The 45,008-nt window shown below is 40.2% G+C and carries 44 protein-coding genes and 1 tRNA gene (1 of these 45 only partly in view); 27 read left to right on the forward strand and 18 right to left on the reverse strand.

The window, feature by feature from the left end:
- Nucleotides 1-391, reverse strand: the beginning of a protein-coding gene (locus EGN73_RS14420) for a dihydrodipicolinate synthase family protein (protein ID WP_219291219.1). Its footprint begins 560 nt before the window's first position; 391 of the gene's 951 nt are visible here — the first part of the coding sequence; it begins with the start codon at nt 389-391; its stop codon lies off the left edge, out of view.
- Between the two features lie 260 nt (nt 392-651).
- Here EGN73_RS14420 and EGN73_RS14425 point away from each other — a divergent pair, with 260 nt between their 5' ends.
- Nucleotides 652-1,521, forward strand: a complete 870-nt coding sequence (locus EGN73_RS14425; RefSeq protein ID WP_219291222.1) for a LytR/AlgR family response regulator transcription factor — start codon at nt 652-654, stop codon at nt 1,519-1,521.
- 90 nt (nt 1,522-1,611) lie between these two features.
- Nucleotides 1,612-2,763, forward strand: a complete 1,152-nt coding sequence (locus EGN73_RS14430; RefSeq protein WP_219291225.1) for an acyltransferase family protein — start codon at nt 1,612-1,614, stop codon at nt 2,761-2,763.
- On the opposite strand, the gene EGN73_RS14435 is transcribed toward EGN73_RS14430, so the two are convergent.
- Nucleotides 2,760-3,902, reverse strand: coding sequence for an App1 family protein phosphatidate phosphatase (locus EGN73_RS14435; protein WP_219291227.1), 1,143 nt, complete (start codon nt 3,900-3,902; stop codon nt 2,760-2,762). The two genes, EGN73_RS14430 and EGN73_RS14435, sit on opposite strands and share 4 nt — an antisense overlap.
- Nucleotides 3,903-4,147: 245 nt before the next feature.
- Here EGN73_RS14435 and EGN73_RS14440 point away from each other — a divergent pair, with 245 nt between their 5' ends.
- From EGN73_RS14440 to EGN73_RS14460, 5 genes are all read left to right on the forward strand, one after another.
- Nucleotides 4,148-4,306, forward strand: coding sequence for a hypothetical protein (locus EGN73_RS14440; protein ID WP_219291230.1), 159 nt, complete (start codon nt 4,148-4,150; stop codon nt 4,304-4,306).
- A gap of 9 nt (nt 4,307-4,315) precedes the next feature.
- A complete protein-coding gene (locus tag EGN73_RS14445; protein WP_219291234.1) occupies nt 4,316-5,770 on the forward strand; it encodes an ATP-binding protein in 1,455 nt (484 codons plus the stop codon).
- A gap of 342 nt (nt 5,771-6,112) precedes the next feature.
- Entirely contained in the window at nt 6,113-7,171 is a 1,059-nt protein-coding gene (gene rlmN, locus EGN73_RS14450; RefSeq protein WP_219291237.1) for a dual-specificity RNA methyltransferase RlmN, read from the forward strand.
- A 171-nt stretch (nt 7,172-7,342) separates the two neighbouring features.
- Entirely contained in the window at nt 7,343-10,042 is a 2,700-nt protein-coding gene (locus EGN73_RS14455) for a TonB-dependent receptor plug domain-containing protein (RefSeq protein ID WP_219291241.1), read from the forward strand.
- A gap of 66 nt (nt 10,043-10,108) precedes the next feature.
- A complete protein-coding gene (locus EGN73_RS14460) occupies nt 10,109-10,591 on the forward strand; it encodes a hypothetical protein (protein ID WP_219291245.1) in 483 nt (160 codons plus the stop codon).
- Between the two features lie 53 nt (nt 10,592-10,644).
- On the opposite strand, the gene EGN73_RS14465 is transcribed toward EGN73_RS14460, so the two are convergent.
- Genes EGN73_RS14465 through EGN73_RS14480 form a run of 4 tightly spaced genes read right to left on the reverse strand, consistent with a single transcriptional unit; the run spans nt 10,645 to nt 14,640 of the window.
- Complete coding sequence (locus tag EGN73_RS14465; protein WP_219291251.1) at nt 10,645-11,577, reverse strand: rhomboid family protein; 933 nt, start codon at nt 11,575-11,577, stop codon at nt 10,645-10,647.
- Nucleotide 11,578: 1 nt separating this feature from the next.
- A complete protein-coding gene (locus tag EGN73_RS14470) occupies nt 11,579-12,382 on the reverse strand; it encodes a rhomboid family intramembrane serine protease (protein WP_219291254.1) in 804 nt (267 codons plus the stop codon).
- Between the two features lie 3 nt (nt 12,383-12,385).
- Nucleotides 12,386-14,266 (reverse strand): DNA mismatch repair endonuclease MutL, encoded by a 1,881-nt coding sequence (mutL, locus tag EGN73_RS14475; RefSeq protein WP_219291256.1) that lies wholly within the window; start codon nt 14,264-14,266, stop codon nt 12,386-12,388.
- Entirely contained in the window at nt 14,263-14,640 is a 378-nt protein-coding gene (locus tag EGN73_RS14480) for a hypothetical protein (RefSeq protein ID WP_343207114.1), read from the reverse strand. The genes mutL and EGN73_RS14480 overlap by 4 nt, the downstream gene beginning before the upstream one ends.
- 285 nt (nt 14,641-14,925) lie before the next feature.
- Here EGN73_RS14480 and EGN73_RS14485 point away from each other — a divergent pair, with 285 nt between their 5' ends.
- The 3 genes from EGN73_RS14485 (at nt 14,926) to EGN73_RS14495 (ending at nt 19,945) form a co-directional block, all read left to right on the forward strand.
- Nucleotides 14,926-17,904, forward strand: coding sequence for a serine hydrolase domain-containing protein (locus EGN73_RS14485; RefSeq protein ID WP_219291262.1), 2,979 nt, complete (start codon nt 14,926-14,928; stop codon nt 17,902-17,904).
- Between the two features lie 101 nt (nt 17,905-18,005).
- Complete coding sequence (gene bshA / locus EGN73_RS14490) at nt 18,006-19,151, forward strand: N-acetyl-alpha-D-glucosaminyl L-malate synthase BshA (protein ID WP_219291266.1); 1,146 nt, start codon at nt 18,006-18,008, stop codon at nt 19,149-19,151.
- Nucleotides 19,152-19,294: 143 nt separating this feature from the next.
- Nucleotides 19,295-19,945: a sterol desaturase family protein gene (locus tag EGN73_RS14495; RefSeq protein ID WP_219291269.1), complete on the forward strand. Its 651-nt coding sequence runs from the start codon at nt 19,295-19,297 to the stop codon at nt 19,943-19,945.
- Between the two features lie 33 nt (nt 19,946-19,978).
- Here EGN73_RS14495 and EGN73_RS14500 read toward each other — a convergent pair whose 3' ends face one another.
- Nucleotides 19,979-20,401, reverse strand: a complete 423-nt coding sequence (locus EGN73_RS14500) for a hypothetical protein (RefSeq protein ID WP_219291272.1) — start codon at nt 20,399-20,401, stop codon at nt 19,979-19,981.
- A 117-nt stretch (nt 20,402-20,518) separates the two neighbouring features.
- Between EGN73_RS14500 and EGN73_RS14505 the strand changes: the two genes are divergently transcribed.
- The 5 genes from EGN73_RS14505 (at nt 20,519) to EGN73_RS14525 (ending at nt 24,552) form a co-directional block, all read left to right on the forward strand.
- Complete coding sequence (locus tag EGN73_RS14505; protein ID WP_219291275.1) at nt 20,519-21,343, forward strand: Rossmann-fold NAD(P)-binding domain-containing protein; 825 nt, start codon at nt 20,519-20,521, stop codon at nt 21,341-21,343.
- Nucleotides 21,344-21,449: 106 nt separating this feature from the next.
- Nucleotides 21,450-22,214, forward strand: coding sequence for an SDR family NAD(P)-dependent oxidoreductase (locus EGN73_RS14510; RefSeq protein ID WP_219291278.1), 765 nt, complete (start codon nt 21,450-21,452; stop codon nt 22,212-22,214).
- Entirely contained in the window at nt 22,215-22,991 is a 777-nt protein-coding gene (locus EGN73_RS14515) for a M15 family metallopeptidase (RefSeq protein ID WP_219291280.1), read from the forward strand.
- Between the two features lie 24 nt (nt 22,992-23,015).
- Nucleotides 23,016-23,786, forward strand: a complete 771-nt coding sequence (locus tag EGN73_RS14520) for a ThuA domain-containing protein (RefSeq protein ID WP_219291282.1) — start codon at nt 23,016-23,018, stop codon at nt 23,784-23,786.
- A gap of 4 nt (nt 23,787-23,790) precedes the next feature.
- The gene (locus tag EGN73_RS14525) at nt 23,791-24,552 is read left to right on the forward strand and encodes an alpha/beta fold hydrolase (protein ID WP_219291286.1); all 762 of its coding nucleotides are present in this window, start codon (nt 23,791-23,793) and stop codon (nt 24,550-24,552) included.
- Between the two features lie 32 nt (nt 24,553-24,584).
- Here the strand turns inward: EGN73_RS14525 and EGN73_RS14530 are convergent, their stop codons facing one another.
- The gene (locus EGN73_RS14530) at nt 24,585-25,085 is read right to left on the reverse strand and encodes an amidohydrolase family protein (RefSeq protein ID WP_246611589.1); all 501 of its coding nucleotides are present in this window, start codon (nt 25,083-25,085) and stop codon (nt 24,585-24,587) included.
- Between the two features lie 106 nt (nt 25,086-25,191).
- Between EGN73_RS14530 and EGN73_RS14535 the strand changes: the two genes are divergently transcribed.
- From EGN73_RS14535 to mnmC2, 3 genes are all read left to right on the forward strand, one after another.
- On the forward strand, nt 25,192-26,433 hold the full coding sequence (locus tag EGN73_RS14535; protein WP_219291371.1) for a M16 family metallopeptidase: 1,242 nt from the start codon (nt 25,192-25,194) through the stop codon (nt 26,431-26,433).
- A 114-nt stretch (nt 26,434-26,547) separates the two neighbouring features.
- On the forward strand, nt 26,548-27,030 hold the full coding sequence (gene ispF, locus EGN73_RS14540; protein ID WP_219291289.1) for a 2-C-methyl-D-erythritol 2,4-cyclodiphosphate synthase: 483 nt from the start codon (nt 26,548-26,550) through the stop codon (nt 27,028-27,030).
- 1 nt (nt 27,031) lies between these two features.
- Nucleotides 27,032-27,715 carry a tRNA (5-methylaminomethyl-2-thiouridine)(34)-methyltransferase MnmC2 gene (gene mnmC2, locus EGN73_RS14545; RefSeq protein WP_219291293.1) on the forward strand — a complete coding sequence of 228 codons (684 nt, stop codon included), beginning with the start codon at nt 27,032-27,034 and terminating at the stop codon, nt 27,713-27,715.
- 409 nt (nt 27,716-28,124) lie between these two features.
- Here mnmC2 and EGN73_RS14550 read toward each other — a convergent pair whose 3' ends face one another.
- From EGN73_RS14550 to EGN73_RS14595, 10 genes are all read right to left on the reverse strand, one after another.
- On the reverse strand, nt 28,125-29,195 hold the full coding sequence (locus EGN73_RS14550) for a DUF3810 domain-containing protein (RefSeq protein ID WP_219291297.1): 1,071 nt from the start codon (nt 29,193-29,195) through the stop codon (nt 28,125-28,127).
- A gap of 4 nt (nt 29,196-29,199) precedes the next feature.
- Nucleotides 29,200-29,784 (reverse strand): NifU family protein, encoded by a 585-nt coding sequence (locus EGN73_RS14555; RefSeq protein ID WP_219291300.1) that lies wholly within the window; start codon nt 29,782-29,784, stop codon nt 29,200-29,202.
- 71 nt (nt 29,785-29,855) lie between these two features.
- Nucleotides 29,856-30,515 (reverse strand): porin family protein, encoded by a 660-nt coding sequence (locus EGN73_RS14560; RefSeq protein ID WP_219291303.1) that lies wholly within the window; start codon nt 30,513-30,515, stop codon nt 29,856-29,858.
- A 107-nt stretch (nt 30,516-30,622) separates the two neighbouring features.
- Entirely contained in the window at nt 30,623-33,394 is a 2,772-nt protein-coding gene (locus EGN73_RS14565; protein ID WP_219291306.1) for a carboxypeptidase-like regulatory domain-containing protein, read from the reverse strand.
- 115 nt (nt 33,395-33,509) lie between these two features.
- Entirely contained in the window at nt 33,510-33,722 is a 213-nt protein-coding gene (locus EGN73_RS14570; RefSeq protein ID WP_219291309.1) for a hypothetical protein, read from the reverse strand.
- A gap of 12 nt (nt 33,723-33,734) precedes the next feature.
- A complete protein-coding gene (gltX, locus tag EGN73_RS14575) occupies nt 33,735-35,273 on the reverse strand; it encodes a glutamate--tRNA ligase (RefSeq protein ID WP_219291312.1) in 1,539 nt (512 codons plus the stop codon).
- A 209-nt stretch (nt 35,274-35,482) separates the two neighbouring features.
- Nucleotides 35,483-35,848, reverse strand: a complete 366-nt coding sequence (gene rplS, locus EGN73_RS14580) for a 50S ribosomal protein L19 (RefSeq protein WP_219291314.1) — start codon at nt 35,846-35,848, stop codon at nt 35,483-35,485.
- 80 nt (nt 35,849-35,928) lie between these two features.
- Complete coding sequence (gene trmD, locus EGN73_RS14585) at nt 35,929-36,615, reverse strand: tRNA (guanosine(37)-N1)-methyltransferase TrmD (RefSeq protein WP_219291317.1); 687 nt, start codon at nt 36,613-36,615, stop codon at nt 35,929-35,931.
- Nucleotides 36,615-37,145: a ribosome maturation factor RimM gene (gene rimM / locus EGN73_RS14590; protein WP_219291320.1), complete on the reverse strand. Its 531-nt coding sequence runs from the start codon at nt 37,143-37,145 to the stop codon at nt 36,615-36,617. Before rimM ends, trmD begins: the two co-directional genes overlap by 1 nt.
- Before the next feature lie 14 nt (nt 37,146-37,159).
- Nucleotides 37,160-37,729, reverse strand: coding sequence for a 30S ribosomal protein S16 (locus EGN73_RS14595; RefSeq protein ID WP_219291323.1), 570 nt, complete (start codon nt 37,727-37,729; stop codon nt 37,160-37,162).
- A 262-nt stretch (nt 37,730-37,991) separates the two neighbouring features.
- On the opposite strand from EGN73_RS14595, the gene EGN73_RS14600 reads away from it, so the two are divergent.
- The 9 genes from EGN73_RS14600 to EGN73_RS14640 all read left to right on the forward strand — a co-directional run bounded on the left by EGN73_RS14600 (nt 37,992) and on the right by EGN73_RS14640 (nt 44,665).
- A tRNA-Arg gene (locus tag EGN73_RS14600) sits at nt 37,992-38,063 on the forward strand.
- A gap of 354 nt (nt 38,064-38,417) precedes the next feature.
- Nucleotides 38,418-39,899 (forward strand): potassium/proton antiporter, encoded by a 1,482-nt coding sequence (locus tag EGN73_RS14605; protein ID WP_219291326.1) that lies wholly within the window; start codon nt 38,418-38,420, stop codon nt 39,897-39,899.
- A 3-nt stretch (nt 39,900-39,902) separates the two neighbouring features.
- Nucleotides 39,903-40,721 carry a universal stress protein gene (locus EGN73_RS14610; protein ID WP_219291328.1) on the forward strand — a complete coding sequence of 273 codons (819 nt, stop codon included), beginning with the start codon at nt 39,903-39,905 and terminating at the stop codon, nt 40,719-40,721.
- A 555-nt stretch (nt 40,722-41,276) separates the two neighbouring features.
- A complete protein-coding gene (locus EGN73_RS14615) occupies nt 41,277-41,774 on the forward strand; it encodes a hypothetical protein (protein WP_219291332.1) in 498 nt (165 codons plus the stop codon).
- A gap of 169 nt (nt 41,775-41,943) precedes the next feature.
- On the forward strand, nt 41,944-42,219 hold the full coding sequence (locus tag EGN73_RS14620) for a hypothetical protein (RefSeq protein ID WP_219291336.1): 276 nt from the start codon (nt 41,944-41,946) through the stop codon (nt 42,217-42,219).
- Nucleotides 42,220-42,485: 266 nt separating this feature from the next.
- The gene (locus EGN73_RS14625) at nt 42,486-42,890 is read left to right on the forward strand and encodes a helix-turn-helix domain-containing protein (protein WP_009033859.1); all 405 of its coding nucleotides are present in this window, start codon (nt 42,486-42,488) and stop codon (nt 42,888-42,890) included.
- 265 nt (nt 42,891-43,155) lie between these two features.
- Entirely contained in the window at nt 43,156-43,302 is a 147-nt protein-coding gene (locus EGN73_RS14630; RefSeq protein WP_219291339.1) for a hypothetical protein, read from the forward strand.
- Between the two features lie 44 nt (nt 43,303-43,346).
- Nucleotides 43,347-43,913: a hypothetical protein gene (locus tag EGN73_RS14635; RefSeq protein ID WP_219291342.1), complete on the forward strand. Its 567-nt coding sequence runs from the start codon at nt 43,347-43,349 to the stop codon at nt 43,911-43,913.
- Nucleotides 43,910-44,665 (forward strand): HNH endonuclease, encoded by a 756-nt coding sequence (locus EGN73_RS14640; protein WP_219291346.1) that lies wholly within the window; start codon nt 43,910-43,912, stop codon nt 44,663-44,665. Before EGN73_RS14635 ends, EGN73_RS14640 begins: the two co-directional genes overlap by 4 nt.
- The last annotated feature ends 343 nt before the right edge of the window (nt 44,666-45,008 follow it).

The raw sequence follows: 45,008 nt of genomic DNA on the forward strand, positions 1-45,008 counted from the left end.
AGGCCAATAAATCCTGCTGATCCAAAGGAAAGAAAAAAGGTGGGGCCGCTACTACATAATCCGCCCCGTTTTCCTTTGCTACTTTGGCAAACTTCAAGCTGGAATCCAAGGCAGTATGGGTAATCCCGACAATAACAGGCACAGCCCTATCTACCAAGCGGCAGGTGAGACTTATAAGTTCCTTTTTAATGGAAGGCTTTAAACTGGAAATTTCACCGGTCGTACCTAAGATAAAAAACCCATGCACACCCCCATCAAGCAAATGCTTCGTAAGCCTTTCAGTAGCTTTTTTGTCCAACTCTCCATTTGAAAGCAGAGGAGTGACTGTAGGAGGGATAATTCCTTTCAAATTACCTGACATTTCTACTTTGTTGATTTCGTATTCTCCCATCAAAAATTCTGTTTGAAATTCAATTTAAAAAATTATCTCATGACTTGTGAAAAAGGTAGTATTACTTTTCATGACATAAAAAAACAGTCACTTATTCGATAACTTTAATCAATGTTAGAATAGGGCAGACTAAGTTGCCAAAGGGGCCAAGTCAGAACAAAAATACGTCTTTAGGAAAATTGGATTTTCAAAAACGGCATGTTTTCCATTTCCAAGATTTAAATTTTCAGTAATTTTCTCCCTGAACCCTACAAAAGCTTATGTTTTTCAATGTTGAATCATTTTTAAAACAACCCTATCCTTACTATTTCAAAGGAAAAAATCTTTGGATTGTTGCTGCTGTAATATTCATTATGAGCCTTGGTTTCAACTATGTTTTCGAGCCTTTTGTAGTCTATCGACCCGAGCACAAAGTCAGCTATTTTTGGATTTCTATGATTCATTCATTGAACGCATTTATTTGCGTTTTGCTGGTGATAGGGCTAAATAACCTCAGGGTAAATGAAGATACATGGAGTTTGGTAAATGAAATCATTTTGATTTCAGCAGTTCTCCTGATGATAGGAATCAGCCAATTTTTAGTAAGAGATCTTATATATGCTAATCCTGACAATTGGTCATTCAGATATTTTTGGGAAGAGATTAGAAATACTTTTTTAGTCGGATTGCTCTTCGTCCTAATTTTGGTCCCTTTAAATTTCCTCAGATTGCTAAAAACACATTTGAAAACTGCAAAGTCTTTCAATCTTAACCAAAGTGAGGATTCCTTTAGAAAAAGCGCCACAACCCTTCCCATAGTCACCAAGCAAAAAAGTGATGACTTTGAATTAATCTTGGATAACCTCATCGTTGCAAAGTCAGAAGGAAATTATCTTGAGATTTATGTGGACAACGGTGACCAGGTCAATAAAGAAATCAAAAGGCTGACCTTAAAAGAATTAGACAGTCAATTGGAATCCTTTCCTCAATTTTTTAAGACACATAGATCATTTCTGGTAAATCTTCAAAAAATAATCCATGTCAAAGGAAATGCGCAGGGCTATCAATTGGATGTAAAGGGCTATACAGGTCCAATTCCAGTATCCAGAGGAATGATTGCCGAATTTGAAAGAATCTATAAAAAAAACTGACTTTGTATTTCGTCACAAACCTTTGACATTGATCCCAAAGCTGTTTTTTGCAGCATTTCAGCATGTACTTTTGTGAAAAACAACAAGAAAATGCGAAGATACGATTTGGATTGGCTCAGGGTAACCGTCTTTGGTTTGCTTATATTTTATCATGTTGGGATGTTTTTTGTCCCTTGGGGATTTCATATCAAAAACAACATCATCTATCCTGACATCCGGTGGCCCATGCTTTTCGTCAACCAATGGAGACTGCCGATTTTATTTGTTATTTCAGGGATGGGAACCTACTATGCTTTATCCAAAAGAAACGTTTGGCAGTTTTCCGAAGAAAGGATCAAAAGACTGCTCTTGCCTTTATTGGTGGGAATGGCGCTTATAGTGCCTCCACAAGTTTATTTTGAACGGATAGCAAATGGGCAATTTTCAGGTTCTTATTTCGATTTTTGGCCTGCCTTTGCCTTTGATGGGGTGTATCCCGAAGGCAACATTTCTTGGCATCACCTTTGGTTTTTGCCTTACCTATTGATTTTTTCCTTGGTCCTTTTACCACTTTTCGTTTATCTGCGCAGACATCCAACATCCCCACTGCTAAAAACAATGAACACTTTGGCAAAGAAGCCTTTTGGACTTTTTTGCCTCATAATCCCACTATACTTATGGGAATCACTTTTGGAACCATTTTTCCCTTCCACACACGCACTATGGGGAGATTGGTTCAATGTGGTCAATTACCTTACCTTATTTCTTTTCGGTTTCCTACTTATCTCGGTAAAGGATTCTTTTTGGAAAACTGTATTGGAAAATAGGCGCAAGTACCTTTATGCTGGAGCTGTAGGCTTTACTCTTCTCATAGGCTTAAGGATCCTTTTTGAGGATTCCACCCTCATTCATTTTATTGAAGCAGGATTTAAAGTATTTAATCTTTGGGCCTGGATTTTGACACTATTTGGATATGCCGCTGCCTACCTGAACAAACCTAGCAAGGTACTCTCCTACGCCAATGAGTCAGTTTACCCATTTTACATCTTACATCAGACCATCACCATAGCCATTGGTTTTTATCTTATGGATTTGACTTGGGGGTTTTGGCCTAAATTTATCCTGATGTCTGTGGGAACATTTGCAGGTTCATGGCTTATCTATGAAATGGGCATACGAAGGTGGAGGCTGATCCGCCCCCTTTTTGGGCTGAAACCCAAAGCTGCACGGCAAACTGTACAATCCGGTAACCTCGCACCCTAATAATTGCTGTCTTCTTCTTTCCCTTTCAAAATGACTCCCACATCGGCTTGGAGAATCCAACCCTTCTCCAAGGCCTTTTCGGCAGCTTCAATAGTATCTTTGACCAAAAGCAATTCGACCCCAAGTGTCTCCATTTCCTCGGCTATCTTTTGAACTGATTTTTCCCTTTCAGGTGCTACATGCCTGATAAAAACTTTCTTGACCCGACCAGGAAAATCCTTGATCGCCTGCAGGTATATCTCGGGATCTTCCTGACCAGAATCACCCACCAAGATAAACTGAAGCTGCTTCTCTACTTCGAAGATTTTTTCCACCTGCAATAGCTTATGGGCCGAATGACTGCCAGCGATAAACTGCTCTCTAGATAACCCAATATCCCTCAACATCAGTGGACCTTTGGGAATGCCATGGACATCCAAAAACTCCGTCAAAAAATCATAAATATTCCAAGGTGAACTGGAAACATAAAAGAATGGATTGCTTTCAATTCCATCAGTACCTTTTTCCATTGCTTTATAAAATTCCGCAACACCGGAAAAGGGCAATCTGGTATGGGCATTGCCAAGAAAAGTGGTCTTGAGCATTTCCCATAGCCTGGTAGCTCCGGTTGGGACAATGGTATCATCAATATCCGATATCACACCATATTCTACATTTCCAGAAGGAATAAACACTTTACCTACCACCTTGACCTCCCCCTGATTTTTGACTATCCTATCCAATAGGGTAAGTTCTACCTCCTGCCATGGCTGATTGATTTCAAACGGAGTATTGCTTTTCATATTGATTTCAAAATAACCCTCCTCATCAGTAATCACTTCCTGTTCGAGTCCCTGAAAACTTGCCTTTACTTTGACATTTGGGATTTCCCAGGACATAAACCGCTTATACATCTTTTTGAAATTCCGCCACCTGCTATCTTCCAGATTGGAAATACCTATTCCCCGATCTCTTAATACCCTTCCCAAAAGATAGATCTCCTGGCTATTCCCAAAACCTTTATAGGGTTGTATCATGACCGTTTTTACCAAGCCAGTTTTGATACCTGTCCAAAGTTTTGCTTTGGAAAAGGTCTTTTTGATGGGATAAAGTATTGGCAATACAAACTTTTTTGAAAAACTGTTTTTACCGCTGCTCATTTTTACAAAAGTTTTTTATGAAAGCTTGGAACCACTTCATAACGTATTTTTTCTCTTCCAATAAACCTAATAAATTCAATTAAGAAGGGCAAACGAAGGGGATTTATTCAAAAAATTAAGACCCCTGAATTTTGAAGTTTATTCATTGAAAAACTATTACATTAAAACTTCATGAAATTAAGATGTGAAAGAAGAATTAATTATTTTGGAGCTTTGGTTTGAATAAGCATAAAACAATAGAAAAAGTGTATGTAAGTTCCTTCTTGTTTAAAAACCACACCACCAACTCAGACATCGAATGGATAAAATCCATTTCTGAGATAGACCAGCAGATGTACAAAAAGTACCAATTGAGTGGGGAGGAAGTGGCATTTATAGAAAGTATGATCAAGCCGATGGCATAAAAAGTAACCATGGTCATTTCAAGATTCAATACACAAATAACACTTGAGCTTCTTCAAACGAAGCGAGAAAACCAATACTTTGAGCGAAAAGGTCTGGGAGAGAAAGATATTGCACCCACCAAGATAGCTAATGAATTGATTGGCATGCTCAATGCCGATGGAGGTGTATTGGCTTTTGGCGTTTCTAATGATGGTGAAATTCAGGATGTAAATGTCTTGGGCGAGAAGTTGAGCGATTACAGGAATTTGTATGTTGATTTCATTGAACCCCATGGCAACATCAAATTTGAAGAAGTTGAAATTGAAGATAAGCGAATCTTCTTATACCATGTTGATCAGGACATTGAGCGGATTTTTAAGCGCAAGGATAACGAACAAATTTTCTTAAGGGTTGATGACCGAAACAAGCAACTTGACAGAGATGCGGTCAGAAATTTGGAGTATGACAAACAGATCCGAAAGTTTGAGGACGAGATAGAAGCTGAGTTTGATTTTGATGATCTTGATACAAAACTTCTAAATCGATATAAAGAAAAATTAAACTATGAGGGAGATACTTTAGAGTTACTGGTAAAGAGGCATCTGGCAGTAAGAAAAGATGGCGTTTACAAAATAAAAAAAGCGGGGGTACTACTTTTTGCCAAAGACCCTGAAAAATATATTACTTCAGCATCACTTCGCTACATTCGGTATGAAGGTACCATAGCTCAAGTGGGTACAGAGCATAATGTTGTCAAAGATGAACGATTTGAAAATAACATCCCATGGATTATTGATCATGTAAAAAAATTCCTGAAGGCTACATTAAAAGATTATTTCTTTTTAGATCTAGAAACAGGTCGATTTAATAAAGTACCAGAATACCCTGAAGAAGCGTGGTTGGAGGGAGTAGTAAATGCACTATGCCACCGCTCCTACAATGTACAAGGGAATGCCATTTACATCAAGCATTTCGATGATCGCCTTGAAATCTCAAACAGTGGACCACTTCCGGCACAAGTCAATGTAGAGAATATAAGAACCGAAAGGTTTTCAAGAAATCCCAGAATTGCAAGAGCTTTAGAAGACATGGGTTTTGTAAGACAACTAAATGAAGGCGTTTCCAGAATTTACCAATCTATGGAAAAGTCGATGCTTTCAATACCTGAGTATGTAGAGAAAAATGGAAACGTTTATTTAACTCTTCGAAATAAAATAAGCAATCATACAAAAACCATTTCAGACTCAATATTGAAAAAAATTCAAAGTAATTGGATAAGTTATAACGATACTCAAAAGAAGATCTTACAGCATCTTTTCTATCACAATCATGCCACAATAAGTGAATTAGTAGAAGTAACAGGGATTAACGATAAAACAGTTAGACTTTATTTAAATCAGTTTATAGATAATGAAAAGGTTATTGATCGTCTAAGTGATAAACAACGAGATAAGAATGCAAAATACGCTTTTAAGAAGTTATAGAGTCTAATAAGGAACATCGAAAATAATGCGTAAGACAATGATTATCAATTGTTTTTGATAAATAAGGAACATTTACCAAGAAATAAGGAACATCAAAAATCCATGTTCGAAATTCTCAAAAACTTGGTTACATAATCATCATTCCTATATTGATGCCGTTTGGTTAGGGTAAATTTCCAAAGTCACGTTTTGTAAATTTTGATTGCTTTGATTTCTAATCAAACTTTCAGGCTGATCCAGATCCTTGTTTAAATTGGTTAGTGGTCAAATTACAGATATCCATTAAACCAATAAGGTAAATCTCCACTCAGAGAATAGGCTCATTTTCCCTACCTTTGCAAGATGGAAAGTGCAAAAAGAGACATCAGAAAATTAAGTCTGGAGCAGTTGGAAGAGTTTTTTGTCTCTCAAGGTGATAAAAAATTCAGGGCAAAACAGGTTTATGACTGGCTGTGGAATAAATCCCTGAAAAACTTTGACGACATGAGCAATATCTCCAAAGAAACCAGAGAGATGCTCAAAGCCAACTTTTCCATCAACCATGTCAAAGTGGACCTTATGCAGCAATCCAATGATGGTACCATCAAAAATGCCGTCAAGTTATTTGACAACAAAATTGTAGAATCAGTACTGATCCCCACCACCAAAAGAATCACCGCTTGCGTCTCTTCGCAGGTGGGTTGTAGCCTGGACTGTAATTTCTGTGCAACAGCTCGGCTGAAGCGTATGCGTAACCTGAATCCTGATGAAATTTATGATCAGGTGGTAGCCATAAAAGAAGAAGCTGAAACCTATTTCCAGAGACCTTTGACCAATATCGTCTTTATGGGGATGGGAGAACCTCTTTTGAACTACAACAATGTCATCGACGCCATAGACAAAATTACCTCTCCAGAAGGATTGGGCATGGCTCCCAGAAGGATCACGCTTTCCACAGTAGGCATTCCTAAAATGATCAAAAAAATGGCAGATGATGAAGTCCGCTTCAACTTGGCCGTTTCCCTCCATTCTGCTATCGATGAAACCAGAAGCAGGCTTATGCCCATCAATGATGTCAACCCGCTTGAAGACCTCGCCGAAGCGCTGAAATACTGGTATCAAAAAACCAAAAGAAAAGTCACTTATGAATATGTAATCTGGGACGGAATCAACGATGACGAACGCCACGCAAAAGCCCTGGCCAAATTTTGCAAAATCATCCCTTCCAAAGTCAACATCATCCAATACAATCCCATCGATGAAGGGGAGTTCAGACAGGCATCTCAAGAAGCAGTGGACATGTATGTAAGGATACTTGAAAGCAACGGTATAATTGCCAAAGTCAGAAAATCCAGGGGTCAGGATATTGATGCTGCCTGCGGTCAATTGGCCAATAAAAACGAAGTAGCTCAGATCATATAATTCTTTTATTTACAGTAGATTAATTAGGGTATAATTCATTTGGAATAAAAAAAGTTAAAAAATAAATTATTTTTTGAATGTATTGTATTTTTAGTTAAAATTGCAAAGCATAACTGAAAATCACAAAATGCCGTTAAGCCAGTAATTATTTTTACCTAATCCTATTGCCCAATGAAAAAGTTTCTGTTCATCATTCCTATTGCCTTATTTTCCATTCTTTACTTCTTTTCATCATTTCAAAACAAACCAGGCATAGCTGAACTCAGTGAAAAAATCATTTCCATGATGGAAGTCTATGTGGATGAAATCCCAGAAGAAAAAGTTTTCCTTCATCTGGACAGAAATTACTATGCCTCTGGAGACAATATTTGGTTTTCGGTCTACCTGACTGCAGGAAGTCCGGACATACCCTCACCACTTAGCAAGGTAGTATATGTGGATCTTTTGGATAGTGAAGGCAATCTGGTACAGCAAAAAACTGTACGGATTGAAGAAGGCCATGGGTATGGTGATATTAGACTGGATGCATTCACTAAGGAGGGCAATTATGTCATCAAAGCATATTCTTACTGGCAAAAAGGTTTTGGAGATGAGGCCTTATTCAGGTCAGATATCCAGATTCTGGACACATACAACCTCAAATTTCAACCATCTGTACAATTCGAAAAGACAGAGAACAATGACCGAATCACCTATACAGCATCAATAGTAGGCCTTGATAAAAGACTACAGGCACTTCCCTCCCAAGAAGTCTACTATAAAATAAGCAACACCAATAGCACAGCTGAGGAAGGATCATTTTTTCTGGATGAAGAGGGGAAATATGAGCTCAGTATATTTATGGATGCCAAGGACCTCAATACGCCTACAGCACTTATACTTAGCTTTAAAGAAAATGAAGAATATAGCATTTCAAGACAATTTCTTTTGCCTTTTCCCAATAGTTCCATTGACTTACAGTTCCTGCCGGAAGGAGGAGACCTGATAGCCGGGTTCAACAACAAAGTAGCAGTTAGGGCAATCTATCCGGATGGAAGCCCCGCAACCTTATCAGGAAAAATCAATCAGGAAGGACAGGAGATAACCTTTGAAACCAATGACTCTGGGCTTGCATCATTTTCCATTAATCCGACCAGTACAGAAGATATTCCGGTTACAGTGACTGTAGGGGAAACTTCCTTCGAAACCAACATCACAAATGTGAAAAATGAGGGAATCAATCTTGCCGTTGATTCTTCCAATGAAAAGCTGGTCAATATTCTGATCCAATCCAAAGGGTATGAAAATATCTCCCCTTCCGGAGAGGCGCTTCTGGTAGTTCATGCGAGAGGAAGGATAGGCCACATGCAGGTAATCAACCTTTCCAATGGAGTGGGTGGTGCTAGGATAAACAAAAGTCAGCTGGTACCTGGAGTTAACCAACTTACAATTTTTGAACCTGAAGGTACACCACTTGCTGAAAGAATGGTGTTTGTTCCTTTTGAAAATGAGTTAAAATTAAAGCTAAACGCTTCCACTAAGAGCACTAAAGCAAGAGAAAAAAATACTTGGGAAGTAAATATAGAAGGGGATGGATTTGAAGGTGGAGCTTACTCGGTGGCCATCGTGGATGCCAATGAGATGCCTTTCACTACCAGTTCCAGTATCAATTCCTACCTCAAGCTTGAATCAGAGCTTCGTGGGAAAATCCATGATGCCAAAAGCTTACTTGGACAAGACCGGAATGATGAGGGCATAGAATTGATCATGCTTACCCATGGCTGGAAGAGGTTCAATTGGAAGGACTTGTTGGCCGGGAACTTTGAAAACAAAAACTTCATTGAACAGGGGATCAATATCACAGGAACAGTTAAACCGAAAGGTGACCGTAAAAGAGGAGTGACCGGAGGCAATATGACGGTATATTCCAAAGGTCAGTCAGAGGATTTTATTTCTTTGGAATTTGGAGAAAACGGTAAATTCATCATTGATGACATGGATTTTTCCGACACCACTTTTCTCACCATTTCAGCCAAAGACCGAAGACATAAGGAATTTGTGGACTTGGAGCTCGACCCTCCTTTATCTAAGTATTCTACTTGGGAGAATTTTGAACCCAAACTCCAAAACTTCAATATTTCCGAAGCATTGAGGTCCTATCTCAATACCGCAGAAAAAAGAACCTCTGCAAATAGGGCTTTCGGAGATATAAATGACATTAAGCTGGATGAATTCATTATTCAATCGAAAAGATTTGACTCCTCAGAAGAAGACATTACCAGGATTTTCGGAAAAGGAGACGCCTCTCTAAAACCTGAAGATATAGGAGGTTTTGATGGTTTTATTGATATTTTTCAACTGTTGCAAGGAAGATTTGCAGGCGTGAGGGTAGTATCAGATCTGCAGGGTTCTGCCACTATTACCATTAGAGGTGTTGGATCCATCACAGGAGGCGGAAATCCCATGATATTATTGGATAACACCCCCGTTGATATCAGTTTCGCGAGCACTATTCCTCCAAGCGACTTGGCTGCCATCGAAATCTTCAAATCAGCAGCTTCTCTTGCTATATTTGGAAGCGCAGCGGGAAATGGTGCGATAGCTCTTTACACCAAGAGAGGGGCAGGGATAGGGAATATCGGTGATGGAGTATTCAACCTCCGATTTCCTGGATATTCAACAGTAAGTGAATTCTACATGCCAAAATATGACAGAGAAAATCCCACGGCACCGGATTTTAGATCAACGCTTTACTGGAATCCAAAACTGGAATGGACGGGAAACTCCGCTAAGGTCGAATTCTTCAACAACGACATAGTAGAAAAGTATAAAATCATCATTCAGGGAATGGATAAGTTTGGAAGACTCTCCTATTACGAAGAAGAGCTTTAAATAGACTTTTCAAGAATCAAAAGCCCCACAATTGGGGCTTTTTTTATTTCTTGCTATCTTGAGCAAATGAAAAAACTTCTCTTAATATTTTCTATGTTTTCTGTAATGGGCATTGCAAATGCACAAGAGCAGGGTGATATCAGGCTTCAGCTAGGTGCAGACTATAGACTTCAAATCAATGAAGTTGGTGCCAATGCTGGAATTGAATACCTATTTGTGGACAACTTTTCCATTGCTCCAAATTTCACCTATCTTTTCCCCGCTGAGAGGATTTTGATGATGAATCTCAATGTAGACCTCAGGTATTACCTCACTCAGGGAGTTTCCCAAGTTTATATTCTAGGAGGATATAACAATTATTGGGAAAATTTCCAGCCGGGACTTCCCGGACAATCCAGAACACGCCCAGGAGGTAATTTTGGAGCCGGTGCCTTTTTTGACGTCGGGGAAACATTGGGTTTTATTACTGAATTCAAAATACAAAGTCAGAATACCAGATTACCCGTTCTTAGGCTTGGGGTTGTGCTGAATTTAGGAGGAAGGTACTAATACGAAAAAAGGGGCAGGACTTTCAAATTTCTGCAAAGTAAAATGCCCCTTTATTATTTTTTGGAAAATTCAAAAAGCTTCCTTTTCTCCTCTTTTGAAAGAGCTTCGTATCCCCTTTCAGCAATCTTGTCCAAAATTTTATCGATCTCTTCCTGAGTAGGTTCGCCTGTTTTCACCGAAGGTGTAGGTTTTGGATTGTCAGAAGCCGTGTAGCTCTGTGAGGCAGTAAAGGTCTTTTTCTTTCTATAGGAAACCTTCACTTTAGGCTTTTTGTCAAACAACTTTTCGAAGAAAATCCCAATAGCCTGTATCGGTATTCCCCAATCCTTGCCTTTTTGCAATTGCTTGATATACAAAAATCCCATCGCAGCACCACCTAGGTGGGCCAGCTCCCCACCTGCGTTGCTGCCCGCACTGTTGACAAAGGCAATGATCACATAGAATATGGCAATGTATTTTATTTTTACCGGGCCCAACAAAAGTAGGTGAAAAGAAGTGTTGGGAGCCAAAGTAGCTGCACCGACCACTATGGCATACACTCCGGCACTTGCACCCAACATCCTGCTGTTAGCTAGCACATCAGAAAAATATGGAGAAATGTTGTACATCACCACATACAAGACTGCCCCTGCTATACCTCCCAAAATGTACAGATTGGTCAATTTTCTACTTCCAAGATATTCATGTACCAATAGACCAAACCAATACAGAAAGAGCATATTGAACAAAATATGAAAGATTCCTTCATGAAAAAACATGTAAGTGAGCAGGGACCAAGGTTGGATGATATAAGCATTGAGATCTGCCGGCATCATCAGCAAGGCCCTGAAGCTTTGATAAAGCTCACCTGCACCTGAAAACAGGAAAAGGACTCTGAAAACAGCCATCACAAAAAACACAAGGATATTTATAGCCAGCAGCTTGAAAAGGCTGTTATTGCTGTGCTTAAAAGCATTTCTCAAATTATCCCAAAATCCTCCGTACATATCAATAGAAATTTGCCCTATCCTTTTTCCAAATGTAAATTAACACAAAGCCAACCACTGCTCCAAAAACGTGTGCCATATGCGCAATGTTGTCATATCCGGCACGTATAAATTCTGCATACAAAGAATACAGAATATAAACAGACACAAAATACTTGGCTTTGATCGGTACTGGTAAGAACAATAAAAATAGCTCAGTGTTAGGAAAAAGCATCGCAAATGCCACTAAAATTCCAAATAAAGCTCCAGAGGCCCCTATCATGGACGATCTTTTGATATTGTTCACCAGAGTTGCCCCCAGAGAAGTGACAATCTTAGCAGAGGTATCCTGCAATTGACTGTCTTCCGGATTTTCCCTGTACACATCCCTGAAGTCCAAATGCTTGTCATCAAAGTAAGGCCTGTAATCTTTGATATATTTCGCAAAATCTGAGGGGTTCGGATTCTCAGTATAAGAAGCCACTTTATTGTTGATAATACCTACCTGAATGGCGTTGTATCCGGAATACAAAATACCAGCACCTATACCTGCTACCATCCAGAGTATCAGAAATCTTTTGGATCCTAGGAACTGCTCCAGTAAAGGACCGAATATAAACAGCCCAAACATATTGCCGAAAAGGTGCCAGAAATCTGCATGCATAAACATGTAGGTGAAAATCTGGAAAGGCATAAACTGGGGAGTACCCAGATAATAAAGGGCCGCATAAGCCTTCAGTATCGGGGCAAAGTAGGCAGTGACGAAAAATAGACCGATGTTGGCTATCAGCAAATTTTTGGCTACAGGTGTGAGGTTTCTGAACATATCTTATTTGGTGAAAAAACCATGTATCTTTTGTAAATCAAGCTTAACGAAGGTTTTGTTCCCCGAAAGCCCATAATTTGGATTTTGACAGGCAAAAAGCTGTCCTACAATTGCTTCCATTTCGGATTTCATCAGCTTTGTCCCTTTTCTGATGGCTGATTTTCTAGCCAGTGAGCGGGCAAGGTTCTCCCTTTTATCCAAAGACAGTTCTGATTTAAAATGTTTGAACTGCTCCAGCAAACCTTCGAAAAGGGCTTTTTCATTGTTGACCTGAATATCTGCTGGCACTCCCTGAATCAAAACGGTATCTTTTCCAAACTCCAATATCACAAACCCTAGGCTGTGGAGCTCCTCTTTGATATCCATGACCAAAGCAAAGTCTGCTTGGCTCAATTGTACATGAGGCGGAAATAAACACTGCTGGGAAGCACCTGAAGCCTGTGACAGCTGCTTGATGTACCGTTCATACAGCACCCTTTCATGGGCTGCCTGCTGGTCCAAAATAAGCAATCCTGTGGACATCTGGGCAACTATATAATTGAGTTCGACCTGGAAAGTCGTCCCGGAATCTTCTTCTTTGAAATAGGATAAAGGAGCACTTCGATTTTCATTGGCTTTGCTGGAAAAGGTCAGGATATCCGTCTCTTCATCTTTGGTATCTAGCTGGCTTTTTTGATCAGCAAGAGGCTTATCTTGATCTTCAAAAAGCCTTTCCCAACCAGAAACGGATTGCTTTTTGACCCCGGGACTCTGAAAGGATTTATATGAATTTTCCCTTTGGATCACATCCTGCCCTAGGGTATTTTCTCTTTTCACTTCTGCATCCTGCCTTTGGTCACTGTTGTAATTCTCCTGGAAATTGACATCCAGAGAAAAATCCAGGGTGGGCACTACCACATGGGCACCAAGAGCTTGCTTTACCGCAGATCTCAACACGGCATAGACGGTCCTTTCATCGTCAAACTTGATTTCCGTTTTGGTAGGATGCACATTGATATCGATGTGCGTAGGATCAATTTCCAGAAAAAGGACATAAAAGGGCTGCATCTCTGACTGCATCAGTCCTTCGTAGGCATGTACTACTGCGTGGTGAAGGTAATTGCTTTTTATAAACCTGTTGTTTACAAAAAAATATTGCTCTCCTCTGGTTTTTTTTGCGTTTTCGGGCTTCCCAATGTACCCCTTTACATTGAGATGAGGGGTTTCCTCCTGACAGGCTACCAATTGGCCCTGGTAAGATTTCCCAAAAACCCCGGTAATTCTCTGACTTAATTTCCCTGGAAGAAGCTGAAAAAGCTCCATATCATGTTGGATCATATTAAATCCAATATGGGGATAAGAAAGTGCTACCCTTTGAAATTCTTCCACCAAATGCCGCATCTCCACTGCATTGGACTTAAGGAAGTTCCTTCTTGCGGGAACATTGAAAAACAGATTTTTCACCAATATACATGTACCCTCCGGGCAGGCAGCAGGCTCTTGCTTTTTGACCTCGGACCCCTCTACATGGATAACAGTCCCCAGTTCATCTCCTTTTTGCCGGGTACGCATCTCCACTTGGGCAACAGCGGCTATAGATGCCAATGCTTCACCCCTAAATCCAAAAGTCCGTATAGAAAACAGATCCTCAGAATTTTTGATTTTGGATGTAGCATGTCTTTCAAAACTCATCCGGGCATCAGTCAGACTCATGCCCTTGCCATCATCAATTACTTGAACAAGGGTTTTTCCTCCATCCTTGACCAAAACCTGAACCTTAGTGGCGCCTGCATCTATAGCATTCTCCAACAATTCCTTCAAGGCTGAAGCTGGTCTTTGCACTACTTCTCCGGCCGCTATCTGATTGGCTATGGCATCGGGAAGTAGGTGGATAATGTCACTCATCTTCGCTTCTGATTGGATCTCAACCTAATAAAAAATACCACTAGGGCTATGCCTCCCGCAATATAAAGCATGGCATAGATGGCATCAGGTCCATAATAAACATACCCAAAAAGAGCCGCTATCAACACCACAAAAATCACTAAGCGAATCATTCCGGCACTGTTGATAGGCGAACTTTGCCTTCCTTTGATCTGACTTCCGGCCGTGAATGCTCCCCTGATGGAAGAGCTATAATTTCTTCGGATTTCATCTCCGTCTTCCCCTCCCATAGGCAACACTCCGTCAGCCTGAAGTTCTCTCTTGATCTTTTCAGTTCTCTGATCGATCTCTTCTTTTACTGGGTCATAGTACCTTGGCTTTATGTCAAAGCGCATGGGTTTTGCAGTCCGGAAAATAGAGGGGAATTTCATATTACGATTTACTTTTCTTTTGCCTGTCGATAATTTTCTCTGACTAGTCCATCCAAAATTGAGTTTTTGGCTAAAATGGAATTCATTTGGAATCCAATTTAAATGGATAGTCAATCGTTATTGTAAAAACACAACCTTTTGGAAAATCTTGCCATCAAGGGTTGGTTTTTTTCGTGTATGTTTGTACGAAACGACGTATATTCATACAAAGTTATTTTAAAATTTAAGCAATAAAAATTTAACAGAAGCATGCGGATAAAAGTTTGGGGCATACTGGTAGGACTCTTGGTCATATTTCAGGCAGATGCAGTTTTGGGTTGGGAAAAAGCCAGTGAGGACCGCAGAAGGGAAGAACGGGACCCACTGGTCACTAAAGACCAAAGAAAGCAGCGTGCTTGGGTAGACAGCGTTTTTCAAAGCAGCACCTTTGAAGAAAGGCTGGGGCAGCTTTTTATGGTCGCCGCATACTCGAATAAAGATGAAAGACATAAAAATGAGATTGCAAAACTGATCAGAGAAGAAAATCTAGGTGGTTTGATATTTTTTCAGGGAGGCCCCGTACGACAGGCCCATCTGACAAATTACTACCAATCCATCTCTAAGACTCCTTTGTTTATTGCCATGGATGCAGAGTGGGGCATCAACATGAGGCTAGACTCAGTTATCGCTTTTCCCAAAGCAATGACCCTCGGAGCACTTCCTCAGGAAAACCTCATTTACGATATGGGAAAAGAAATGGCCCGTCAATTTAAGGAACTTGGAATGCACATCAATTTTGCTCCTGTGGTAGATGTCAATTCCAATCCAAACAACCCGGTAATCGGTTATAGGGCATTTGGAGAAGAAAAAAGACTTGTGGCCAAAAAATCCCTTGCCTACATGAAAGGGCTTCAAGACCATGGCGTAATCGCCAATGCCAAGCATTTCCCAGGACATGGTGACACAGAATCAGATTCTCATTACACCTTGCCGGTCATCCGGCATACAGCCAATAGGATTCAGGACATTGATCTGTACCCCTATCGTGAACTGATAGACAATGACCTGATGAGCGTTATGGTCGCCCACCTTCATATCCCCAGTTTGGATTCAGAAAAAAACAAGGCAACCACACTCTCCAAGTATGTAGTAACCGATTTACTCAAAAACCAAATGAATTTCAGTGGACTGGTGTTTACCGACGCACTGAATATGAAAGGGGTGGCAAGCTTTTATAAACCTGGCGAAGTGGATGTCTTGGCCCTTTTGGCCGGAAACGACATTTTACTGTACTCTCAGGATGTCCCTAAAGCCAAATCCATGATCATTCAGGCCATAGCAGATGGGAAAATCTCCCAAGAAGAAGTGGACGAAAGGATCAGAAAAGTCCTGAAAGCTAAATATTGGGCAGGCGCTCACGAAACCAAGCCTATTGATACCAAGAATCTGGTTTCCAGGCTCAACAGCCCACAAACGGAATTATTGGTAGAAAATCTATACGCGCAGTCTATTGCTGTTACCTCCAATAAAAACAACTTTCTTCCTATACGAAATCTTGACCTTCAGGAATCAGCCTCTCTGACCATAGGGGGCGATGGAAAAGCCTTTCAGGAAAAACTTTCCAAATACAACCGGTTTAGCCATTATGAAATCCAAAAAGGTGCCGATGCGGCTACTTTAGCTGCGACCGAAAAAAAGTTAGACCCCTATAATACCATAATCATCGGAATCATGGGAGTCACCAACAGTCCTTCAAGAGGCTTTGGAATCAGTCCATCCGACATTAATTTCATCAAAAAGCTAAGCAGGGAAAAAACCGTGGTCACGGTACTTTTTGGCAACTCCTATGCAGCCAAGTATATCAATGAGCTTCCACACAATATTCTGGCTTTTGAAAACAATGAATATACCCAAAAGCTGGTGCCTGAAATCATTTATGGAGCTAGAGATGCTCAAGGATTACTCCCTGTATCGGTCACTGACGACCTGAGGATAGGGTCTGGAGGTTATATGAAGGGGCTTGGAAGGTTGTCCTATAGCCTTCCTGAAAATCAGGGTTTAGACAGCAAAAAACTGGAAGAGATCGACATGATCATGGAAAAGAGCATTGCCAAAAAAGCTTTTCCAGGTGGAGTAGTATTGGTAGCTAAGAACGGCCAGGTGGTCTTTGAAAAAGCCTACGGCCACTATGACTACAAAAAAAGCCAGAAAGTAAGCACAGAAACAGTATATGACCTGGCTTCCATCACGAAAGTACTGGCCACCACACAGGCAGTGATGTTTTTGGCCAGCAGAAACCTTATTGACATGAACAAGCCCATTGGGCAATACCTTCCCGAACTAAAAGAAACCAACAAGGGTGACCTGATATTGAAAGATATTCTTGCACATGAGGCCGGTTTGGTGGCATTTATCCCTCATTATGCCAAAACTGTGTCCGCTGGATCCTGGAAAAACAACTATTACCGGGAAAGACAGGAACCTGGATTTTCAATACCAGTATCCAATGATATGTATGGCATGGATGCCTTGAGGGACAGCATCTGGCATTGGACAGTCAAGTCGGACCTGAGGAAAAAAGATCCGGGCCGTTCAAAGTATGGATACGTGTACTCTGACCTGACCATGTATCTATTGCAGGAGTTGGTAGAAAGGCTCACCAATCAGCCTTTGGACCAGTTTGTCAGCCAAAACTTCTATGAGCCCTTGGGAATATACACCATGACTTTCAACCCTACCCAGAAACTCGCCATCAATACTATAGCTCCTACTGAGGATGATATTACTTTCAGAAAAAGGATGATTCAAGGTTTTGTACATGACCCTGGCGCTGCTATGTACGGAGGTGTGGCAGGCCATGCAGGGCTTTTCGGAAAAGCGAATGACCTTGCTGTGATGATGCAGATGATGCTCAATGGAGGAAAATATGGAGATGTAGAACTCCTTGATAAAAAAACCATAGACGAGTTTACCAAAAGGCAATCCAACCAAAGCAGAAGGGGCTGGGGCTGGGACAAGCCGGAACCTGAGCGGGGCAAGGGCGGTAGTGCAGGTGTGTTAGCCCCCAAAAGCACCTTCGGACATACAGGCTTTACAGGTACATGCGTCTGGGCAGATCCGGAAAATGACTTGATCTACATTTTCCTGTCCAACAGAGTGCACCCTGACGCTAACAACAACACCTTATTAAAGGATGGTGTAAGAACTGAGATACATGACGTTATCTACAGAGCAATGAAAAAAACCTGAGCAAATTTACTTACAGATCAAAAAATCAAATTGAATTTTGAACAAATAGGCCTTGGATGGATGTTAAGAAGACTATAACTGGTAAACCTAAACTCACCGACATGAAAATAGGCATAGTCTGCTATCCAACTTTTGGCGGAAGCGGGGTGGTCGCAACTGAATTGGGCAAAGCTTTGGCCAAACAAGGGCATCAGGTCCACTTCATCACCTATAGGCAGCCAACTAGGCTGGATTTTTTCAGTGCAAACCTTTTCTACCATGAAGTCGACATCAAAAGCTACCCCCTATTTGAGCATGCGCCATATGAACTGGCACTTGCCAGTAAAATGGTCAATGTAGCCAAGTATGAACAATTGGATTTGCTTCATGTCCATTATGCCATTCCACATGCTTCTGCTGCTTACATGGCCAAACAGATTTTGAAAGAGGAAGGAATTTATATTCCGGTGGTCACCACACTTCACGGAACAGACATCACCTTAGTTGGGAAAGACCCAAGCTATGAACCTGTGGTCACCTTCAGCATCAACCAGTCAGATGGAGTCACTGCCGTTTCCGAGGATTTGAAAAAAGCCACTTTTGATCATTTCGATATCAAAACAGATATTGAAGTCATCCCAAATTTCATTGACTTGGAAAGGTTCAAAAAACAGAAAAAGGAGCATTTCAAACTTGCCATTTGTCCTCATGGAGAAAAACTTCTCGTTCACACTTCCAATTTCAGAAAAGTCAAAAGGGTAGAGGATGTGATCAAGGTGTTTTTTGAAGTGCGAAAAATCATCCCAGCCAAACTTCTATTGGTAGGTGACGGACCAGAAAGGGATAGAATGGAAAGACTCTGCAGAGAGTTGGGAACTTGTGATGACATCAGGTTTCTGGGCAAACTGGAAGCAGTTGAAGAGGTGCTTTCTGTGGCAGATTTGTTTTTGATGCCTTCTGAAAAAGAATCCTTTGGCTTGGCTGCTTTGGAAGCAATGGCATGTGAAGTCCCTGTACTTTCTTCAAATGCCGGAGGAATCCCAGAGCTGAATATTGATGGCGTGACCGGATTCGCCTGTGAAGTAGGCAATATTGAAGAAATGACCAAAAGGGCCCTCGAAATACTGGATGACAGAAATCTCCCAAAGTTCAAAGCCAACGCATTGGCAAGAGCCAAAGAACTGGATGTCACTAACATATTACCTCAATATGAAGCGTTTTACAGAAAAACCATAGAAAAGGCACATGCCACTTTGGTAAATCTGTGATAAAAGTCAGGAAATTTCTTTCCTGAACAATAAAGCGAAATTTAACCAACCAAATTAAATTTGCACCGTTATTGTACCATAATTACTCTTAAGATTCTAATTTAATTCTTACCCGGCCAACGATTGTTTAAAAAAATTAGATTATGAAAGCTACGACGACTACATTAAAGAAAATTGGAAGGCTGGACAGACCGGACAATAACGGGTCTGCACAGATGTTTGAAAATCCTGTATTGGAAAAGCTTTCCAGGACCCACATCAGTATTCCTATTGTGATGTTTCTGGGAATATCTTCAGTCTCTCTTTATTATGCGATTACAACTACCATAATTTCTTACGGCATAGGTGCCCTTGTTTTATTGATCGGTATCTTGGCATTCACCTTTGTGGAATATATGATGCACAAGCATTTTTTTCACATGGAACCGGACAATGAGGTCAAAGACAAACTTCAGTATTCCGTTCATGGGGTTCACCATGACTATCCACGGGATAAGGACAGATTAGCAATGCCTCCCTTTGTAAGTGCATTTTATGCCATGATATTCTATTTCGTATTCACTTTCATTATGGGTGATTACGCCTTGTATTTTCTTCCCGGGTTCTTGTTCGGCTATGCTGCCTATTTGGGTGTGCACTATGCCGTACATGCTTTTCAGCCACCCAAAAATTTCCTGAAAATACTTTGGGTCAATCATGCAGTGCATCATTACAAAGATCCTGATGTGGCCTTTGGAGTAAGTTCTCCACTCTGGGATTATATTTTGCGTACTATGCCCAAAAAAGACAAATAATCAAAAAAGCCAGTTTGAACTGGCTTTTTTGATTTATTCATCTTTAATCCTAGGATTTCTTGTGATAAAAGCTTCCCGGAAACGATAAAACTCTATTGAATCCCTTAGACTACTGAAGTAATCAACTTCATAATGCATTTTAAAAAAATGATGTACTTCCAAAGTGTCTGAAATCACCACAGTTGAATCTGTAAGAGAATCCAGATTCCACACCCTTTCAAAAAATAATGGTGTTGTGGTTACCAACTTGTCACCATCTTTTTCATAAACATATTCTGCAAGGCCTAGCTTTTCATGATTGAGAATGATTACGGTATCACTTATGTATAACTCATAATAGGATGAATCTGCATCAAACCCATACCAATTTCCCAAAAGTCTGTTATCCGTCTTTTCGGGCTTACAAGCCAAAAAAGTCAGAAAAATTGACCACATAAAATACTTAAACTGCTTCATACGCTTTCTTTTGTTTCCAAAATTTGGTAACCTGTAGACATTGAATACCAAAATTATTCCAAATGCACCAAAGCTTTTTCAATTTATTTAAAATTGCTCATATAAAATTCAACTGACATGCAAAGAATCAGCATTATTGGATTGGGCTGGCTGGGAATACCACTGGCAGATACGCTCAAGAATAAAGGCTACTCCGTTAAAGGCAGCACAACCCAGAAGGATAAACAATCTCAATTAAAGGAAAAAGACTATGAAGTCAGCCTTCTTAACTTCAATCCACATCCAGAAGGGGAATCATTCAATGGACTATTTGACACAGACATCCTTTTCGTAAACATTCCTCCCAGAAGTAGGACAATGCCTGAAACTTTCCATCCTGAGCAAATTAAGTTCCTCAGAGCGCTGATAGATAGGCATGACATTAAAAAGGTGATTTATGTTTCGGCTACTTCCGTATATCCTGACCTTAGTCAGACCGCTACAGAAGAAGATTCACTAAGCCTTTCCAATACAGGCAACAAAGCTTTGCTGACAGCAGAAAACATCCTCAAATCGGGGAAAACTTATGATCTTACCATTATCCGGTATGGGGGCCTGTTGGGAGTGGACAGAATTCCTGGAAAATATTTCTCTGCAAAAGAAAATGTTCAGGGCGACACACCTGTCAATTACATCCACAGGGATGATGCGGTAAGCCTAGCTGCTTGGATTATCGAAAAAGGACTCTGGAACGAAACCTTCAACGCTGTAGCTCCCAAGCATCCGCTCCGGAGAGAGGTCTATGAAAAAAATGCAGCTGACTTAGGATTCCCCCCACCAAAAAGCTACAGCCAAAATGAAGCTTCCTTTAAAGTGATCTCTCCTGAAAAAATCATAACAACAGGCTTTACTTTCACTATTCCTGATCCTTTGGACTTCTGGTACGAAAAGCCTGATAAATAATACTTACGCTCTAATTTTACACTTCTTAGAGATAAATCTGACGATAATATTTTCCGGTTGTCCCTTTTGGCTTTATTCCCTTGATATTTCTTTTTAGATTCATGACATGGAAAACAAAACTGCATTGGTCACGGGCGCTACCTCAGGAATAGGCTGGGCAACCGCTGTGGCATTGGCTGATATAGGATATAATATTATTGTTACCGGAAGAAGGGCAGAAAAGCTGGAAGCCTTGGCTAAAATACTGAAAGAAAAAGGTGGTAAGGTTCTTCCTCTTAATTTTGATGTAAGCAAAGAAAGTGAAGTTATCCAGGCGATTAACAGCTTACCTGGTGAATGGAAAGAGGTAGATATCTTGGTCAATAATGCCGGAAATGCGCATGGACTTTCCCCCATTCAGGACGGAGATGTACGGGATTGGGAAGCCATGATAGATATCAATGTCAAAGGGCTTCTTTATGTATCCAAAGCCATTATTCCTTCTATGGTAAATCGAAAAAAAGGTACTATTGTAAATATCGGCTCGATTGCCGGGAAAGAAGTATATCCCAACGGAAATGTGTACTGTGCTTCTAAGCATGCCGTAGATGCCATCACCAACGGCATGAGAATGGATCTCAACCCGCATGGAATACGTGTGATCGGAGTGCATCCCGGATTGGTAGAAACAGAGTTTTCATTGGTCAGATTCAAAGGCGACGAAGAAAGATCAAGGAAGGTCTATGAAGGTTTTCAGCCCCTCACTGCAGAGGACATTGCAGATACCATTGCTTTTGCTGTCAGTAGACCGGCACATGTAGTCCTTGCAGATATTGTAATGCTTCCTACTGCTCAGGCTTCCGCCACAATCGTGAATAAAAAACAAGTTTAAATGACCCTCAAACAGATCTCAATTATTTTCATTTTGGCACTGCTTATATCCTGTGGAGGAAACAATAAGGAGCAGGAAATAGAAATGCCTGAAGATGCCATAGAAATCCCGACCAGAGAAGATTGGGTGGTGGATGATACAGATTTTGAAATTAGTGAAGTAATTGGAGAACTCGAACAGCGCCTAATAGATGCGGGCTTAGTAGATGTAGAAGAAGTGATTCCCGGCATTTTCGTGGACTTAAAGTATTCCACTTCGGATAATTTCTTCGGTAAAGACGTCTATGGAGACCTGACACGCTGCTATGTGCAACCTCAGGTGGCCGAAATGCTCAAAAAAGCCCATAACAAACTTCAGGAAGAATATCCGGATTTGACCTTTTTGGTGTATGATGGGGTAAGACCTCAAAGTGTACAGCAGATCTTATGGGATGAATTGGATAAACCCGATAGCATCAAACCGCTCTACGTCGCAGACCCTAAAGTGGGAGGACTGCACAATTATGGTGTAGCCGTGGACCTGACTTTGGCAAATGCTGAAACAGGAGAAGCTTTAGACATGGGAACTCCTTTCGATTTCTTTGGATATCCTGCTTATCCGGACAGAGAAAAGCAAATGCTGAGAGAAGGAAAAATTAAACCTGAACATGTGAAAAACAGGGAAATCCTACGAAAAGTCATGAAACACGGTGGATTTACAGGAATCGGTTCTGAATGGTGGCACTTCAATGCCTACAGTAGAAAAGAAGCTGCTGAGAAATTCGGGATGGTAAAATGATCTAATAATAAAAAACCTATAACTATGAACTCCAAGACCTATTTAACCGGCTTATCACTGGCCATTATTCTCTTGCTAGTCTCCTTTGTAGACTTACAGGCACAAGCCCAATTCAAAGCTTTGGTATTCAGCAAAACCAAAGGATTCAGACATCAATCCATTCCTGATGGGGTCGTAGCTCTGAAGAAGCTTGCAAGAGATCATCAGTTTTCTGTTTACGCCACGGAAGATGCTGATATATTTACTGATGAAAAACTCAAAGAATACGATGTCATTATCCTGATGAGTACTACTGGAACGATTTTCAATGAAGATCAAAAAGCTGCCTTCCAGAGATTTGTACAAAGTGGCAAGGGAGTAGTGGGCATCCACAGCGCTACAGATACAGAATATGAGTGGCCATGGTACACCAAACTCATCGGGGCACAGTTCATGAATCATCCTTATATCCAATCTGTAAGACTCAATGTGGTGGACAGAAAGCACCCTGCGACTTACCACCTTCCTGAGAAATGGCTATGGACTGACGAGTTGTATGCTTTCAAAAATTTCAATGAAAATGTAAGGGTCCTGATCACTGCTGATGAAACTTCCTACGACACCAATTTCTCCTGGAAGCCTACTGAGGGCATGGGTGACTTTCACCCTATGGCTTGGACCCACGAATATGATGGAGGCAGGATATTTTATACTGCTTTAGGACATACAGATTGGTCATTCTTGAATGAAAATTTCCTACAACATATCTATGGCGGCATTTGGTATGCTGCAAAAGGCTTTCCAATAGAAGAATAAAAAAATGGAATTAAATTTTAAAAAAACGGGCTCAGGAGAGGCACTGATCATACTTCACGGTCTTTTTGGCTCTGCTGACAACTGGTTCAGCATAGCCAAAGAGCTCGAGAATGACTTTACACTTTATTTGGTAGACCAAAGAAATCATGGAGACTCTCCCAAAAGTGAAGAATGGAATTACCAAGTGATGGCGGAAGACTTAAATGCCTTTATGGAATCCGAAGGACTAAAAGATGCAAACCTGCTAGGGCATTCCATGGGAGGCAAAACAGTGATGAAATTTGCGCTTACTTTTCCCGAAAAAGTAAAAAAACTGATTGTCGCGGATATTGCACCTAGGTACTATCCCATTCATCACGAAACTATACTGGAAGGATTGAATGCTGTGCCAATCGATAAGATCAAAAGCAGAAAAGAGGCCGATGATGCCCTTTCAGCGCATATCAATAATCCAGGAATCAAACAGTTTTTGCTCAAGAACCTAGCGAGAACAGAAAGTGGATTTAAATGGAAAATGAATCTCCCGGTCATTACCGAAAAAATTGAAAATGTAGGAGAGGAAATCAACTCTGAAAAACCATTTGAGAAACCCACCCTATTTATGGGAGGTGAAAACTCAGACTATATCCAAGATAAAGACAAGGAAGATATTGAAAGACTTTTCCCTAACCATCATCTAATTTATATCAAAAAGGCAGGTCATTGGCTACATGCCGAACAACCCCAAGCAGTTGTGGATACGGTTAGGGCTTTTTTGAAGAGGTAAGAAAGATTAACATAAATATATGTGTGATTATTTTATGCTTGTTGTATAAAAGGACCGGAAACATAAATAGTAGGTCCGGGAATTTCTCCCTTGTTGATCCTGTCCCTCACATTGATACTGGCCTCTAGTGGTGCTCCTAAGTCCCTGGCACTGGTCACTCCTGCCCTCAAAAGCTGATGGGCAGAAGAAGGCATGATGACAGATTCAAAAAGATCAATGTATGTACTGTCCCAATGGGTGTAATTACTGTGGCCGTTGATCATCAGGTGTACGTGCATATCCCAGAGGCCTGGCATAACTGACATGCCTTCTGTAGAAATCACTTCTGCACCCTCCGGAATTGACAAAAATCCAACCTGTCCGATTTCCTTTATCCGCTCATTCTCTATGATAATCACAGAATTGCGCAAAGGAGGGCCTCCAAAGCCATCTATCATGGTTCCACCGACCAAGGCTTTTATTCCTTGGGCATTTATCATGTTCGGCAATAATACCATTGCACATACTAATTTTAAGAGAATAAGTTTTTTCATAAAAAGGAGGTGAATTGAAACAGGTAAAAGTTAAGGATAATCCAATGGCAAGTAAACAAAACCTACTGAAATAGCTTTATTTTCTTAGCTTTGCCCACCAGATATGATGATCAATTACCAAAAATTCACATTGGACAATGGCCTCGAGGTATTGGTTCATGAAGATGCCAGCAGTCAGATCGCTGTGGTCAACATCCTCTACAAAGTTGGATCAAGAAATGAGCTGCCCGGCAAAACAGGTCTGGCGCACTATTTCGAACACCTGATGTTTGGAGGTTCAAAGAATGTCCCTTTATTTGATGCCGCACTGGAGAGGGTAGGTGGGTCGTGCAATGCCTTTACCAATACTGACATCACCAATTACTATGTCACATTACCCGCCGTCAACCTAGAAACAGCATTTTGGCTGGAATCTGACAGAATGTTTCAATTGAGCTTGAATAAAAAAACGATTGAAACCCAAAGGAAAGTTGTCATCGAAGAATTCAAGCAACGGTACCTTAATCAGCCTTATGGGGATGTATTCCACCACATGAGGGATTTGGCTTTTGATAGGCACCCATACAAATGGCCAACCATAGGCAAAGAGCTGGCAGATATAGAAGGCTACACCAAAGAGGATGTAGAAGAGTTTTATCTGACCCACTACAGCCCCGATAATGCTGTCATGGTGGTAGCTGGAGGGGTAAAAGCAGATCAAGTCATGAAATTGGCTAGAAAATGGTTTGGAGACATACCATCTGGAAAAATCCCTAAGAAAAGTATTGTCCAAGATCTCCCTCAAACTGAAAAAAGAACAAAGGAAGTCATGGCTGAAGTACCAACTGATGCCTTATACAAAGTATATAGGATGCCGGCCAAACTTCAGGATGGTTACCTGGAGGCTGATTTAATCACTGATATTATAGGATTTGGTAAATCATCTATACTAGAGCAGAAGTTGGTCAAAAATGGGCATATTTTTGCTTCAATTGGAGCTTATATTCTGGGAACTGTGGATCCGGGATTGTTGGTGTTTTCGGGAAAAATGGAAAAAGGACAGAAAGCCGAAACAGCAGAAAAAGCCCTGAACGAGGTGATCGGAGAATTACTTCAATCGCAGATTCAGGACGATACTTTGACCAAAATCAAAAACCAGGCAGAAGCCATGAAGACTTACGAATCCGTACAACTTCTGAACAGGGCCATGAGTCTGGCATTCTATGCCCACTTGGGGGATGTGGACCTCTATGAAGCCCTCTATGAGAAAAAAACAAGTATCCCAGCTTCACAGATTATGGACTGGGCCAAAAACATTCTACGGGAAGAAAATTCATCCGTACTATATTACAAGTCCAAGGAAGAGTAAATGAATTGTATTTCAATTGTATTTCAATTGTATTTCAATTGTATTTCTACTTTATTTCTACTTTATTTCAATCTAAATACCCAATTTTAAATCAACCTTATTTCTACATCGATAATGACAAATTTCAGAATAGGATTTGGATATGACGTTCACCAACTAAAGGAAGGCTATGACTTTTGGCTGGGAGGCATCAAACTGGAGCACGAAAAAGGGGCCGTAGGTCATTCGGATGCAGATGTACTTATCCATGTTATCTGTGATGCATTGCTTGGTGCTGCGGACTTAAGAGACATCGGTTTTCATTTTTCGGACAAAGATCCAAAATACAAGGGCATTGACAGCAAGATACTCCTCAGGCAAGTCTTGAAATTGATCAGAGATCACGGTTATGAAATCGGGAATATTGACAGCACCGTTTGCCTGGAAATGCCCAAACTCAACCCTCATATACCGTCAATCAAAGAATGCCTGGCAGAAGTTATGGGAGTAAATTCCGGACAAGTTTCTGTAAAAGCCACGACAACAGAAAAGCTGGGTTTTGTAGGCAGGGAAGAAGGGGTATCTGCCTATTGTGTCGCATTGATTTATAAGAAATAATATGGGGAAAGAAGTCAAAATCATCACTACCGAAGATGGTTCTCATTCGCTTTTTTTACCAGAACTGAATGAAACTTACCATTCTTTTCACGGGGCATACAGGGAGTCCGTTCATGTTTTCATGCTTTATGGATTAGAAGCTTGGTCCAGTAAAAATCCAAATCATTTCCCTATCAGAATTTTTGAGGTTGGATTTGGAACTGGATTAAATGCCTGGCTGACCCTTGTTTGGGCGGAACAATACAAAGTCCCTGTTTTGTACCACAGCATAGAACCTTTTCCTTTGGAAAAGGAGATTTTTTCCCAACTCAATTATACTGAGGTAGATGAGACCATTTACCATTATGCTCCTTATTTCCAACGCCTGCATGAGGCCAAGTGGAATGAAGGCGTGGTGGTCTCCGAATATTTTAACATGAAAAAGGATATCTCTACATTGGAAGAAGCAGTCCTTTATCCTTCTGACGTGGTATTTTTTGATGCTTTTGCACCTAACAAGCAACCGGAGCTTTGGAATTCGGATATGCTGGGGAAAGTGACAGAAACCATGAACCCAGGCGGAGTATTTGCTACTTACTGCGCAAAAGGTCAGGTGAAAAGAGACTTAGCTGCTTTAGGTTTGGAAGTAGAAACACTCCCCGGCCCTCCCGGAAAAAAGGAAATGACAAGAGGCTGGAAAAAGTAATATCAGAATTTGATTTTACGCCTATCTGAATCATTTTGAACACCATTTTTTTTATTTCTACCATTGACAGATTAAAAGAACCGTCATTCTGAACGGAGTGAAGAATCTCCCACTCTTAAAGTAAGGAGATCCTTCATCTCCGCAAGCTCCGATACCATTGACATACATTGGGGGCGGCACGTCACCCTGAGTGAAACGAAGGGTCTCTTTGACTTGAGTGCAGGAGATTCTTCGTTCGTTCCTCACTACCATTGACAGATATGGAGGGATCGTCATTCTGAACGTAGTGAAGAATCTCCTACTTTTAAAGAGAGGAGATCCTTCATCTCCGCAAGCTCCGATTCAGGATGACGTACACCAATTGTCATTGCCTTTCTGTAAATGCCAAATTTTAACATCTCAGCAAGACCTACTCTTTCAACCTGTTTCTCCAGGCAAAAGCCAACATAGGGAGCTGTTGGTAACTATTGACACCTGCCTTTACTCCCTGGGTTTTGAGAAAAAGGTCATTTGACTTGCGGCTTAGCTCCTGATTGATAGGCTTGATGGCCTGCTGTGCCCTCTGAATGGATTGCAAGTCATTTCTGATGCCAGCAGGTAAGGTTTTGTAAAAATGGCTATACAGCTCCTTGGACATTCTGTACAGGTCATTCATCTGATAGCGGAGGAGTCTCAGCTGACCTGAGTATTGTAAAAGCGCATCATCAGAGTTAGAACAGATCACCCAAGCAATGAAATTGGCCTCCCCTTCGTCCGTTACCCCATAGCTATGTGCCATTTCGTGGGCAATGGTAAAAGGCTTCTCTAATGGATGCAAAGTAGGGTCAATGTAACTTTCTCCAGTATAAGGAAAATAGATCCCCAAAATCCCCATTTTGCGCATAAACCCAGCTGGGTAAAACTGCTTGGTCCTTGGCTCTCCCGTGAAGTTCAAACCCAGCAAGTAAAGATTTTCCCTCATATTGGAACGTACCAATTTTTCCAACTCGGGAAAATCCATGATCTCTTCAATCGCCAAGGTATCAACAGTAATATTGTAGCGGAGTTGGTTGCTGATATTTCTGGTCAACTCCAGTTCTTGGATCAGCTGTGTCTCATTCAGGGCCAGTGGTTTGAGATCCAGCTGCTGAAAAATAGGCACTCTTTGGTAATTGTATCCCCACAAGAACAAAAATAAGAAAACAAGTGCTCCAGCACTGTTGAACAGGTTGCGGATCGCATAGCCCAACTTCTGCTTCCATCCTTGGACCTTTGCCAGTCTATAAACAAAATACACCGCCAATGCAAAAACCGAAGCCACAAAAATGTACACAGTAGCGAAAGGCAATTGTGAGATGGTCTTGTCTATGACGTTCCGGATACCTGGAAAAAAAGAACGGGAATAGATTTCTTCTGTCTTTTCAGGGTATTGGACAGCAAAATGCCTGACCAGCAAACTGATCAGGCCTAAAATGGTCCAAGTCCAATTACCCTTCAACACAATATTATACTCCTTCTGCCTGAACTTCCCTTACCTCTTCCGGCAACATTCTCGTAAGCAGGTTCTGTATCCCAGCTTTCAAAGTTACTGTACTGGAGGGACATCCCGAACAGCTTCCCTGTAGCAAAACTTTGACAACCCCATCCTGAAAACTATGGAAGACAATTGCTCCTCCATCTTGTTCTACAGCCGGACGGATGTATTCATCGAGGATACCTTTGATTTTTTTAACAGTTTCAGAATCGTTTTCATCAAACAAAGGATCTTTGTCAAAATCCGCCTGAACGGCAGCTTTCCCTGATTCCAGATAAGACTTGATGTGATTACGGACGAAATCCTGGATCTCAGGCCATTCAACCTCAGGCTTTTTGGTTACTGTCACAAAATTGGAAGCGATAAAAACCCGCTCCACAGCAGCAAAGTTAAAAAGCTCTTTGGCCAAAGGCGAATTACCAGTGCTGGCCGGATCTGGGTAATCAAAACTGATACCCTCATCTGCCAACATAAAGTTCACCACAAATTTCAAAGAATTGGGATTAGGATTGGCCTCCATGTATATATGAACAGGTCTTTTCTGTGCTTGTAGCATGATTGATTTGGTTTTTGGTAATTACTGCTTTTAATACTGATAAATTGCCTGAATAGTTCCTGACAATACGATTATTGCCACTTGGCTTTTTTGATCCTGATCAAATAGGTAAGGGTAATCTCCAATGTGGTGGTATTGAGGTCAAAAATTCTCCCTTGGGATTCGGGATCTCCAAACTCATAAGAAAAACGACCATCAGCTGCCAATGTACTCATTCCAAACAATTTGGAAATACCTGCTCCCAAAGAAAGCCCATACATCACCCTCTTGGGGTCATCTCCCGACTGTCCATACGTCGGTAATTCGATCACATCCCTTTCAAACTCCCTACTTACGTCCCTTGCATTAAGAAGATAGCCAAGGTGTGGGCCAACCTTTATGTGAAACCGGCCAGACCGTCCAAAATAAAAATTTGAAAGCAGGGGCATTTTGAGGTAATCCATCTCAGTCCTGTTGACCATCATGGCGTCATTCTCCTGATTGTAACCTAAAGTAATGTATTGCAGCTCAAACTGAAAACCGGCATTTTTTTGTCCGAAATGTTCGAGAACCAAAGCGTAAGTCTGGGCAGTAATTCCATCCGCAAACTGAACGGGCCTTCCCAATTGGTACCTGTAGCTAAGCGAGGATATGGAAACTCCCCCTCTGAACCCGACACTGGTCTGTGCGGTCGCCAAGTGAGTAAGGGATAAAAGAACAAACAGCGTAAGACTGAGCTTTTTGATTAACATGCCCAAAATTAATGATACTTTATGACTATTCAGCAGAACGGCAGAGCGATGCGCTTATTTTTAATTTGTCCGCTAATTTTTCTCTTTTCACTTCTTTCAGAATAAAGTCAATCTTGTGCCGCGGGAATCAGTAATGTTCCCCTTACCGGATTGCCATTGATATCAAGCCCCTCAACAACCAAATATTTGGGGCTCTGGGTATCATTGGTATAAAACTCAAGTGTAGCCTTTCCACTGCCACTTTCAGTAACCATGTAAGGGTTCCAATATAAAGTCACTCTTTCATCGAGTTCGGGAGACTCCTCTGCCGTATCATAGTCAAAAGGGACAAAGTTGCTTGGCATACCAAACCCTTCAATAATCATATTGCTCATACCCGGTGAGCCCAGAGAAAATGCAGGCATCGGGCTAATCCCTTTCTTCAGGTAAATGGCTATAACTCCATTCCTTCCCAAGTCTCCCATCATCGAACTTGTCCGACTTACAACTTCTATCCTGTCAATGTCATTCGGATTGACCGTTCCTATGTTGCTTGCTGCAAGTACTCCAGGACCGGAGGGCATAACAGATCCGTCAATCATAACCAAAGGCTCCATGGAAAGATTTGCCGAAAGGGCTCCTCCTCTTATTCTTATTTCTTGCATAGTAGTCACCGACATCCCGGGCACCTGTGCCTTTAGGCTCATCAAAAGGTCCGTGACCGTTCCGTTACGGTTGAGATTTTCCCCTTTGATCACATAGTCAGCCCTTCCATAGATAGCACGGGAGCCCGCAGACTCTTTCTCAGTGGCCACTTCTACAGTTTCAAGCTGCACGGTTTCTTCCTCCTCAGGAGTGTAGGAAAATATCGAAGTCGCTGTTTGGGTAATATCCGGCATTTTCAAATGTGCAGGGATTGAAAAAGGAGGATTCATCTTCTCTGTCAATTGGAAGGTTCCAAAGCCTTTCCCTTTTTTATCTAAGGCCATAAAAGAGAAATCCATAGGGCCATAAAACTCCATTTCCTCAAGGGTAAAGTTTCCTTCCTTATCAGATTCCAAATCAAAAGACCCTTCAAAATTATTGAGAAAGACAGTAAAAGGTGTACTAACACCTTTCCCCTTTTCATTGGTAAATCTTCCCTCTACATTCCAAGAAGTCTCTAAGGGATAAGAAAACTTTTCCGGAGTGATATGATCCGGAACATTTACAAAATCCATCCCCGAAATAGCCGTGATACCTGTCGGGAACAATGGGGAAAAGTATGTGTCCTTTACAGAGGCTGAGAGATTTGCAGCCAATGGCCTTCCTTCTGGTCCAGTTAGGGATATTTCGACTTTGACTTTTTCCCTTTTTCCATACTTATCTTTATCCAAAGCAAAAGTAAAACTGGCCTCACCCTTTTCTTCATCAGGCTTATCTGCCGACAAAACCCTATCATAAACACTTACCACGGGTAAGGCCTTAACAAAATAGGAGTCTGGGCCATAATTTCTGTTCCAATTGGTGTAAGCCCTTAGGTAATATTCTTGTTGCTTCAGCGTATCCGGCAAGAAAAACTCCCCTACTGCGAGTCCATTTTCTATCTTAAATTTTTTCTTTAGGACAATATCCCTTTCTGAAGAAATCACTTCAACATGCAGGATTTTACTTAAATCTCTTTTATAATCCGGATTGGCATACCTGAAATAAGCCTTAAAAAAAACAGGATCTCCTTGGTAATAAAAGTCCCTATCAGTATGCAGATAAACTTTTTCCTGAAGACTGCCGGCATCTCTGACCATTTGTCTCTGTAGTCTGTCGGATAGATTAGGCTTGTAATCAAAAGGTAACATGCTGCTGACTTTTCTCTTATCCATATCTCCGGAAAAAGTCACATCCTTTTCATTTACCACCATGCCATTTGCATTGACGTGTACATAGTTTCCATTTACTTCAAGCCACGAGATAGGGTATGGGGCATCTCTATAGGTATTGACATTGGAAAATCCCTTTTCGTAATGGATTTCTATCCTTCCTTTAAGAAAAATCCGGTATTCCCCTTCCTTTTTACCAGCCTGTACGAGATTGTCCGGCTTGTACTCTACAATAGAATTTCCGAGTTCGTTGGCAAAAATATCTGTCCTTAAATTACGGCTTTCCGAACCTCCGGCCTTATCCCCATAGAGAAAAAAACCCTCTTGGTTGTGGGTATTATCCAGCATGGCCCGAAACATATTGGCTGGAGATTTCAGGTAGGTATCCAGACGGTTCTTTTCCCAGTTTGCTTTCGTTTTGGGATCAGGAGCTTCCAATTCCTCGAATCTTGTAGCACCTGCAATAACGTGAAACTGCGAAGTATACTGAAATTGCTTGAGGTCAAAAGTAAGCTTGTACCCCAATGCCCGGTTTTCGATTTCTATCGGCTGAAAAGCTTCCGCCCTAAAATTATTGTTGCTGTTGTCATCCGGGAAGTCTATGACCCAGGGGTTGATGATTTCGGATTGTGCCGCCAGGTCATCCGAACCCAAGAAGTAGTTTTTGAACTTTCGAAGTTCCCGTTCCCAGGATTTGTCCCTTTTGGCTTTTATTTCCACATCGCTCAATTCCTGATCCAATGGGACTAAGCTGATATTGAAGGTCAGCTTAGAGCCGTCCTTTACAGAAGCGGATTTTTGAATGGCTTCATACCCCATAAAGGAAAAACCCAGGTCAAAGTCCCCTACAGGGACGTCAGTAAGTAAGTAATTGCCATCAAAATCCGTAGTAGTAGCAATTGTAGAATTATTGATGAAAACATTACAGAAAGGCAATGGCTCATTGGTCTGGGCATCTATTACTTTCCCGGAGATGGAGCCTCCCTGTGCCAAAGAAAGATTTGCTATAAGCAGCAGGGCAAATAATGAGAGAAGGTGTTTCATGATAAAAAACTAATTAATGCGTCGAAATATAAATAGTGATAAACTAATGTCCTAAACATCAGCTGGTTTTTTCACAAAAAATCACAAAAAAGGCCGGTATGGACCGGCCTGATTTTTACTTTTTTTTCTTTTTCCCATCTTTGATCTCATCGATGTCTTCTCTATCCTTTAACTTTTTATCTTCGACATTTTTGTTGAGAAATTCGTTGAGTTTATCTATGGAAAAAGAGCTGGAAATCTCACCAAATGAATTGATGTTCATCTGAAAGCCATCCAAGTCCTTATGGACTTTGGGGTTTTCTTCCTTTTTCGGATTCTTTTTTGCCATAGCTATTGAAGTTTAAGCTGAAACTTTTAGGTTTTTCAAAGCGAAATCGATTCTGCTGACAAGTTCATCTTTGCCAATGATGCTGAATACCGCCATCAGATCCGGGCCGGCGCCTACACCTGTCACCGCCAATCTGACCGCCTGCATGACCTTACCCAATTTGATACCATTCTCTTCCGCAGCTGATTCCAGGATGGATTTGGCAGTCTCAGGCGTCAGCTCCCCATCAAAACCTGACAGTTTTTCCTTGTAAGTATTCAACACCGTAAAGGCATCATTGTTCCATCTTTTCGATACTACTGCCTCATCAAAGGTCTGCGGAGCTACAAACATGAACTGACCTTCCTTCCAAAGGTCCGAAGAAAAAGTCGCCCTTTCTTTCATAATATGTGCAATCTGGGCTGCTTTCTCAGAACTTACAGAAATGCCTTCTTTTTCCAGATCTGCCATCAAATATGCTCCGAGCTCCTCATCAGACTTGGCTCTTAGGTACTGTTCGTTGTACCATTTGGCTTTATTGATATCAAACTTGGTTCCGGATTTTCCGATTCTTTCAATACTGAATGCCTCCACAAGCTCTTCCAGCGAGAAAATCTCCCTGTGATCTCCTGGGTTCCAGCCCAGAAAAGCCAGAAAATTCAAAAAGGAATCAGGCATATATCCCTGCTCCCGGAATCCCATTGCCTTTTCTCCGGAGTTGGGATCTACCCAATCCATAGGAAAAACAGGAAAACCGTGCTTGTCAGCATCTCTTTTCGACAGCTTACCATTTCCATCAGGCTTAAGCAAGAGTGGAAGGTGCGCAAACTGAGGCATGGTATCCTCCCAGCCAAAATACCTGTAAAGCAGGACGTGAAGAGGTGCCGAAGGCAGCCATTCTTCACCTCTGATCACATGTGTGATTCCCATCAGGTGGTCATCTACAATATTGGCCAAGTGGTAAGTAGGCATTCCATCGGATTTCATCAGTACCTTGTCATCCAAAGTAGAGGAATGGACCATTACCCAGCCTCTAATAAGGTCGTTTAACCTTACCTCTTCCTTTCTCGGGATCTTGATTCGGATCACATAGGGTTCTCCGGATTCCAGCCTCGCCTTCACCTCATCCTCAGGCAATGTGAGGGAGTTTTTCATCTGGGTCCTGGTAATGGAATTATACTGCGGAGAAACCACCCTTGCAGCAGTAAGCCTTTGCCTCATGGCTTCCAGCTCCTCAGCGGTATCAAATGCATAGTAGGCATGGCCTTTTTCAACCAAATCCAGCGCATATTGCATGTACATCGGCTTCCTTTCGGACTGTCGGTACGGACCTACTTCTCCAGGATTCCATGGACTTTCGTCCGGAGATATCCCAAGCCATTCCAAAGCCTCTTTGATATACTCTTCGGCTCCCGGGACAAACCTGGTCTGGTCAGTGTCTTCTATTCTCAATAAAAATTTGCCATTGGTCTTCCTTGCATAAAGGTAGTTGTATAAGGCTGTTCTGACACCTCCAATATGAAGGGCTCCTGTAGGGGATGGAGCAAATCGTACACGTACTTCTCTGTTCATTTTTGATTATTTCTTTCTATTCCTAAAACAGATTCAATCGAAAGCTGTTGGATTTACATTCAAAATCAGGGGGCAAAGATAGGGAAATTTGAGGACTTGGAAACCTGCTTGCCTCAATTATGGGCTTTTACCCTGAGGGAAACCAGAATATTTATAAAAAAGAAAAAGGGAACCCGAAGTGGATTCCCTTTTCATTCCAAAAGCAGGAATTACTTGGTATGTCTGATTTTTTCCTTGATTCTGGCAGCCTTACCTTGACGGCCTCTCAAGTAGAACAACCTTGCTCTTCTTACTTTACCTTCTCTCAACAATTCTATCTTTTCGATAGAAGGAGAAAGGATTGGGAAAATTCTTTCCACTCCCACTCCGTTGGAAATTTTCCTTACAGTGAAGGTCTCTCCGTTAGAGTTAGGGTTTTTTCTTTGGATTACAGTTCCTTGGAACTGCTGGATACGCTCTTTGTTACCCTCAGTGATTCTCACGTGAACATTGATAGTATCTCCAGCCTTGAAAGAAGGGAATTTGGATCTTGCTTCGCTGTATTCCGCTTCTACAAATTTAATTAGATCGCTCATAGCATTATATTTTTTGTGACCTCATTGCTCATGGTCACCTGTTGAATAGATTCAATTTTCAATTGCCTACTTTATCGCCTTTAAAGTTCTTTGCCGCTCAATAAATCGGGCCTTCTCTCTTTGGTTCGGCGAACCGATGCTTCAAACCTCCAGTTCTCGATCTTGGCTTGATGCCCTGACAACAACACTTCCGGTACTTTCATGCCCTGGTATTCTGCCGGTCTGGTATATACCGGCGGGGCCAAAAGACCATCTTGGAAAGAATCAGTCAAAGCAGAGGTTTCGTCATTGAGGACTCCCGGTATCAGGCGGATGATGGCATCAGCCACTACTGCAGCTGCCAATTCTCCTCCCGAAAGCACGTAATCCCCTATGCTGATTTCTCTGGTGATGAATTTTTCCCTGACGCGCTCATCTACACCTTTATAGTGTCCGCACAAGATGATGATGTTCTGTCTTAATGAAAGTTCATTGGCCATAGATTGGCTGAATGTCTTTCCATCAGGACTCATATAAATCACCTCATCGTATTCCCTTTCGCTCTTCAGTGCTTCAATGCACTTGGCTATGGGTTCTATCATCATGACCATTCCGGCACCACCTCCAAAGGCATAGTCATCGACCTGCTTTTGTTTGCCACCGGCGTAATCTCTCAAGTTGTGTACCCTTACTGTAGCGATTCCTTTGTCCTCAGCTCTTTTTAATATAGAGTGGGAAAAAGGTCCTTCCAACAATGCCGGTACTACTGTGATGATGTCTATACGCATCAGTCTTCCAAGTATATGTCAAGTAATCCTTCGGGCAAATGGCAGTAAACTTTTTTTTCTGCCTTGTCCACTTTAGTGACAATCTGGTCCTGAATAGGTATCAGGACTTCCTTGCCCTTGTGGTCCACGCCCAACAAATCTTGAGTTTCCAAGTCATAAATGACTTTTATCTCTCCGATTTGCTGTTGATTCTGATCAAGCACCGAGAACCCTATAAGTTCATGGTAGTAATATTGATCATCGTCAAGCTGCTCCAACTCGGTCAGTGGAAGATAAAGTGCTGAACCTACTAGAGGGGCTACTTTTTCCACTGTATCGTAATCTTCAAATTTCGCCAACACCTTATTGGCATGCTGCAATACGAAGTGTTCGATAAAGAAAGGAACGAGTCTTGATTTTTGTTCTACAAAGATATGCTTAAGGTCTTCGTAGTCTTCCGGATAATCAACATCCAGTATTACACTGAGTTCACCATGAAGTCCATGAACTTTGGCTATATAGCCCAATTGAAAACAATTGTCTTTGTTCATGGTAAGTTTGGATATTAAGCTTTGTTTTCTTCGCTTTCTTCAGCAGACGCCTCAGGAGCATCACCTTCAGCTGCTGCTTCTGGAGCTTCCTGAGCTGCCGCTTCAGCCTCAGCTGCAGCTTTTGCTTCGTCTTCTCTGGCTTTGATCGCATCCAATCTGGCCTGGTTTTTCGCAGCTTCAGCATCCAAAGCTTTCTGACGTGCATCAGCTTTTTCTTTTGCCAATCTGTCTACCTTACCAGTGATAGCTTCTTCTTTACCAGCTTTCCAAGCTTCGAATTTCTCATCAGCCTGATCTTGGGTGATCGCACCTTTAAGAACACCGATCTGAAGGTGTTTTTTCAACAATACACCTCTGTAAGAAAGCATGGCTTTTACAGTGTCGGTTGGCTGTGCACCGTTCAACAACCATTTAAGAGCACGCTCATTGTTGATGTTGATAGACGCAGGGTCAGTGTTGGGATTGTAAGTCCCGATTTTTTCGATAAAGCGTCCATCACGTGGAGCTCTTGCATCAGCTACTACTACGTCATAGATGGCCATTTTTTTCCTGCCTCTACGCGCTAATCTGATTTTTACTGCCATATTAAATTGATATTTAGTGAATTGATGGATCCCGTCCATCGTAAATTTTGGACTGCAAAGATAGGGTTTAATTAATTAAATGCACAAATGCCTTTGAATATATTTGCTTGAATGAGGGATATTGCTTTAAATTGCGGCACAATTGAGAGAAGCGAGAGACGGGAATCAACAAACAAGATTCGAGAAATAATAAAATAAAGTCAAACAGCAAGACTTCAACCCGTCTAACTTCTCGTATCTAAGCTCTAGAAGTCTAAATAATGGCCTCGTAGTTCAATGGATAGAATAGAAGTTTCCTAAACTTTAGATACAGGTTCGATTCCTGTCGAGGCTACAATTTTTCTCAACTTTTTTATGATGAAGGAAGTGTTTTATGCTTACGTATTAGAAAAGTAAGCACCATGATTATTTTTATAGGAGTGGTTCGATAGACAAAATTCTTTACATGATAATAAGTGTATTTTTGGAAAGAATTTTTCTTTCTAATTCGGATGACAACAATCATTAAATAGAGTATTTCAAATTATCTCTTGTAAATTAGTTGGGAATAATACTGCATGGTTTTAAAACGCCTTTCTTTAAATTGATAGTTAACGGCTTGACAAATCATGGTATTAACCATGCTATTGGACTTATTAACTAATCAGAAATCGTACATTTGTTCAGGCAGATTTAGGAGAAAAGAAGAATGAATTTAGCAATTGAAAACATACTATTAGTAGGCTCTCTATTACTTCTTATAAGCATTTTAGCAGGTAAGACGTCATATAAATTTGGCGTCCCAACTTTATTGCTATTTTTGGCAATCGGAATGTTGGCAGGTTCAGACGGTATAGGTCGGATCAATTTTGACAACCCTCAAGCCGCTCAATTCATTGGTATTGTTGCACTTAACTTTATTTTGTTTTCCGGAGGCCTTGACACTAATTGGACTTCGGTGAAGCCAATTTTAAAAGAGGGGCTGGTTTTATCTACTTTAGGTGTTTTGCTGACCGCCCTTTCCCTTGGAACATTTGTCTGGTTCGTTACGGACTTTACAATTTATGAAAGTATGCTTTTGGGATCTATTGTTTCATCAACGGATGCAGCCGCAGTATTTTCAATTTTACGCTCAAAAAGTCTTGCATTAAAGACCAATCTACGACCGACATTAGAGTTGGAAAGCGGAAGTAACGATCCAATGGCGTATGTTTTGACAATTGCATTTTTGACTTTGGTAATCAATCAAGACCAAGAAATTGTTTCAATCATTCCTTTATTTTTTCAACAAATGATATTGGGTGGGATTGCTGGTTTTGCTTTTGGAAAAGTAAGCAAATTCATAATCAATAAAATCAAACTCGATTTTGAAGGACTATACCCTGTTTTGGTAATTGCTCTTATGTTCATTACTTTTTCCGCAACAGATTTTGTGGGTGGCAATGGCTTCCTTGCAATTTACATTTGTTCGGTTTATCTCGGCAATCAAGACCTAATTCACAAGAAAACCATATTGAAAATGTTTGATGGTTTGGCTTGGCTAATGCAAATTGTACTATTTCTTACTTTAGGTTTACTCGTTTTTCCCTATCAAATAGTCCCGTATATAGGCATCGGAATGCTGGTATCATTATTTTTGATAGTTGTTGCCCGACCTGTAAGCGTTTTTCTTAGTTTGATTTTCTTTAAAATGAAACTGAGAAGAAGGTTTTACATTTCTTGGGTTGGTTTGCGTGGTGCGGTTCCAATTGTTTTTGCTACTTATCCACTTTTAGCTGGGATAGAGAAAGCAAACATGATATTCAATATAGTATTTTTCATTTCGGTAACTTCCGTCATAATACAAGGAACTACATTGTCAGTAGTAGCTAAATGGCTCCATGTAGCTTTACCTGACAAGGTTAAACCGATGACCGAAATTGACAAACTCATCGCAGAACTTCCAAAATCTTCCTTGCAAGAATTCGAAATTCTCCCTGATTTCCAATCCGTCAAAAAGAGAATTGTGGATTTGAATTTTCCAAAATCAGCATTTATAGTAATGATAAAAAGAAACGGAAAGTACATTCGTCCAGGTGGTTCCACAGAGTTAGAAGCAAAAGACACCTTAATGGTTCTTGCAGATAGCCAGGAAGACTTTTTAAAAGTAAATGAATGCCTGCAACAAACTAACGTCACTTCAAAAATTTAACCCATGAAAAACCGATTTATTATTCTTATAGACTTTTCGGAGTATTCTGGCAACTTAATTAAGTATGCTTGCAGTTGGAGTAAACAAGTTAATGCTGAATTACTCCTAGTTCATCAGTCAATGGTTTTGGCCCCAGCACTCACAGATAATTATAGTAGACAACAAATTGTCGAGCACACAAATGGTCAAGCATTACAAAAATTAAAGGCTTTGGCTAAGGAATTCATTCCTTCAACTATAAAAGTATCATTCGAAGTTTCGGAAAGCAATTTACAGCTTATCATAGCAAAACTTTTAGAGGAACCCTATGACAATTTAATTTTCACAGGAATTAAAGGAACTGGCTTTCTAAAAAAGATCTTCCTTGGAAGCATAGCTCTTCAGGTTATTGATAACATTAAAAATTGTGTTGTTGCAATGCCCAAAGAAGTTGATACTTTTTCACACGATAATATTTATGTAGCAGTAACAGAAAAGCACCCATTGAATATTTTGGAATTCAACAAGTTCTTAAAATTCATAGGCAAGAACGACACCTCTATTACCTTTTTCTATTTGGCAAAACCTAATGAAAAAATCACAGGGATTGAAAAGCACTTAAAAGAGTTGAAAGAAATGTTTTCAAATCGATACAACACATCATTTGCAATTTATGAAGGTAGCAATCCATTAGACGACATCAAAAAAGTCCTTAATATTAAGTTTGATGACATTTTAGTTGTTCAAAAAGGCTCACGTCTTATAACTGATCAGCTTTTCAGACGGTTCTTAATAAACGAATTGGTTTATGAAGGACAAACGCCATTGATTGTCTTACCCTAAGTGCGTTTACATTTTCTTTTTTTATATTCGACTGACAAATTTGAAATCGTAAAATACAAAGCCAACTTTGAGTAGTGAGAAGCTCTATTAGAACCTTAATCGCAATAAACTTAATTGCTATATATAGCTTCACAATTGGCGTTGGTACAAAATCCATAATGAATTCTGGAATTCATTATGGATTAAAACTTGAAAAAAACAAGTTCACATCTGAAGTTTCTTCACAGATTTTATGTCATCTTGGGCATTCGAAGTATAATGGCAAAAACAAAAGCAATTATTCATTACTAACTTTTAAATTTTCACATTCAGTATTTAGTGAAAAAACCGCACCTCTTAATCGATTAACTGAATTTAAGATTACCCAATACTTTGGGCTTTCGAGAAATTTCCTCGTGAATCGTAGGAAATCCGATATCATTTTTCCGTTCCATTATTTTTGGTAATTCATTATATCATTGTCTACCGGATAATTTGACTGTCTTGATTTCAAGACGGCAATGCTGTATTACATTGCCCAGTTAAAAATTTTTGAATTTTAAAAATATTGTAAAAATGGAAATAGACTTAGTTACCACCTTAATAGGTTTTGTTGGATTAGCCATAATTGCTTTGCCTTTTGTTTATGATTATCGAAAAAGAAAGAAAAAGGAAAGACTTTTGTTTCAATCATTGAATGGCATTGCAGAGGAACATAACTGTAAAATAAGCCAATACGAGTTTTGTAGTGATATAATTATAGGCCTGGATGAGAGTAAAAATTTCGTGTTTTTCTTGAAGAAAAGGGGAGAAAATTTTATTTCGCAACACCTAGACCTATCAAAATTTCAAATGTGCCATACTGCAAAGAAAATAAGAACAATAAAGACTAAAAATGAAACTTTAGTTATTACTGATCGAGTCGAACTTTGCTTTGTACCCAAAAATAATCGGATGAACGAAATACGATTTGAATTTTACTATAAAGAACTAAATTCACAGCTAATTGGACAATTGCAGTTGGCTGATAAATGGGCAAAGCAATTAAACGACAGAATATCAAATGCATTGTAAAGCAATAAGACCCTATGGAAAACCATTGTGTCTTATAACAATTATCCTTTATTCAAAAAGAACTTAAATATCTCACACTTCCAGTAATAAAAAACCGATTATTGGCCTCAATCTGCTCTTGGATGGTGCTTTCGCCATGACATACGATGGTGGCTTGACCGATTTGGTAATGGTGGTTGACAAAGTCCTGAATTTCATAATCAATTCTGTTGCAGGACACCATGCAGATCAGCAGACAGCAATGCACTTGTTCGGTTTTCTTTTTGACAAAACAGCCCTTCAGCTTATTTCGGAGGGTTTGTTGTCCAAAGGAGATGATCCGGGTTGGTTGAAACTTTTCTACCAGGAGTTCCAAAAATGCATTGAAATGCGGTTTTCTATCTATGCCGGTTTTTGTGATTTGGGTATCCATGCCTCTGCCGTTTTCTGTAAGCCAAATTGGTAGAAAGCAATGGGATAAAGTATTCTAAAACAGCATATGCTAGTCGATATTGAGGATAAAATATTCGGTTCCACTTCAACATTCTATACGGCATAAATGAGCAATAAATTATTCAGGTTAAGCCGTTCGAAGAAGGTGAAGGATATGGATTAAGATGGGATGGAAAGTGGTAAGTGTTTATTTTTCTTTGTTTAATTAAGCATTTAAAAATAAATTTGAGAAAGACAATCATCAGAAATCATTAAATTGGCTTTATATAAAATCGCACTATGAAGGAGAGCATTCACCACGGCAGAAATATCAAGCGCTTCAGGGAAATGATGGGCATCAAGCAGGAAGTATTGGCTTTTGAGCTTGGTGAGGATTGGTCACAAAAGAAGGTTAGTCTTCTAGAGCAAAAAGAAGAGATTGAAGAAGATCTGCTTCGTCAGGTGGCAGAGGTGCTTAAGGTTCCTGCTGAGGCGATAAAGAATTTTACAGAAGAGGCTGCCGTAAATATTATTTCGAATACTTTCAACGATCAGTCCAATGGGTATAATTATTATCCAACGATTAATATTAATCCGATGGAAAAATGGGTTGAAACTTTGGAAGAAAACAAAAAACTGTACGAGCGCTTGCTGGAATCCGAAAGGGAGAAGGTGGAACTTTTGAGAAAGATGCTGGAGAAGTAAGGGGAAGGTGCTTCTGGAAGGATCTAGAAATCAAATAAATTATTGACATTTGATTAGAAGAGAATTCTTCACCCTCTAAATCCTTCTACATTTTACTTGCCTATAAAGGCAACGGTTTCTACATACTTTTTGATTAATGGATAAATTCCAGTCAAAGACTGTCAAATTTACCCAAAAACTAAAACATCTATTCCATTTTTATTGCAAATCCTACCGAAAACAGGCAAATTGGTTGTGAGAATTTTTCAATAATAAAGCAGGGAGCATGAACCACCAATTTCTTAAACCAAGGCAGGCATTAAACAAGGCATTTTTAAAAGTTAAGCCTTTCACGCAGGTTTATCAATTGGTATTTGAACTGTATGGGTTGACGGAAGAGGAGATTAGGATTGTGGAAGGGGGGGATGGGTGAATATAACTGTTCGAAAACTAATCAAGATTGGCCAAAAAAAATACATGGATAAACTTCTTAAATCAGGAGAAGTATACTTCAATACTATTGAATTTTTTAGAAAAAATGATGTAGATGATTTTTTGAGGGGTGATTTTGCAGAAGGTCTAAAATATAGCCCACTACCAAATTTTAGAATTCCTTCCTTAGAAGAATATGGTATTAAGTTTAAAAATGCAAAAATCAATGGGGATACCGACATAAGCCACCTCTATTCGATGTATATGGTAACAACTGAATTTTGGGAAGGCAATATTCATTTTGATAAAAGGATTTTAGAATTTGGAGATTACGCTTTAATAATCAAGCCCCGTGAATTTTTAGAAAAGGTTATAAAAGCTTCAAAATATGAAATTAAATATGGGCCAGCCGTCTATTACAGAACCCCAACAATTCCACTTTCACTAAATCCCTTTTCCAAAAGAGAAGAATTTAAATATCAAAACGAATTTCGCTTTGTGATCAATTCAAGTTCAAAAGACCCAATCAAAATAAAAATCGGTGATATCTCAGACATTGCTACAATGATTCCAACTGAAACTTTATTGAAAATTAAATTTTTAAAGAAATGAAAAAAACTAGATCTCAAATTTTCGAAGACCTTAATGTTTTTCCAACAAATTCTAGATGGGCATGGTGTGCTAAAAATGATGCTATTAAAACGGCAGTTTTTACTTTATGGAATGATGAAGAAAAAGACGGGGTTTGGATACTTCATGATGACGATGGGAGCTATAAAAAAAACGGATACTTTGATCAAGAAAGAGTCCTAAATCTTGCAATTGACAATAACTTTGAAGCATTTGGAATTGTAGTTCACGCGGTAGATGTTTCAGAATCTCCTAGAAGTATTCAGTTCGTTGAAGAATCTTTTTTGATACAGCTGAAATTATCAAGAAGGGGGTCAAAGATTTATGGTAAAGAAATAAAAAAGATACCTTACCTAAAGGTTGCCAGAAATAACAAGTCAAAAATTGAATCACATGGGCTACTAGATCTTGAAAGTCCTCCATTAGGGAGAGAATTTGCTGACCGAGCATTTTCAAAAGGGTTTCTTTTCAAAAGAGATCAGAAAGTAAGGAAGTATGTTTTAAATAGAGCAAAAGGTAAGTGTGAATACTGTGGTGAATTAGGTTTTGAATTAAAAAGTGGAGAAAATTATTTAGAGACCCATCATATTATTTCCTTGGCATCCCAAGGATCTGATACTATTACGAATGTAATTGCTCTTTGTCCAAATCATCACAGGCAAGCCCATTTCGGTTCAAATGCCGAGACTTTAGAAAAAGAGTTTATTGCAATTTTAGAAGGTCTTAACGAATGAAAAATTCAACATTTAAACAAAAAAATTTTTATAGAGCGTATATATGGGACCCAGAAAACCCTAAGAAACAAAGTCCATGTACTATTTCTGTGCAAAATGGAGAACCTATTACTATTGAGTGTTGGGAAAACCTTCAAATTTTCAAAAATTTTTTCTTTGAAATAAACTTTCATGATCCAATAAGATACTTAGGGCTTCTTGCTCAATTCTTAACTGACTGATATTCAATTAAATAATTAACAAAAACATAACACAAAAACCCCGAAATCGGCTGTTTTAAGCTTTTTTCGGGGTTTTCTTTTTTGTATTTTAAGGTTGCAGAATAAAATACATCTGAAGATAT

This window comes from Arthrospiribacter ruber, assembly GCF_019343195.1.
Classification (GTDB): Bacteria; Bacteroidota; Bacteroidia; order Cytophagales; family Cyclobacteriaceae; genus Arthrospiribacter; species Arthrospiribacter ruber.

Bases quoted from the DNA above. Each gene is read 5' to 3' on its own strand.
- bshA (WP_219291266.1), top strand. From the start codon at position 18,006: ATGAAAATAGGCATAGTCTGCTATCCAACTTTTGGCGGAAGCGGGGTG.
- rimM (WP_219291320.1), bottom strand. From the start codon at position 37,145: ATGAACAAAGACAATTGTTTTCAATTGGGCTATATAGCCAAAGTTCAT.
- EGN73_RS14530 (WP_246611589.1), bottom strand. From the start codon at position 25,085: ATGAAAAAACTTATTCTCTTAAAATTAGTATGTGCAATGGTATTATTG.
- EGN73_RS14515 (WP_219291280.1), top strand. From the start codon at position 22,215: ATGACCCTCAAACAGATCTCAATTATTTTCATTTTGGCACTGCTTATA.
- rplS (WP_219291314.1), bottom strand. From the start codon at position 35,848: ATGAGCGATCTAATTAAATTTGTAGAAGCGGAATACAGCGAAGCAAGA.
- EGN73_RS14630 (WP_219291339.1), top strand. From the start codon at position 43,156: ATGAACCACCAATTTCTTAAACCAAGGCAGGCATTAAACAAGGCATTT.
- EGN73_RS14520 (WP_219291282.1), top strand. From the start codon at position 23,016: ATGAACTCCAAGACCTATTTAACCGGCTTATCACTGGCCATTATTCTC.
- EGN73_RS14430 (WP_219291225.1), top strand. From the start codon at position 1,612: ATGCGAAGATACGATTTGGATTGGCTCAGGGTAACCGTCTTTGGTTTG.
- mnmC2 (WP_219291293.1), top strand. From the start codon at position 27,032: ATGGGGAAAGAAGTCAAAATCATCACTACCGAAGATGGTTCTCATTCG.
- EGN73_RS14610 (WP_219291328.1), top strand. From the start codon at position 39,903: ATGAAAAACCGATTTATTATTCTTATAGACTTTTCGGAGTATTCTGGC.
- EGN73_RS14605 (WP_219291326.1), top strand. From the start codon at position 38,418: ATGAATTTAGCAATTGAAAACATACTATTAGTAGGCTCTCTATTACTT.
- trmD (WP_219291317.1), bottom strand. From the start codon at position 36,615: ATGCGTATAGACATCATCACAGTAGTACCGGCATTGTTGGAAGGACCT.
- EGN73_RS14445 (WP_219291234.1), top strand. From the start codon at position 4,316: ATGGTCATTTCAAGATTCAATACACAAATAACACTTGAGCTTCTTCAA.
- ispF (WP_219291289.1), top strand. From the start codon at position 26,548: ATGACAAATTTCAGAATAGGATTTGGATATGACGTTCACCAACTAAAG.
- gltX (WP_219291312.1), bottom strand. From the start codon at position 35,273: ATGAACAGAGAAGTACGTGTACGATTTGCTCCATCCCCTACAGGAGCC.
- EGN73_RS14565 (WP_219291306.1), bottom strand. From the start codon at position 33,394: ATGAAACACCTTCTCTCATTATTTGCCCTGCTGCTTATAGCAAATCTT.
- EGN73_RS14625 (WP_009033859.1), top strand. From the start codon at position 42,486: ATGAAGGAGAGCATTCACCACGGCAGAAATATCAAGCGCTTCAGGGAA.
- EGN73_RS14635 (WP_219291342.1), top strand. From the start codon at position 43,347: ATGGATAAACTTCTTAAATCAGGAGAAGTATACTTCAATACTATTGAA.
- EGN73_RS14465 (WP_219291251.1), bottom strand. From the start codon at position 11,577: ATGTACGGAGGATTTTGGGATAATTTGAGAAATGCTTTTAAGCACAGC.
- EGN73_RS14500 (WP_219291272.1), bottom strand. From the start codon at position 20,401: ATGAAGCAGTTTAAGTATTTTATGTGGTCAATTTTTCTGACTTTTTTG.
- EGN73_RS14620 (WP_219291336.1), top strand. From the start codon at position 41,944: ATGGTGGTTGACAAAGTCCTGAATTTCATAATCAATTCTGTTGCAGGA.
- EGN73_RS14460 (WP_219291245.1), top strand. From the start codon at position 10,109: ATGAAAAAACTTCTCTTAATATTTTCTATGTTTTCTGTAATGGGCATT.
- EGN73_RS14570 (WP_219291309.1), bottom strand. From the start codon at position 33,722: ATGGCAAAAAAGAATCCGAAAAAGGAAGAAAACCCCAAAGTCCATAAG.
- EGN73_RS14560 (WP_219291303.1), bottom strand. From the start codon at position 30,515: ATGTTAATCAAAAAGCTCAGTCTTACGCTGTTTGTTCTTTTATCCCTT.
- EGN73_RS14505 (WP_219291275.1), top strand. From the start codon at position 20,519: ATGCAAAGAATCAGCATTATTGGATTGGGCTGGCTGGGAATACCACTG.
- EGN73_RS14480 (WP_343207114.1), bottom strand. From the start codon at position 14,640: ATGCGCTTTGACATAAAGCCAAGGTACTATGACCCAGTAAAAGAAGAG.
- EGN73_RS14510 (WP_219291278.1), top strand. From the start codon at position 21,450: ATGGAAAACAAAACTGCATTGGTCACGGGCGCTACCTCAGGAATAGGC.
- EGN73_RS14435 (WP_219291227.1), bottom strand. From the start codon at position 3,902: ATGAGCAGCGGTAAAAACAGTTTTTCAAAAAAGTTTGTATTGCCAATA.
- EGN73_RS14495 (WP_219291269.1), top strand. From the start codon at position 19,295: ATGAAAGCTACGACGACTACATTAAAGAAAATTGGAAGGCTGGACAGA.
- mutL (WP_219291256.1), bottom strand. From the start codon at position 14,266: ATGAGTGACATTATCCACCTACTTCCCGATGCCATAGCCAATCAGATA.
- EGN73_RS14640 (WP_219291346.1), top strand. From the start codon at position 43,910: ATGAAAAAAACTAGATCTCAAATTTTCGAAGACCTTAATGTTTTTCCA.
- EGN73_RS14555 (WP_219291300.1), bottom strand. From the start codon at position 29,784: ATGCTACAAGCACAGAAAAGACCTGTTCATATATACATGGAGGCCAAT.
- EGN73_RS14535 (WP_219291371.1), top strand. From the start codon at position 25,192: ATGATCAATTACCAAAAATTCACATTGGACAATGGCCTCGAGGTATTG.
- EGN73_RS14595 (WP_219291323.1), bottom strand. From the start codon at position 37,729: ATGGCAGTAAAAATCAGATTAGCGCGTAGAGGCAGGAAAAAAATGGCC.
- EGN73_RS14615 (WP_219291332.1), top strand. From the start codon at position 41,277: ATGGAAATAGACTTAGTTACCACCTTAATAGGTTTTGTTGGATTAGCC.
- rlmN (WP_219291237.1), top strand. From the start codon at position 6,113: ATGGAAAGTGCAAAAAGAGACATCAGAAAATTAAGTCTGGAGCAGTTG.
- EGN73_RS14470 (WP_219291254.1), bottom strand. From the start codon at position 12,382: ATGTTCAGAAACCTCACACCTGTAGCCAAAAATTTGCTGATAGCCAAC.
- EGN73_RS14485 (WP_219291262.1), top strand. From the start codon at position 14,926: ATGCGGATAAAAGTTTGGGGCATACTGGTAGGACTCTTGGTCATATTT.
- EGN73_RS14425 (WP_219291222.1), top strand. From the start codon at position 652: ATGTTTTTCAATGTTGAATCATTTTTAAAACAACCCTATCCTTACTAT.
- EGN73_RS14455 (WP_219291241.1), top strand. From the start codon at position 7,343: ATGAAAAAGTTTCTGTTCATCATTCCTATTGCCTTATTTTCCATTCTT.
- EGN73_RS14525 (WP_219291286.1), top strand. From the start codon at position 23,791: ATGGAATTAAATTTTAAAAAAACGGGCTCAGGAGAGGCACTGATCATA.